At 69.1% G+C, this 51,508-nt stretch carries 45 protein-coding genes and 3 pseudogenes; 22 read left to right on the top strand and 26 right to left on the bottom strand.

All coding sequences use genetic code 11. The annotated features are described in order from the left end of the window. Nucleotides 1-325 precede the first annotated feature (325 nt). The 4 genes and pseudogenes from ACFV7Q_RS10000 to ACFV7Q_RS09985 form a co-directional block, all read right to left on the bottom strand. A pseudogene (locus ACFV7Q_RS10000) lies at nucleotides 326-553 on the bottom strand (ATP-binding protein); the annotation flags it as partial. 174 nt (nucleotides 554-727) lie between these two features. After that, the gene (locus ACFV7Q_RS09995; RefSeq protein ID WP_385426090.1) at nucleotides 728-1,099 is read right to left on the bottom strand and encodes a peptidoglycan-binding protein; all 372 of its coding nucleotides are present in this window, start codon (nucleotides 1,097-1,099) and stop codon (nucleotides 728-730) included. Between the two features lie 832 nt (nucleotides 1,100-1,931). Then, nucleotides 1,932-2,540, bottom strand: coding sequence for a hypothetical protein (locus ACFV7Q_RS09990; protein WP_385426087.1), 609 nt, complete (start codon nucleotides 2,538-2,540; stop codon nucleotides 1,932-1,934). Further along, a complete protein-coding gene (locus ACFV7Q_RS09985; RefSeq protein WP_385426085.1) occupies nucleotides 2,537-2,821 on the bottom strand; it encodes a hypothetical protein in 285 nt (94 codons plus the stop codon). Before ACFV7Q_RS09985 ends, ACFV7Q_RS09990 begins: the two co-directional genes overlap by 4 nt. Nucleotides 2,822-3,947: 1,126 nt before the next feature. On the opposite strand from ACFV7Q_RS09985, the gene ACFV7Q_RS09980 reads away from it, so the two are divergent. Then, nucleotides 3,948-4,610 (top strand): deoxynucleoside kinase, encoded by a 663-nt coding sequence (locus ACFV7Q_RS09980; protein WP_385426083.1) that lies wholly within the window; start codon nucleotides 3,948-3,950, stop codon nucleotides 4,608-4,610. 585 nt (nucleotides 4,611-5,195) lie between these two features. Here ACFV7Q_RS09980 and ACFV7Q_RS09975 read toward each other — a convergent pair. From ACFV7Q_RS09975 to ACFV7Q_RS09965, 3 genes are all read right to left on the bottom strand, one after another. Continuing rightward, a complete protein-coding gene (locus tag ACFV7Q_RS09975; RefSeq protein WP_385426080.1) occupies nucleotides 5,196-5,384 on the bottom strand; it encodes a hypothetical protein in 189 nt (62 codons plus the stop codon). A gap of 132 nt (nucleotides 5,385-5,516) precedes the next feature. Continuing rightward, complete coding sequence (locus tag ACFV7Q_RS09970; RefSeq protein ID WP_385426077.1) at nucleotides 5,517-8,732, bottom strand: tetratricopeptide repeat protein; 3,216 nt, start codon at nucleotides 8,730-8,732, stop codon at nucleotides 5,517-5,519. Next, nucleotides 8,725-9,183 carry a hypothetical protein gene (locus ACFV7Q_RS09965; RefSeq protein WP_385426075.1) on the bottom strand — a complete coding sequence of 153 codons (459 nt, stop codon included), beginning with the start codon at nucleotides 9,181-9,183 and terminating at the stop codon, nucleotides 8,725-8,727. The genes ACFV7Q_RS09970 and ACFV7Q_RS09965 overlap by 8 nt, the downstream gene beginning before the upstream one ends. 861 nt (nucleotides 9,184-10,044) lie before the next feature. Here ACFV7Q_RS09965 and ACFV7Q_RS09960 point away from each other — a divergent pair. Continuing rightward, on the top strand, nucleotides 10,045-11,187 hold the full coding sequence (locus ACFV7Q_RS09960) for a hypothetical protein (RefSeq protein WP_385426072.1): 1,143 nt from the start codon (nucleotides 10,045-10,047) through the stop codon (nucleotides 11,185-11,187). A 711-nt stretch (nucleotides 11,188-11,898) separates the two neighbouring features. Further along, nucleotides 11,899-12,528, top strand: a complete 630-nt coding sequence (locus ACFV7Q_RS09955; RefSeq protein ID WP_385426069.1) for a class I SAM-dependent methyltransferase — start codon at nucleotides 11,899-11,901, stop codon at nucleotides 12,526-12,528. Between the two features lie 188 nt (nucleotides 12,529-12,716). Here ACFV7Q_RS09955 and ACFV7Q_RS09950 read toward each other — a convergent pair whose 3' ends face one another. Continuing rightward, on the bottom strand, nucleotides 12,717-13,760 hold the full coding sequence (locus ACFV7Q_RS09950; RefSeq protein ID WP_385426066.1) for an NlpC/P60 family protein: 1,044 nt from the start codon (nucleotides 13,758-13,760) through the stop codon (nucleotides 12,717-12,719). Between the two features lie 398 nt (nucleotides 13,761-14,158). On the opposite strand from ACFV7Q_RS09950, the gene ACFV7Q_RS09945 reads away from it, so the two are divergent. From ACFV7Q_RS09945 to ACFV7Q_RS09910, 8 genes are read left to right on the top strand one after another with little or no spacing between them, the layout of a single operon-like run. Then, nucleotides 14,159-14,632, top strand: a complete 474-nt coding sequence (locus ACFV7Q_RS09945; protein ID WP_385426064.1) for a hypothetical protein — start codon at nucleotides 14,159-14,161, stop codon at nucleotides 14,630-14,632. After that, nucleotides 14,629-14,922 (top strand): hypothetical protein, encoded by a 294-nt coding sequence (locus tag ACFV7Q_RS09940; RefSeq protein ID WP_385426061.1) that lies wholly within the window; start codon nucleotides 14,629-14,631, stop codon nucleotides 14,920-14,922. The genes ACFV7Q_RS09945 and ACFV7Q_RS09940 overlap by 4 nt, the downstream gene beginning before the upstream one ends. A gap of 1 nt (nucleotide 14,923) precedes the next feature. After that, entirely contained in the window at nucleotides 14,924-15,721 is a 798-nt protein-coding gene (locus ACFV7Q_RS09935; protein ID WP_385426058.1) for a hypothetical protein, read from the top strand. Next, complete coding sequence (locus ACFV7Q_RS09930; protein WP_385426056.1) at nucleotides 15,694-17,205, top strand: hypothetical protein; 1,512 nt, start codon at nucleotides 15,694-15,696, stop codon at nucleotides 17,203-17,205. Before ACFV7Q_RS09935 ends, ACFV7Q_RS09930 begins: the two co-directional genes overlap by 28 nt. Continuing rightward, nucleotides 17,202-18,653 (top strand): SCO6880 family protein, encoded by a 1,452-nt coding sequence (locus ACFV7Q_RS09925; protein WP_385426053.1) that lies wholly within the window; start codon nucleotides 17,202-17,204, stop codon nucleotides 18,651-18,653. Before ACFV7Q_RS09930 ends, ACFV7Q_RS09925 begins: the two co-directional genes overlap by 4 nt. A 2-nt stretch (nucleotides 18,654-18,655) precedes the next feature. Continuing rightward, nucleotides 18,656-20,251, top strand: coding sequence for an ATP-binding protein (locus ACFV7Q_RS09920; RefSeq protein ID WP_385426050.1), 1,596 nt, complete (start codon nucleotides 18,656-18,658; stop codon nucleotides 20,249-20,251). Then, entirely contained in the window at nucleotides 20,251-21,987 is a 1,737-nt protein-coding gene (locus ACFV7Q_RS09915; protein ID WP_385426047.1) for a type IV secretory system conjugative DNA transfer family protein, read from the top strand. The genes ACFV7Q_RS09920 and ACFV7Q_RS09915 overlap by 1 nt, the downstream gene beginning before the upstream one ends. Next, nucleotides 21,980-22,564 carry a DUF4913 domain-containing protein gene (locus tag ACFV7Q_RS09910; protein ID WP_385426045.1) on the top strand — a complete coding sequence of 195 codons (585 nt, stop codon included), beginning with the start codon at nucleotides 21,980-21,982 and terminating at the stop codon, nucleotides 22,562-22,564. The genes ACFV7Q_RS09915 and ACFV7Q_RS09910 overlap by 8 nt, the downstream gene beginning before the upstream one ends. Nucleotides 22,565-22,688: 124 nt before the next feature. Here ACFV7Q_RS09910 and ACFV7Q_RS09905 read toward each other — a convergent pair. The 6 genes and pseudogenes from ACFV7Q_RS09905 to ACFV7Q_RS09880 all read right to left on the bottom strand — a co-directional run. Next, nucleotides 22,689-22,877: pseudogene (locus ACFV7Q_RS09905) on the bottom strand (hypothetical protein); the annotation flags it as partial. A gap of 44 nt (nucleotides 22,878-22,921) precedes the next feature. Next, a protein-coding gene (locus tag ACFV7Q_RS09900; protein WP_385426098.1) for an IS5 family transposase occupies nucleotides 22,922-23,721 on the bottom strand; the annotation gives its coding sequence in 2 pieces (ribosomal slippage) (nucleotides 22,922-23,382 and nucleotides 23,382-23,721; 801 coding nt in all). A 390-nt stretch (nucleotides 23,722-24,111) separates the two neighbouring features. Then, nucleotides 24,112-26,431, bottom strand: a pseudogene (locus ACFV7Q_RS09895) (Tn3 family transposase); the annotation flags it as partial. Between the two features lie 375 nt (nucleotides 26,432-26,806). Then, nucleotides 26,807-27,916, bottom strand: a complete 1,110-nt coding sequence (locus tag ACFV7Q_RS09890; protein WP_385426042.1) for a zeta toxin family protein — start codon at nucleotides 27,914-27,916, stop codon at nucleotides 26,807-26,809. A gap of 31 nt (nucleotides 27,917-27,947) precedes the next feature. Further along, nucleotides 27,948-28,196, bottom strand: a complete 249-nt coding sequence (locus ACFV7Q_RS09885) for a hypothetical protein (RefSeq protein ID WP_385426039.1) — start codon at nucleotides 28,194-28,196, stop codon at nucleotides 27,948-27,950. Next, nucleotides 28,193-28,636, bottom strand: coding sequence for a hypothetical protein (locus ACFV7Q_RS09880; RefSeq protein WP_385426037.1), 444 nt, complete (start codon nucleotides 28,634-28,636; stop codon nucleotides 28,193-28,195). The genes ACFV7Q_RS09885 and ACFV7Q_RS09880 overlap by 4 nt, the downstream gene beginning before the upstream one ends. 842 nt (nucleotides 28,637-29,478) lie before the next feature. Between ACFV7Q_RS09880 and ACFV7Q_RS09875 the strand changes: the two genes are divergently transcribed. The 3 genes from ACFV7Q_RS09875 to ACFV7Q_RS09865 all read left to right on the top strand — a co-directional run bounded on the left by ACFV7Q_RS09875 (nucleotide 29,479) and on the right by ACFV7Q_RS09865 (nucleotide 32,504). Next, complete coding sequence (locus ACFV7Q_RS09875; protein WP_385426034.1) at nucleotides 29,479-30,627, top strand: S8 family serine peptidase; 1,149 nt, start codon at nucleotides 29,479-29,481, stop codon at nucleotides 30,625-30,627. Nucleotides 30,628-30,924: 297 nt separating this feature from the next. Further along, nucleotides 30,925-31,140 carry a hypothetical protein gene (locus ACFV7Q_RS09870; protein WP_385426032.1) on the top strand — a complete coding sequence of 72 codons (216 nt, stop codon included), beginning with the start codon at nucleotides 30,925-30,927 and terminating at the stop codon, nucleotides 31,138-31,140. Nucleotides 31,141-31,766: 626 nt separating this feature from the next. Next, nucleotides 31,767-32,504, top strand: coding sequence for a hypothetical protein (locus ACFV7Q_RS09865; protein ID WP_385426030.1), 738 nt, complete (start codon nucleotides 31,767-31,769; stop codon nucleotides 32,502-32,504). On the opposite strand, the gene ACFV7Q_RS09860 is transcribed toward ACFV7Q_RS09865, so the two are convergent. From ACFV7Q_RS09860 to ACFV7Q_RS09845, 4 genes are all read right to left on the bottom strand, one after another. Continuing rightward, complete coding sequence (locus tag ACFV7Q_RS09860; RefSeq protein WP_385426027.1) at nucleotides 32,440-32,919, bottom strand: ATP-binding protein; 480 nt, start codon at nucleotides 32,917-32,919, stop codon at nucleotides 32,440-32,442. The genes ACFV7Q_RS09865 and ACFV7Q_RS09860 overlap by 65 nt on opposite strands. Before the next feature lie 130 nt (nucleotides 32,920-33,049). After that, nucleotides 33,050-33,271, bottom strand: coding sequence for a hypothetical protein (locus ACFV7Q_RS09855; RefSeq protein WP_385426025.1), 222 nt, complete (start codon nucleotides 33,269-33,271; stop codon nucleotides 33,050-33,052). Nucleotides 33,272-33,274: 3 nt separating this feature from the next. After that, on the bottom strand, nucleotides 33,275-33,448 hold the full coding sequence (locus ACFV7Q_RS09850) for a hypothetical protein (RefSeq protein WP_385426022.1): 174 nt from the start codon (nucleotides 33,446-33,448) through the stop codon (nucleotides 33,275-33,277). After that, nucleotides 33,445-33,669: a hypothetical protein gene (locus ACFV7Q_RS09845; protein WP_385426019.1), complete on the bottom strand. Its 225-nt coding sequence runs from the start codon at nucleotides 33,667-33,669 to the stop codon at nucleotides 33,445-33,447. Before ACFV7Q_RS09845 ends, ACFV7Q_RS09850 begins: the two co-directional genes overlap by 4 nt. A gap of 242 nt (nucleotides 33,670-33,911) precedes the next feature. On the opposite strand from ACFV7Q_RS09845, the gene ACFV7Q_RS09840 reads away from it, so the two are divergent. Next, entirely contained in the window at nucleotides 33,912-34,052 is a 141-nt protein-coding gene (locus tag ACFV7Q_RS09840) for a hypothetical protein (protein WP_385426016.1), read from the top strand. A 248-nt stretch (nucleotides 34,053-34,300) separates the two neighbouring features. On the opposite strand, the gene ACFV7Q_RS09835 is transcribed toward ACFV7Q_RS09840, so the two are convergent. From ACFV7Q_RS09835 to ACFV7Q_RS09815, 5 genes are all read right to left on the bottom strand, one after another. Continuing rightward, nucleotides 34,301-35,554 carry a zeta toxin family protein gene (locus ACFV7Q_RS09835; RefSeq protein WP_385426014.1) on the bottom strand — a complete coding sequence of 418 codons (1,254 nt, stop codon included), beginning with the start codon at nucleotides 35,552-35,554 and terminating at the stop codon, nucleotides 34,301-34,303. After that, complete coding sequence (locus ACFV7Q_RS09830) at nucleotides 35,551-35,814, bottom strand: hypothetical protein (protein ID WP_385426012.1); 264 nt, start codon at nucleotides 35,812-35,814, stop codon at nucleotides 35,551-35,553. The genes ACFV7Q_RS09835 and ACFV7Q_RS09830 overlap by 4 nt, the downstream gene beginning before the upstream one ends. A gap of 138 nt (nucleotides 35,815-35,952) precedes the next feature. Continuing rightward, nucleotides 35,953-36,564: a hypothetical protein gene (locus ACFV7Q_RS09825; protein WP_385426009.1), complete on the bottom strand. Its 612-nt coding sequence runs from the start codon at nucleotides 36,562-36,564 to the stop codon at nucleotides 35,953-35,955. Beyond that, nucleotides 36,530-36,763, bottom strand: coding sequence for a hypothetical protein (locus ACFV7Q_RS09820; protein ID WP_385426006.1), 234 nt, complete (start codon nucleotides 36,761-36,763; stop codon nucleotides 36,530-36,532). The genes ACFV7Q_RS09825 and ACFV7Q_RS09820 overlap by 35 nt, the downstream gene beginning before the upstream one ends. A gap of 343 nt (nucleotides 36,764-37,106) precedes the next feature. Then, nucleotides 37,107-37,277 (bottom strand): hypothetical protein, encoded by a 171-nt coding sequence (locus ACFV7Q_RS09815; protein WP_385426003.1) that lies wholly within the window; start codon nucleotides 37,275-37,277, stop codon nucleotides 37,107-37,109. A gap of 893 nt (nucleotides 37,278-38,170) precedes the next feature. Here ACFV7Q_RS09815 and ACFV7Q_RS09810 point away from each other — a divergent pair. From ACFV7Q_RS09810 to ACFV7Q_RS09790, 5 genes are all read left to right on the top strand, one after another. Further along, nucleotides 38,171-38,437 carry an XRE family transcriptional regulator gene (locus ACFV7Q_RS09810; protein ID WP_385426000.1) on the top strand — a complete coding sequence of 89 codons (267 nt, stop codon included), beginning with the start codon at nucleotides 38,171-38,173 and terminating at the stop codon, nucleotides 38,435-38,437. Nucleotides 38,438-38,895: 458 nt separating this feature from the next. After that, a complete protein-coding gene (locus ACFV7Q_RS09805; protein WP_385425998.1) occupies nucleotides 38,896-39,915 on the top strand; it encodes a helix-turn-helix domain-containing protein in 1,020 nt (339 codons plus the stop codon). A 96-nt stretch (nucleotides 39,916-40,011) separates the two neighbouring features. Then, on the top strand, nucleotides 40,012-40,725 hold the full coding sequence (locus tag ACFV7Q_RS09800; RefSeq protein ID WP_385425995.1) for a Phenylacetic acid catabolic protein: 714 nt from the start codon (nucleotides 40,012-40,014) through the stop codon (nucleotides 40,723-40,725). A 63-nt stretch (nucleotides 40,726-40,788) separates the two neighbouring features. Then, nucleotides 40,789-41,916, top strand: coding sequence for a radical SAM protein (locus tag ACFV7Q_RS09795; RefSeq protein WP_385425993.1), 1,128 nt, complete (start codon nucleotides 40,789-40,791; stop codon nucleotides 41,914-41,916). Between the two features lie 26 nt (nucleotides 41,917-41,942). Then, the gene (locus ACFV7Q_RS09790) at nucleotides 41,943-42,398 is read left to right on the top strand and encodes an acyl-CoA thioesterase (RefSeq protein WP_385426095.1); all 456 of its coding nucleotides are present in this window, start codon (nucleotides 41,943-41,945) and stop codon (nucleotides 42,396-42,398) included. A gap of 599 nt (nucleotides 42,399-42,997) precedes the next feature. Here ACFV7Q_RS09790 and ACFV7Q_RS09785 read toward each other — a convergent pair. Then, nucleotides 42,998-44,050: a YncE family protein gene (locus tag ACFV7Q_RS09785; RefSeq protein ID WP_385425991.1), complete on the bottom strand. Its 1,053-nt coding sequence runs from the start codon at nucleotides 44,048-44,050 to the stop codon at nucleotides 42,998-43,000. Nucleotides 44,051-44,195: 145 nt separating this feature from the next. Between ACFV7Q_RS09785 and ACFV7Q_RS09780 the strand changes: the two genes are divergently transcribed. After that, nucleotides 44,196-45,131, top strand: coding sequence for a LysR family transcriptional regulator (locus ACFV7Q_RS09780; protein WP_385425988.1), 936 nt, complete (start codon nucleotides 44,196-44,198; stop codon nucleotides 45,129-45,131). A gap of 512 nt (nucleotides 45,132-45,643) precedes the next feature. Here the strand turns inward: ACFV7Q_RS09780 and ACFV7Q_RS09775 are convergent. Then, nucleotides 45,644-46,393, bottom strand: a complete 750-nt coding sequence (locus ACFV7Q_RS09775) for a transposase family protein (protein ID WP_385425985.1) — start codon at nucleotides 46,391-46,393, stop codon at nucleotides 45,644-45,646. Nucleotides 46,394-46,662: 269 nt separating this feature from the next. On the opposite strand from ACFV7Q_RS09775, the gene ACFV7Q_RS09770 reads away from it, so the two are divergent. Next, complete coding sequence (locus tag ACFV7Q_RS09770; protein ID WP_385425983.1) at nucleotides 46,663-47,403, top strand: hypothetical protein; 741 nt, start codon at nucleotides 46,663-46,665, stop codon at nucleotides 47,401-47,403. Nucleotides 47,404-47,967: 564 nt separating this feature from the next. On the opposite strand, the gene ACFV7Q_RS09765 is transcribed toward ACFV7Q_RS09770, so the two are convergent. Further along, a complete protein-coding gene (locus tag ACFV7Q_RS09765) occupies nucleotides 47,968-50,859 on the bottom strand; it encodes a galactose oxidase-like domain-containing protein (protein WP_385425980.1) in 2,892 nt (963 codons plus the stop codon). Nucleotides 50,860-51,508: the final 649 nt, after the last annotated feature.

Genomic DNA, 51,508 nt, shown 5'->3' with positions numbered 1-51,508 from the left:
TGGGGCTGGTCGCGCCGCTTCCCCGGGGCTGGGGCGTCTGGGGCCCAGGCGGGGGCCTTTGTGGTGGGCGTGGCGCGTCCGGCCCCGGCGCCTTGGGCTTGGCCCAGGGTGGCCTCGGCCCCCGGTGCACAACGCCGAGGAATACGGACTTCCGCCGCCGACGCGCACGAAATGGTCGCCCCCCTGCCCGGGAAGGTCGCGCTGGTTCAGCAGGGCTGGGCCGGACCCATGGCTCTGTCTCCGCTCGCCGCGAAGAAGGTCGTCGGCTTTCCAGGATCGGAGGAGGGTTTGATTCCTGTAGTGAGCGCGAGAGCACCAGGCTCGCCTATGCATGGTCCTGATGTTGTGTGGCCGCCGTCTGCGCGAGGCGGTAGTACCCGGTTCCGGTGCCGATGGTGGCGCCGTTGCACGCGAGCCGGTCGACGATGGCCGCGCAGAGCCGCGAGTCGGTGAAGGCCTTGGTCCAGGCTGCGAGCGATTCGTTCGAGGCGATGGCCACGCTGTTCTTTTCCTTCCTCTCGGTCAGAAACTGGAACAGCCTCCCGGCGCCCCGCATCAAGCTCGGTGCGTGCGTGGCGTTGGCGCAGTGACCGGCCCGTTTGCTGGTTGACTGGTTCGGGTGGTGATGTGCCGTCACCACCCGAACCAGGTCCAGCGAATGAGTACTTCTCGAAGGGAGGTCAGGAAGCCCCTCGGCGTATTTCCGGGGTCGGTGACCCGAGGGGCGTTAGATGCCGTAGCCCATGAGGTACCGGCTCTTCGTCGGTATGTGACTCCAGCAGTCGAACGCGTTTGCCGGCTGTTCGTGTGCGATTGCCCTAAAGATGATGTCGCCCGTTTCGCGGCCTACGACGCCATCCACCTGCAAGCCCGCGCGGCGTTGCAGCTCCCTGACGGCGCTGTCGGTCCGGGCCCCCCAAATTCCGTCCGTAGCGACGACGTCGCCTGCGGTGCCGAGGCCGATCTGGCGTATGCCGTACTGAACGCAGTACACCGCCTTGCCCTGCATGCCGTAGCGGACGTAGGGGGCGCCGTACGAGGCGTGGGCGTTGCTGCCGGCTATGAGCACCGTTGCCCCCGCCAGGCCCAAGGCTCCCATTGCCCGTGCAATACGTGCTGTAACTGTGGAACGAATCCTCATGAAGATGCCTCTCGTGTTGCGGACTCCAGCCCCCAGAAGAAGTCCGGAGCAATATGGTGATCACGCTAGAGCTTGTTCGTTTAACGGGCTTGGTGACCGGACCCCATGCAGCGCAGGTCACCCGGAAGTCGCGGAGCGCGCCCGTTCAAGGCGGAGCGGCGAAACCTCGAAGCTCGCGCAGTCGCTGTTCGGTGGCGCGGTCTGCGGTGTTGCTGGGGTGTGGTGTGGTCCCCGCCCGGGATGTTCTGGGCGTCGGACCGTGCCAAGTCGTGGCCCGCCCTGCCTCTGGCTGGATCCACGCCGCGATGGAGCCGTGGGTCCGGGGCGGCGCCTGGTGTCGGACACGACAGTGCCGTGAACCCCTGTCCGAAGGGTCTGGGTAAGGCGTGTAAGGCGGGTTACTTGCTTTAGTTGTGGGTCGGGAGGATCCGGTGGAATTTATCTGACGGTAAATCAGGAAATACCGGAGAGCGTGCTGTTGCAGGCTTGAAGGCGTATTTGCCGCCACACGGCAGACCTGCAACACCGGGCGGTACTGGGCGGAGCTCGGCAGGGGCCGAAACGGGGCGCCGGCCTCGACGTGCCGTAGGCAGAGTGAGCGAAACGAGGTCTGTTTCGATGGAGCGAAGGCGAGCCGGAGCGGGCGGAAGCGGTTCGGGCGGGGGCCCTCCGGGTCGGCATCGTAGGTGCCGGCCGCGTGCCGTCCCCGCTCCGTGTCCCCGCCGGGGAACTGGTTCTCGCCCTCGTGTACGGGTACGCGGCCTGGGTGGGGTGCCCAACGCGCCCTGAATCAGTCTGTTGACAGTCCTTGCGGTGAGTTGGCGGGCCGCTTGTAGTACCGCCACGGGAACCATCCCGCGCCAACCGGAATCCAGCCTTCTGATTGCATCCGCCGGTGTCGCGCGGCGGACGGGAGGGGGACCCGGCAGTGTTCCCAGGGGTGGCCTGATGCTTCCACCTCGTGGAAGAAGGGGCCGTAGCCGATCATGTGCCAGCCGTCGCGGCCGGCTTCCTCCAGGGCGGCCATCTCGTTGAACGCGGACAAGCCGCTGAGGGTGCGGCGCTTGGCGGTGTTCGGTCCCTCGGCGGGCGGTGCCGATGGGCCCGTGCCGGCGGCCTTGTGCGCGAAGCGCTGCTGGGCGGCCTGGCGGCTCACTCCCAGGACGCGGCCCACCGTGTCCCAGCTGTGGCCGGCGGCCCTGGCGCCCTGAACGGCCTCGCGCAGCAGCCGGCTCGCCTCCTCTGCGCCGACGCGCGAGGCGTCCACCAGGCGCAGATAGCCGTGGGCGTCGTGTTCGAGCGAGTCGGCCAGCCCCTCGGGGGCGCCGAGGACGGCTGCCGCGATCCCTTCCCGGATCCGGTCCATCTCCACCGGGTGGAGCAGTGGCTCGCCACTCATCGGCGCAGTGCGACGAGAGGTTCGAGGGCGTCGAGGATCGCCTCGTCGCGGCGCGCCTGCTCGGCGGAGTTGCGGGCCGCCGCTCGGGCGGCGAGCCCGGCCGTGCAGGCGATGAGTGCGAGGCCCGCGATGATCAGGGCGACGGTGGCCGAGGTGCCGAGCCGGTTGCCGAACATCACCGTCATGGCCGGCAGGCCCACGGCGAGCGGCAGCGCGGCGGCCATGGATGTGGTGGTGGGAAAGAGGTCCCGGTGTCGAGCCTTCACATTCAAGATCAACATGCGTCAAGGAAACCTTGACGCGGCCGACTTGTCAAGAACTTCTTGACGTCCGACGCGTACCGCCCGCATCCCCTGGACAGCACCCGGACCTCGCCCGTCCCAGGCCCTGGGAGTGTGCCGCGGCGCCTTCGGGTGCGCGGGACCGTGGTGGACCGGCGGGTCGTTCCCGACGCCGATGGGTGTACTCCACCCCCTGCGAAGGGGAGGACGACCCGATCGAAAAGGCAGAGCGGACTGACCAGCCAGCAAGGTCCGCCTCGCCACGGACCGCGCATGCCACTTGCTCGCGTTCCTCCTGACCGCACGGCAGGCCGCGGACAGCCCGCGGCTCGTCCCCCGTGCTGGGCAAGGTGCGGGTACTCGCCTGCCGTCGGCCGTCCCCGCACCCGGTTCGGTGCGGTCGCCGTGGCTCCGCCATGGAACGAGGGCCAGCGTCGGGCCACGGGAGCCGGTCGTGCCCCGAAGGGTGGGGATTGCCCTTCGGCCTGCACGCGACCAGAGGGGGGACACGGCGGGCACGCGCCGGTGGACGAGTGGCCCCGAACGGGCCCGTCCGTCGTACGACCGTACGACGGAAAGGGCGCACTGGATGTCACACAGCGAATTGCCCTTGCCCGTGCCTTGCCCTTGCCTTGCCCTTGCCTTACCGGACCGGCCCTGGCGGTCGGCCTCACCACCCCCGCCGCTGCGCCTACGAGAGGCCAGTCCGAAACGCAGCGGCCGCAGCCGCCAAGTCGTCGGTCACGCCCAGAACGCAGAATGCCGGGCGGCACGGGCTGCCAGCGCGACCGTGAGCGCGGTTCCGGGCGGGTGGCTCGAGAGTCGGGCGCGGTGACGACACGGGGAGCGAGGTGCTAGGTGCCGGCGCTCCGGCCAGCGTGGTGCGAATCGTCATTTAAGCTTCAAGCCGACCGCGGAGCGGTGGCTCGCTGCACGCGGCAACCGCGCAGCGGTCACTCCGGCCGGTCGAGCGGGGAGGCCTGCGTCGGACACCTGGTCCGGACTGACGCCCCATGGCGCTGTTCATGAAGGTCCTGAAGCATCGGGTTACCACCTGGATTGCGTCGCTGGGATATGGGATGCAAGCCCCTCCCGCGAACAGAGGATTTCCAGGGAGAAGTGAGGTATGCCGGTGATCTGCGTCGGAGGCATGATCGGACTCGGTAAGACGAGCGTGGCCGAATTGCTCGCCAAGGAGCTGGGCAGCGAGGTCTTCTACGAGAGTGTGGAAGACAATCCGATCCTTCCGCTCTTCTACACGGCGAGCCCCGAGGAGATCCAGGCCAAGCGCTATCCCTTCCTGCTCCAGCTCTACTTCCTGCAGACGCGGTTCGCCTCGATCAAGGCGGCGTACAAGCAGGGTGACAACGTGCTCGACCGTTCGATATACGAGGACTGGTACTTCGCCAAGGTCAACCATGATCTGGGTCGGATCAGCTCCCTCGAGATGCGGGTGTACGAGGGACTGCTCGACGAGATGATGCGCGAGATCGACGGCCTGCCGTACCGCAAGGCGCCCGATCTCATGGTCTACCTGAAGGCGGACTTCGATACGGTGCTGCACCGCATCGGGCTGCGGGGCCGCGATTTCGAGCAGGACGAGAGCCTCGTGGAGTACTACCGAACGCTGTGGTCCGGCTACGACGACTGGGTGCACGAGCACTACTCGGCCAGCGACGTCCTCGTCATCGACATGAACCACACGGATGTGGTGAAAAACCCCGAGGACGCGGCCTACGTGGCGCAGGCGGTCAAGGACGCCCTGGCCGCAGCCAGGCGCCGGGGCTGAAGCCGTTCCATGCGGGCGCCTCCCGGCATGGGTCCTGGCCGCGCGAACCGTCGCGGACGACGACCACGAGCAGCGCAGGCCGCGGTCCACTGAGATGCGGACGTGGAGGCCGTGGACAGGGGAGGGCGTCGGTCTGCAGCGGGAACGGCATCACCTTCGGGTCTCGTTGCCCTTCCTCGTCGGTCGCGCCCAGAGCGGCCAGCCTGTGGCTGGGCGGCACGGGCTGCCAGCGCACTGCTTCGGCGCCGAGCACGTGCAGGATCGCCGTGTCGTTGTGGCCGCGCCCGGCAGTACGGTCCCGCGGGATAAGGCTCGAAGCTGAGCTGGGCCAGGAGGCTCTCGGTCAGTGTCGTGGCGGGGCTCGGCTTCCTCGAACGGTGCCACCGTGCACGCCGCAGGCAGTGCTCGGCCCGTCCGCCCCCCCCCCAGCGCATGATTTCATCTCCCCAGCCCGGTAGGCAGGGCGGCCAGGACCTGGCTGGTCACCGGCCCCTGGTACCGACCGGGCGCGGCAAGCATCCGCAGGGATGGGCCTGCAACCCATCCGCCGTCCTCCGTCGTCCGGACCAGCTGCTTCCGGCCGAGTCAGACCAGCAGCCGCTGCACCACCAGCCGGGACAGGCTCTTGGCCTGCGCCAGCTGCCGCTCACCCGCCGGCCTGCCCGCCCCGGCGATCACCTGCAGCAGCTCGAGCTCCCGCTGCGCCGCCTGCCCCCCCCGCTGAGACGGCCGGCCCCGGGAAGGCACCTGCTGCGCCAGACGGGTCAGCGACACGTGCGGCAAAGGCCCCACTGCCCACCGCACGCTGCGCCCGGGCGCGGCCGCGGCAGACTGCGCAATCTGGTCGGCGTCGGGTGGAGTCGCATCTGCCGGGGGAAGGGCTTCCCTTCGGCGACGCCATCTTCGTCACCATGGCCACCGGCCGTAGCGCGTTCGTTGCCTTGTGGTGATCTCCTGCAGCCGGGACAACAACAGGCGTGAGTCGTCCCGCGCGGCCCGGTGTGCCTCGAGGTCGTGCAGGGCGAGTCGTTCGCGCAGGGACACCGCTTCCTCGGCTGCGGCCAGGGCGTCCTCCGTACGACCGACGGCCACGTACGCCCGGGACAGTCCGTCGAGGCTACGCGCCAGGTGGGGTGCCCGTTCGGCGGTACCGGTGTCACCGGGCGGACGGCGCAGCACGGTGACCGAGCGCTCCAGCGGGTCCAGGGCGTCGGCCGGACGCCCCGCCAGCATCCGGCAGATACCGAGGGTGAACAGCGATCTGGCCGCTGTAAGCCCGTGGACGGCCGGTTCGGCTCCGGCCAGTCGCTGCCAGAGGGCTGCTGTCTCTTCCGCGGCGGGCAGCGCCTCGTGCGGCCTGCCCGAAACCAGCAAGGCGATGCAGAGGTTGTTGAGGCACCGCCCGAGTTCGGTCTCGTGGGCCGACGGGTTGGCTTGCGCCAGCCGGCGCAGCATCGCCACCGCCCGGACCGACAGCTCCAGTCCCTCGGCCGGACGCCCCGTTCGGACCCGGTTCAAGCCCAGGTTCCCCAGGGCGGTCGCGAGCGCGCGCTCGTGCGCCGCGGGGCACCCTTGCCAGAGCCGGGTGCGGAGGGCGACGGCCTCCTCGGCCTGCGCCAGTGCCTCCGCCGGGCGGCCGACCTCCGCCAGCCACTGGCCCCGGTTGTCCAAGGCCTGCGCGAGCGGCGGCTCGTGTGCGGCGGGATTGGCCTCGGCCAGGCGTCGCAGGACGGCGATCTCCTGCTCGTTCGCGGCCACCGCCTCTTCCCACCGGCCGGCCTCCGCCAGGTCCGCGCCGAGGCCGCACAGGGCGGCGGCGTAGCCGCGTTCGTGAGCGGCTGGGTTCTTGCGGGCAAGGCGGGAGAAGACCTCGACCGCCTCTCCCGAGGCCGCCAGTGCCTCGGTCCGGCGGCCGAGCGCGGCGAGGTCCCGGGAGAGGTTGGTGAGGATGTCGGCGAGGTCGGGTTCGTAGGTCTCCGGGTGCGCGGCAGCGAGGCGGCGCCGGATGTCCAAGCACTCGGCGGTGGCCTCCAGGGCCTCGGCCCGGCGGCCTTCGACTGCCAGCCAGGTGCCGAGGTTGTGCAGGGCGGAGGCGAGATGGCGATCGTTTTCCTCCGGGTCCGCCTCGGCCGCCGGGCGCAGGAGCATCAGGGCCTCGGAAAGCACCTGTCCGGCCTCGGCGCGGCGGCCGGCTTCGGCGAGCCAGAGGCCGAGATTGCTGAGTGCTTGCGGCAGGCCTGTGTCGTCGGACGAGAAGTCGGCCCAATCGCGCCAGTGCGCCACCGCCCGCTCGCTCGCCGCGAGGGCTTCGTCGGTCCGTCCTTGCCGCCAGAGGTAGTTGCCGAGGCCGTTCAAGGCGTGGGCGAGGTGGGGCGTGAAGCCCGCGCGTATCGTCGAGACGGCCATCTCCCAGTCCAGGACCGACTGTTCCATCGCGGCGACGGCCAGGTCGTACCGGCCGGCGTGCGAGTGACGGACGGCGATGTCCGAGCGGATGAGCGCCCTCAGCACTGGCCGCTGGGACTCGTCCTCCAGGGGCGTTTCGACGAGCACCTGCTCGCCGACACGGGCCGTCAGGGCGGCCATTCCCACGTCCAGGTCGACGTGGCGGCGGGCGGGGAAATGCCCGGCGATGGCCTGGCCCAGTGGCGTGTCCAGGTCTTTGAGCCGGGCGATGCCGGACAGCGCGGCACTCCCGGCGTCGACCGCGAGCTGGGGGTCCGTCCGCAGCAGCGGCTGGAGGTGGCGGGTCGTGACGTGCGGCCAGCGCTCGGCAGCCGCCGTCAGGAAGGTGACCGCTCGCGCGGTCCATGCGGGAGCGCGGTCGTCGCCGTCACGGTGGAGGAGGACCCGGACGGCATCCGCTGCCCACGGCGCGGGCGGGTAGTCGGCGTGGTGCCCCGGGAGGGTGAGGGCGATGAAGTCCTCGGCGAGGCGGTCAGGGTACAGGGGCTCCAGCACCACCGCCCCGTCCTGGCCGTGCGCGGGGCCCAGCGGCGGGTAGCAGACGGCGTGGTCGCCGCAGACCCGATCTACGGGACCGATGCCGAGCGACGCGAGTACGGCGGTGCCGGCGGCGCGGGGGAGCGGGCCGGTGGGTGCCGCCGCGAAGACGGCGTGCCGCATCACGTCGGGTGCGGTCCCGTACGTGCGCCTCGTCGGAGATAGGTCGTGGGTGCCGTCGCCGAAGAGCCGGGCCCAGCGGGCGTGCTCGCGGTCCAGGAGGTACATGGTCAGGTGCGCAGCGGCCCCTTCGGGCGGCGGGAGGCCGGCGGCATGGGCGTCGACGGCGACCAGCGCGGCCATGTGCACGGTCAGTGTGAGGCCGAAGTCCGGGTGGTCGAGACCGCCGGGGACCGGGACGGCCGCCGGGTCACGGATTCCGTAGCGGTTCGCGAAGGCGCGGCGGGCCGCCGCGAACATCTGCTGCCGCCCTGCGCCCTCGTCGGGATCCACCGGCTCCAGATAGCGGCTGGAGGTGCCTGCCTGCTGGTTGGTGAGGGAGGCCCGCAGGGCGGGCCACGCGTCCGCGGTGCGCGCGAGCAGTAGGACCCTGGCCCGCACCCCGGACCGGTGCAGGAGCGCGTTGCTGAGGAGCCACGTCAGATGGGTCTGGGGCCAGCGGTCGGCGTAGTCGACGATCAGCAGCACGCCGGCCGACCCGTCCGGGCGGAGGTCCTGGCTGCCGGGTGGCGGCAGCACGCTGCCCGGGCCGTGGGTGGCCGTCACCACCTTCCAGCCGGCGTCGACCGCCTCGGCCGCCAAGCGGGCGGCGAGCCGGGACTTGCCCTGTCCGCCGGGGCCGTGCAGCCAGCGTGCGGCGAGTCGGGGCCCGTCACGGCACCAGCGGTGCAGATCGGCCAGCTCTTCATGTCGGCCGGTGAACTCGACGACGGCGAAGCGGGCGTTGAGCATCCGGCTCGGCAGCTCGCGGAGGAACTCCGGGGCGACGTCCGGAGCGGGACGCCACTCCTCCAGTACGTAGAGCGGCACGCCGTCGCCGAAGACGTGGACGGAGGCGCCGATCACCCCGTAGGCGAATCCGCCGACAGCCGTGACGTCCTGCCGGACGGACGGGGGCGTGTCGGGCTGCCCGGTCCCCGGCATGTTCTGCTCAACCACGGTCCGCCTGCGTGGCTTCGCCATCCACCGGGGTGGCGGGGCCCGCATGGTAGTGGATGTCACCGCCCTGCACGCCGAACGCCGTGCCCCGGTCGTGCGCGGTGACGTGCTGCACCCAACCGGCTGCGCCCTGCGGCAGGGCAGGGCGTATCTCATCCAGGAGGGCCCGCAGTTCCCCGGCCACCGCAGGGTCCTCGCGGAGGAGGGCGAACAGTCTGCGGTTCCAGACGGGGACGAGCTCCCGACGCACGCCGGGACCGTCGGACTCGCTCACGACCAGCTCGGCATCGGCGTCCAACTGGTTCTCGACGGCCGCCTGCCGGGGTGGCTCACCCCGGCCCAGGAGCCTGGCGGTTCCGGTCCGGGCCGCTTCCCAGGCGTCGGTAGCCATCGCGGCCACCACGGTCGTGGCACCGGACAGGGCAAGAGCTGCAAGGGTCTGGTCCAGCACAGGATCTCCTCCACATCGAGAGCACGGACGGTGTCGACTACTGGGATCCGTCAGCGCAACGTGCGGGATCCGCGAAAGGATCCCGGGCCTTCGGCCCGCGCAGCCGTACGTCCGCGATCGCGAACACCGGGAAGGACGGAGTGCTGTGTCGCTGGCGTGCGAATGTCCGCCGAAACCATGCACTTCGTCCCGTCTCAATCCGAAAGACAGGGCCGGAGAGCATCTGTCGCCCAGTCCGCTGACCCTGGCCAGAGTGGTGCAGGCCGGGGAGGCGTCCCGCCGCTGGCACCAAGCGCAGGAGCACCGGGCGCAGGTGGAGGCCTCTGGACGGGCCGGTCGTCTGCTGCGGGAGGCGGTCGAGGTCACCGCCGGCGCGAGCGCGGCACGAGAATACCGGCCCCGACCCGAGCGCAGCACCGCGTGGTCGCGGCCGGGCCACGGAAGACGGCTGTGGCGGCGGAGCGGCTGATGGCGTGCGCGGTTCAGGAAGTTCCTCCCGAGCACGCCGGTGCCGTCCTTGCCGACCCGGCATGGCCTGTACTGCGGGCACGCCTGATGGGGGTCGAAAAGGCGGGTGAAGACCCGGCCGATGTGCTGGTGACGGTGGCCCGGCGACGGGAGTTGTCCGCAGGGGAGTCGATCGCCGAGGTGCTTACATGGCATCTGGGCGGATGGCGGGGGCAGCGCGGTGCGGCCGCGGACGCTTCCGCCACGAGCCCGTCGTCGACAGTCGGGGGCGGCACGGGGAAGCAGCGCCGCACCCACCCGTGAGGCGGGGGCAACTGCACCGAAGCGCAGGCCGCCTGGCGACGAGCAGCGCAAGGGCCCGAGGCGGGCCCGCTAACGAGGGGAGTGCAGCAGATGGCAACACCCGTGGAGGGGGATCCGTTCGCCGAGGCGGCGGGCGAGGCGGTGCAGACTGCCGTCATGTCGGTGCGGCTGGTCATGGCCATCGCTGATGCCGTGCGACGGCACCAGCAGCGGCGAAAGAGGGGAGCGGAGGAGGAGCTGCCGCCCGCTGAGGAAGCGAAGGAGGAGGCGAAGGCAGGGCTCCAGGATCTGCTACCCGCGGACATTTCCGTGGCCCTGATGGCCAGCGCGGACTGGCCGCAGCTCGCGCAGCAGCTCATGGCGCTCAAGCGGGCGGGCGTTGACCTGGAGCAGCTGATGCCGCGGATCGGCGAGGTCGCGGTGAGCGTACGCGACGCCGTTGCCGCGAACGAAGCTCGGGTCGCCCGTGAAGGCACGGGGGAGTGGGAGAAGATGCTCCGCGAGACGCTGCCGGCGGGCCCGGTGCGGGAGGCGATCCTGTCCTCGCCGACGTGGCCCGACATCGCGTCGACCATGGCGCGGCTGGACGAGCGCGGCATCGACGTGCGGAAGATCCTCGCCTCCGCGCACGACGAAGGTGTCGGCGTCGATCAGGCGGTCGCGAAGGTCCTGGCGGCCGGAGAAGTGCCGACGACGAGCAGGGACGCGCTCTTGGCGTACGGGCCGATGACGAAGGACCTCGATCTGCCGAAGGATCTCGACCTGTCGGACCGAGAGCGGGCCTTGCGTCAGCTGTCGATCGGGCCGAGGGAGAACGAGCACTTCGTGCAGATGGTGAGGGCGGCGATGCCCGGCCGGGACCGTGAGGTCGACTTGATGGTCGCTGCGACGCACTGGCCTCTCGTCGCTGCACGGATGGCCAAGATGGATGACGCGGGTCTGCCGGTGAAGGAGCATTTGGCCGGGCTGATGAAGGACACCTCCTGGCAGGAGGCGCGAGGGTCCCAGCTTGGCTCGCGCCTGACCCGGACAGCCGTTCATGTCCTGAGCCACCCGCCGGGTGAAGCACCGCCGATGGGGCGGCCGAAGGTCAGCACGTCGGCCGCGCGGTCGCAGTCGTCGACCGTAGGCCCTTCTAAGACTCAGGCGGCCAAGCAGCCGGCGCCCAATGTCTCTGCGGTGGCTACCGACCGCCCGGGGCTGCACCCGCCGTCGCGGGGTAGGGGCCGGTAGTTGGTGGTGAACGGCGTGTGCCGCACCACCATGGTTCGGGGGTGCGGCACGCGCCGTTCGTGTGGGTGGGTGTAGGTTCCGATTTCAGCTGTCGGCCGGTGGCGACGTGACCTGGTGTTTTGGGGTGTTGTCCAGGCTTCTTGTCGGGGGCTTTGTCCGGCCGAGCTGTCGGATTCTTCAGGCCGTGGCGCGGTGTTGGGTTTCGTGTCGGGCGGCGCGGCGGCCCTCAGCTGGGCCGCGATCTGCGCGACATCATCGGCGAAGTCGGCGATCAGGATGCGGGCGAGCTCCAACCGGCTCTCGTAGGCCACCATTCGGCCCGTCGTTGAGGCGTGGTACCAGCCCGAATAGTGTTTCCGGCCCCGGTACCAACGGAACTCGCGTACGGGGAGTCCGCCGGCGACCTCGTCCACCGGAATCCGGTCGAACGGGGCCTCGACCAGCCGTCCGTTGGCCCGCCGATACGTGACCCGGACCGTCCGACAATCTGTCGCGTCCGCGTCGCCTGCACCAGTCCCCATGGTCGCCCCTTCGTGCCCGATGTTGTTGACACCAGGACACTGGCCACCACCAGCGCTAACGTGAGCGGAAAAGCGGACAAACCAAACGAAAGGCTGGACCACGGACTGCCAGTGTGACGCTGGTGCCGGGGCGAGGGACGGCACGGGGCCGGAGAAGCTGCGAAGGTGCGCGGGTGTTAGCTTCCTTCCTATGGTGGAGCACCAGGAACAAACCAAGGCGGCCTACGACGGAGTCGTCGAGCTGTATGCGTCGATGTTTGCCAATCGCCTGGAGACACAGCCGTTCGCGCGGAACATGATCGGCACCTTCGCCGAGCTGGTGCGCGGGACGGGAATCCCGAGGGCAGCCGACGTCGGGTGCGGACCTGGACATCTGACGGCCATGCTGCACGACTTGGGACTGGACGCCTTCGGGCTCGACCTCTCTCCGGCCATGATCGACCACGCTCGGCAGGCCCATCCGGCACTGCGGTTCGACGAGGCGCGGATGGAGGCTCTGCCGGTCGAGGACGGCGCGCTCGGCGGCGTGCTGGCCCACTACTCAATGATCCATACCCCGCCCGGGGAACTACCCGCGCTGCTTGCCGAGCAGGTACGTGTCCTGGCGCCTGGGGGCCTGCTCCTGGTCTCATTCTTCGCGACCGACGGACCAGAGCCGGTCCGCTTCGACCACAAGGTGACGCCTGCCTATAGCTGGCCGGTGGACCAGTTCGCCGAATTGCTGGCCGGGGCTGGGCTCGTCACGGTCGCCCGGTTGATCCACGACCCGGCCTCCGAGCGGGGCTTCCTCGACGCCCACTTGCTGGCCCGCCTCCCCTAGAGCGGGGTGACAAACGCGACCTCATCTGCAAGGGCACCGTTGGTGTCGCCTCGATCCGCATCTGGCTCCAAGACTCCGTCACGTGATCACGGGGCAGGCCGTAGTAGAGACTCAGCTGGACGAGTCGGACGACAAGTTGATGACAAATCACTTGGACAACGACATCTCTATTCGGAACCTACAGTGGGTCAGGGGCGGGTGGCGCCGAGGTAGTCCCGCTCCGGCATGGCGGAGGCGAGGGGGACGATTTCCACGACCTTGCCCGTGCGGGGGGCGTGGAGGACGTTGCCGTCGCCGGCGTACATCCCGACGTGGTAGATGAAGCCGCCCTTGATCCAGAACAGTAGATCCCCGGGTTGGAGGTCGTTGCGGGAAACGGCGTGGTGGGATGTGGCGCCGTACTGTTCGGCGGCGGTCCGCGGCAGCTTGGTCGTGGGCCAGTAGGCGTACTGGACGAGCGAGGAGCAGTCGTAGCCGACGGTGATGGTGGCGTTGCAGCCGCCGTTGAGGTAGCCGTTGACGCCGTCGCACCATCCGGTCGTGGGGCCGCTGGGGGTGCCGCCGCCGTAGGAGTACGGGGTGCCCAGTCGGGTTGCCGCTCTGCGCAGTGCATCGGGGCCTGCACCCGTGCCGGAGACCTGTAGGGCGCCCGGTCCTTCGAACCGGTGCATCTCGGCGAGGATGCTCTGGACGTAGCCGTGGGTCTCGCCGCCTGCGAACGACTGCGGCGGTACCCCGCCGTAGCGTTCGACGGCACCCCAGCCCGCGTTGTACCCGGCCAGGGCGAGGGCGCGCGGGTCGCCTCCGTACCCGGACCGTTTGGCCTGCTTCAGCAGTGAGCACATCATCCTGCCCTGGGCGGTGACGGCATCGCCTATGTCCCAGGGGGAGTTCCGGCCGTTGCCGTCGGCGTCCACGCCCCAGGTGGCCCAGGTACCCGGAATGAACTGGGCCGGGCCCTGTGCGCCGGCGTAAGAGGTGGCCTCGGCCTGGCTGGTCTTGAACTTCGACTCGGCCCACAGCTGCGAGGCCAACAGGGCCGGAGTCATCTCTGGCTCCGGGCAGGCGGAGTCCGCCTTCAGGATCCACTCGCGGAACTCGGCGGGGACCCCCTGGAGGCCGCCGCCCCCGTCGGAGGCGATGGTCTTCGCCTTGCTGTCGACGAGCAGCACCGTCATCAGGCTCGCGGCTGCCAGGAAGGCAAGCGCTAAGACCGCGGCAGCGGCTCCCATCAGCGTCTTCACTTGTCCCCCCGATCGGTTGTTCCCTTGTTTCGTCGTGTCCGGTCGTGCGCGGTACTAGATCACGTCGTCCGGGCCGAGTGCGTCTTGATTTGCGGCGCTGGCGTGGGTGCGGCCGTACCGTGAGGTAGCGGTCCCTGATTTGCAGAGCTTTTCGGCCACTGCTTCCGTGGTGTTCCCTCTGGCGCCGTTGGCGTTTCGCTGGAGCTTGGCTGAGTTCCTTTGGTGTTCCCCCTGTCCTGGATACGGGCGTCGGCGCGCAGCGGCTGGTGGTCGCTGTTCTGGATCAAGGCATAATCGCACGTCAGGCTGACAGTGGGTCACGCTAGCCTCTGTAGTCCCACGGGCCCAGGTGCTGCTAGGCCGTGCATTGATGGGGGAGTTGAGCAGTGATCAGCCATGCGCAGACGGCTGCCAGGGACGGCACAGCGTTGAAGTACGCATGCATTCCGGTGCACTGCTTCGGGATTGCAGTCGCTACTGTCGCCGCGATGCTCGACGACGATTCGGGTGGCGAGCGGGCCCGGCTTCTGGCGCCAGGAGAGTCCGTTCCCTACGGCGCCGAGCCGGTTCTTCTGGCGGAGACCACCGTGTACGGCGCGAAGCACGTGGAGGAGCTACTACAGCGCTGGGGCCCCCTGCCAAAGCCGTGGCTGGTCCTCGTCTCCGACGCCCCGGTCCGCCCGGCGGCTGACGCGCGGTACCTGGTGCGTGCTCTCGAAGGCCGCCTGGCCGGGGTGGTGCGCGTGCCGTACCTGCCGGTGCTGCGAGCCGTTGCAGGCCCGGACGAGGCGCTGGAGCTGAAGGACGTTCGCTCCGCGGCGGAGAAGCTGCGGCGCACGATGGAAGGAACCACACGATGAGCATGACCATGGAGTTCTTCACGCTGGCCGACGGCCTCATCCCGCAGTCGAAGCCGACCCCGATCGACGGGATGAGTGAACCCGTCTCCAAGATTTTCGGCTACGGCCTGTGGCTGCTGATTCTCGCGGGGGTCGGAGGGACCGGGTTCGGTGTCTACAAGCTCGCGGTCTCGGACAAGTCGCGGTCGGGCGGGGGCTCGGAGCCGTTCAAGTGGATGGGCGGCGGGGTCGCAACGATCCTGCTGGCCGGTTCGCTGATCACCATCCTCAACGGCATTGCAGGGGGCTGACATGTCGCGTACCAGGGGGGCCTGGAACACCAAGGGCACGTGGATCGCCGGAGTGGCGCTCGCAGCTGTTCTCGCTCTTACTGGCTACTCGCTGCTGTCCGGGGAGGGCGGCGGTGAGGACGCGCCGACGAAGGGAGGAACCAGCCCAAGCGCGTCCGGCCCCGCCAGCCCGCTGCCGATGTATGCACAGCCGAAGGACTGGACGGAGCCGCTGCGCTGGAGTGCGCTGCCGCGTGGGGAACGCACAGACGAGCGCGGCAGCCAGGTGGGCTTCCCGCACACGCCCGAGGGCGCGGTTGGTATGGCGGCAACTGCCAACCGCAGCACCATCGGAGCGGGTAGGACTACCGTCGATGAGCAGCTGCGGATCTACTACTCGTACCTCAGCAAGGCTGACCAGTCCTCGCGGGCGGCGCAGCAAGTAGAGCTTGCCGCTGGAGAGACCGACAAGAACCTCGCCCAGGAAGCGGGCGTTCAGCCGGGCCAGCCGCTGCCGCCGGGTGCGTACGTGCGTAACCACGTTGTCGGATACAAGATCATCAAGTCGGCGTCTGATGAGGTCTCCGTGTGGCTTCTTGCGCGCGTGGTGCAGAAGACGGGCGAGATGGCGCAGGAGACCAGCTCGTACACCAGGACTCCGGTCGGAGTGCAGTGGCAGGACGGTGACTGGCGACTGACGATGGCTGCCACTGAGCGAGCGCAGCAGGCAACTCAGGGCCAGGAACCGCCGGCGATGGCCGCTCCTGGCGATGCCGTCTTCAACTCGGCTGGATGGACGGCGATCCGGGAGGCGTCATGAGAGGTCGCCTGACGGCCCTGCTGCTCGTCCTGGTCGCGGTGCTCGGCATATCGTTGTCTGCACCGCAGCCAGCGGCCGCCGACGGACCCATCAGTAAAGGGGCCTCCGCCGCGTGCAAGTTCAGCGGCGCAGGCCTGATGGACACGCTCTACAAGGCGGTCAAGAACGAGTCGCTGTGCGACAAGCTCGGCTCCGCGGTAGAGAAGAAGATCAAGCAGGAGTGGGACAACGTCTGGAAGGGTCCCCTCGGCGACATCATCAAGTCCGCCGAAGACGTGGCGAAGTTCATCCTGAAGAAGGTCCTCTCCGTCGCCCTCATGGGCCCGTCGCTGGACCTCAAGGGAACCGGCTTGTGGGGCGGGAAGTCATCGCTGTCCGGCATGCTCGTATGGCTGGGGCTGGTGATTGCCGCGGCCGGGGTGATGTGGCAGCTCGGCAAGATGGCGCTGACAGGTCAGGCCAAGCATGCCGGCAGGGCGATGCTTGGCTGGGTAGAGAACATGGTGCTGTCGATCATCGGCGTATCGCTTTTCGCGACCCTGCTGACGATCGGTGACGCCTTCAGCACCGGCCTGGTCAACGGTGTCTTCGAGGATGACGACCAGGCTTTCGAGCGGATCATTGCCGTGATGATCCCGAAGGGCATCGGCAACCCCGTCCTCATGCTGGGCGTGGTCCAACTGCTGGTGATTGTCGGTTTTGTTCAGCTGATCATGGTGTTCCTGCGACAGAGTGCCATTCCCATCATCTGCCTGCTCCTGCCGGTGGCTGGCGGAGGGCGGGCAGGCGGGGATGTCACCCGCCAGTGGGCGCCCAAGCTGATCACGAGTGGGCTCGTCATCGTGGCCTACAAGCCGATGCTGGCCTTGATCATGTGTGTCGGATTTGCCGAGTTCGGTCATTCCGAGACGCTGGCGGAGTGGCTGCGGGGCTGCGCCACCTTGATCCTTGCGATCCTCGCGCCCGGCCCGCTGAGCAAGGTCTTTGCGCCGTTCGGCGCGGCGGTCGGCGGCGGGATGGCTGCTGGCGGCATGGGCGGCGCTCTCGGTGCTGCCACGTCCTTCTTTGCCGGCAAGTTCGGCGGTGGTGACGGTGGCAGCGGCGGCGGATTCGGCGGTGGTGGTCGCGGTGGTAAAGGCCCCGACCCCCGAGACCCAGACCCCGACCCTGACCCCGACGGGCCGAACACGGCCGTGAAGTACGCCCGGTACGTCGAGCAGGAGAGGGCCAGGCAGGGCGGCGGGGACCGGCCGGTTCGCAACGAGACAAACGCGAGCGTGCCCAACCAGAGCACGGGCCCTGACGGCGTGGCGCGTGCGGGGACCGAGACCGCAACTACAACCGGCACGGCGACCACCACTGGTGCAGGCGCGGCCGGCGGGCCTGCGGGCCTGGCGATCGAGGCCGGCATCCAGGTCTTCGACGGGGTCAACGACACCATCCAGGGCGCGGGCGGACAAGTAGGCGGAGGCAATCAGCAGTGAGTGCTCATGAGGTGCCCCGCACCTTGATGGTCGAGGGCTTCCGGGTGCGCCGGAGCTTTGGGCTCGGCGGGCTGTCCAAGGGGGCGACGATCGTTGCTGCCATGGTGCTGCTGGCAGACGGCCTGATCGCCACCCAGGCACCGGCCACACTCTTGGTCACGCTGCCGGTGACGCTCGTCGTCCTCGGGCTGGCCGCCTCCCGCCGTCACGGGATGTCGGCGCTGGCCTACTACTGGGCGAAGGCGTCCTGGCGGCGGGCCTCGCGGGTCGAGGCCACGTCCTACCGGCGGCTGCTGCTGCCGCACCCGTATGCGCTGGATCTGCCCGGGGTGGGTGCTTCCTCCACTCTGATCAAGGCGCACGACCCGACCACGGGCCGGAGTGTCGGTGTCGTGCACGACCGGGTGACGGGATACATGACGATCAGCACGCTGCTCGCCCCCGGCGGCAGCCTGATGGCCCCCACCGGGGCCGTGCAGAGCAGCCTGCGTACCTGGTCGTCGGTGCTGGAGGCGATGAGTACGGACGAGCAGGTCAAGGGGGCCAGCGTCACCATCCAGATCACCCCCGGTGCCGGCGAGGCCCTCGGCGATGACGTGAACGCCCGCACGGATCCGAACGCGCCGCGTCTTGCGAAGCAGATCGTCGACGAGCTCGTGCGGACCACCCCGCACGCCACCGCCTCGGTGGCGCCGTGGATGTCGGTCACGGTGGACCCCAACGCCTCCGTGAACCCGCCGGTCGACCTGGCCGAGCAGGTCGCGGAAGCGCTCAAGGTCGTCGATTCGCTGGACCTCTCCGGCACTGGGACCGACATCGAGCGCCGCGCCACCGACGTCGACCTGCGCCGCCTGGTGCGATCTGCGTACGACCCGGCCGTATTCAATGCCCGTGACGCGGAGTTCGAGGACCTGTCGTGGTCGGAGTGCGGGCCGCAGGCCGCCGACGACAACTGGGAGGAGTACGCGCACGACGGAGGCGTGTCCGTCTCCTGGGTGCTGCGCGAGATGCCGCGCCGCCCCTTGCCCTACAGCGTGCTGCTGCCGCTGCTGGCCCCCGGCCGCTACCAGCGGCGCATCACCCTTGCCTACCGGGTGCTCGATCCGCACGAGGGTGAAGCCGTACTGGAGCGGGAGATCAGCCACGCCTACCAGCGCGAGCAGGCAACCGCCGAGGTCAAGGGCCGCGCGAAGTGGTCCCAGCGGGCCGACTCCCGCCGGGCGGAGCAGGCAGCCGCCCAGGTCGCCGGAGGCGCCCAGGTCGTGGACTGGACGCTGATGGTCACCGTCACCGCCCGCAACACCGCCGACCTGCCAGCCGCCCGCCAGGAGATGGAGCGGGCCGTGAAGGCCACGCGCGGCATCCGGATGCGCCCCGCGTATGGAGCCCAGTCCGCTGTCTTCGCAGCCGGGCTCCCCCTCGGCTACAACCCGCTGGTGAAGGACTGACGATGGCACGCAAGCCGAAGCCGCCGGCGGTGACCACGCCCAAGCGCGTGACCCGCACGGTCGAGGAGGGCCCCACCCGCGAGGAGCGGCAGGCCCAGAAGAAGCTGAGGGCCCGGTTCGCCCCGAGGCTCGGCTGGGGCGGCCGCTTCGGCGGCCGCGTCCCGGTCGAGGATGCGGGCACCGTCTACACCGGCCCCAGCACCCAAGTCGGCAGCATCTACCCGTTCCTGCTGGGCAGCGGGCTGCCGCCGCGCGGCGTGCCGGTCGGACGGGACGTGCTGACCGGGGAACTGGTGTGCATCGACCCGTCCGGCTGGACCGGCAAGCTCACCACCAACCCGGGCGTCTGGGTTATGTCCCAGCCCGGCGCGGGCAAGAGCGCGCTGGTCAAGCGGGTGTGCCTGGTCTACTCCGCCTACGGGCACATGGTCTGCGTCCCGGGCGACGTCAAGGGCGAGTACTCGGGCCTGATCGGCGAGCTCGGCGGATCCGTCGTTCGGATCGGTGACGGCATCGGCCGTATCAACCCGCTGGACTCCGGGCCGCTCAAGGGCCGTGTGGCGTCGCTGCCGGTCGAGCGGCGCCAGGCACTGCTCGACGTCCTCAACGGCCGGCGGCTGGAGACCCTGGTCGCCTTGCTGTCCACCAAGCACGGCCTGGGCCGCACCCCGGACGAGATTGAACGCAGCGCGCTGGACACGGCCGTCCACGTCGCTTCCGCCGCCCAGGACCCGGGCAGCGACCCGATCGTCGCGGACGTCGTGCAGGTGTTGCGCGCGGCGCCGGAGGAGCTGCGTACCAAGCTCGCTGCCGAGGGCGACCGGTACCGGGACCTGACCCGGTCGGTCATCGCCGGGCTCGACAATCTGATCGGTGGCCCGCTGCGCGGGCTCTTCGACGGGCCCACCACCACACCCCTGGACATCAACGCACCCGCGGTCTCCGTCGACATCAGCGCCCTGCGGGCGCGCGGCAACGACGTCGTCAGCGCGGGCATGATCGCCACGTGGGCATACACCTACAGTTCGATCGACTCGGCACGCTCGATCGGCCTGATGGACCGCAAGCTCGTTCTGCCCATGGACGAGATGTGGCGGGCCCTGCGGTCCGGCCCGGGCCTGGTCGACGCCATGGACGCCATCAGCCGCCTGAACCGCACCACTGACGACGTCACCATCTACGTCACCCACTCCCTGCTCGACGTCGAGGCCCTGCCGACCGAGCAGGATCGGGCCAAGGCCCGCGGCCTGATGGACCGCTGCGACACCTGGGTGATCGGCGCGTCCTCCGAGGAAGAGCTGCGGCGCGTGACCGGCAAGCGGAGCCTGACCGAGCAGGAGCGCATGATGATCAGCTCGTGGTCGTCGGCGACCTCCACGGGCCTGGACATCGACCCCACCGTACTCACTGACGAAGACGACGTCCGGCCGGCCGAGGAGGAAGGCACCCGCCACCCGGGCCGCGGAAAATACCTGATCAAGATCGGCACTCGGCCGGGGATCGCGGCGGCCCTGGAGCTGACCGGCACCGAGAAGCGCCTCTACCGCACGGACACCAACACCCGCCGGGCGACAACGACCACTGGGGGTGGTGCCTGATGATGACCGAGAACGACCGCGCATGGCTCCTCGGAGGCATCCTCTTCGGCGGGGTGGTGACGCTGTCCGCGTCCACCTGGGCGGGGGCGGCGGCCGGCGCCGTACTGACCGGCGGGGAGGTGGCGCCCGTCTCCCCTCTGACCGTCTACCGGATGGCCAACGACTGGACGGCAGTGTGGCCGGACTCGCCGGTCGCCTCCGCCGTCGGCGCGTCCCTCCTGGACGTGGCCGTCGTCGCCCTGGTCGTGTGGGGTCTGAGGGTGACGTTCCGATGGTTCCGCAACCCCTCCAGCCTGGCCACCCTCCACCAAGTCCGCGACCTCACCCCCCAGCACGCGGCGCGCACCGCCACCCGTTTGCGCGCATCCTTGAGGAACCGCAAGCCGAAGGAGGTCGAGCCGCGGGACCGCGGGGTCCTGCTGGGCGACCACATGCCGTCCGGTGTCGAGCTGAGAGGCTCGGACGAGGACACCTACATTGCGGTGATGGCTCCCCGCGCCGGCAAGTCCACCGCGCTGGCTATCCCCGTGGCGGAGGAGGCCCCCGCGGCCCTGCTGATGACCTCCAACAAGGCCGACGTCTTCGCCGCCACCCGGATCTCCCGGCGCCGGCTCGGTGAGACCTGGACCATGGACACCCAAGGCGTGGCCCGGGCCGAGCGCGAGATGTGGTGGGACATGATCGCCCAGGCGGAGACGCTGGAGGGCGCCGAGCGCCTCGCCTCCCACTTCGTCAACCAGATCACGTCCGAGCAGGCAGACCCCTTCTGGTCCCAGGCGGCCGCAGACCTCCTCGTCGGGCTGTTCCGCGCGGCCTACCACGACGGCGGAACCGCCCGCGACGTCATGAAGTGGCTCAGCGACCCCAAGGAGAAGGCACCCCTGCGCGTGCTCTACCAGCACGAGCCCGTGCTCGCGGAGCAGGTCGACTCGTCGGTCAACATCGCTGAGGAAACCCAGTCCGGCATCTACCAGAACGCCCGCACGGCCATGAGCGCCCTGCGTGACGAGAAGGTCCTCGCGTGGGTCACCCCGGACAAGCACCGGCCGCGCTTCGACCCCGAGCACTTCGCCACCAGCAAGGACACGCTGTACCTCTTGAGTAAGAAGGGCGGACCGTCGAGCGCGATCGTGGCCGCGCTCGCCGACGCGGTCTTCACCGCCGGCGCCGAGGCGGGCGAGCGCCACGGCGGCCGCCTGCCCGAGCCGATGCGGGCCGTCCTCGACGAGGCCGCCAACATCTGCAAGATCGCAGACCTGCCCGACCTCTACAGCCACCTCGGCTCCCGCGGGATCACCCCCTTCGTGATCCTCCAGAGCTACCGGCAGGGCGTGAAGGCGTGGGGCGAGGTCGGCATGGACTCTATGTGGTCGGCCGCCACCAAGAAGATCATCGGCGTCGGTATCGACGACGCCAAGTTCGCGCAGGACATCAGCACCCTCATCGGCGCCCACTACGTCGACCGCGGCTCGTACTCCAAGAGCAAGGAAGGCTACAGCCGCAGCGTCTCCGAACAACGCGAGCAAGTCCTCGACCCCGCCGAGATCCGCGCCATGAAGAAGGGCAGCGCCCTGCTGATGGCCACCGGCATGCCCGTCGCCCAGCTCGCCCTGCGCCCCTGGTACGAGGAGGAGTCCATGGCCCACCTCGGCCCGCAGATGGCCGCCGAAGAGCTCTCCATCACCAAGCGTGCCGTCGCCGAGCACGAGGCCCGGAAGGCGGCCCGTCGTGCCTGACCCGGAATTCGAAGTGCCTGTCGGGCTGTTCCAGGACATCGAGGACCTCAAGGCCCAGCTTGCCGCACTGAACGCGCAGGTCAAGGCTCTGACCGAGGGTGCCGACGGCGACGTGGGCGAGGCCTCGGCGGACGACGACGCGGACGCCGGCGACGAACCCGAGGAAGACGCTGAAGCCGAGGACGACGACTGGCAGTTCCCGCCCTTCATCCTGCTGCTCGACCCGCCGCAGTACGACGAGGAGCTACGCGCCCTGATCGAGTGGGTGGAGGGAGTACTCGTCCCCGGCTACCTGGGCGAGCCGAGCTCTGACGCCCGCTGGTGCCACCTGTGGTTCGAGCACCCCGTCGCCATCGCCCGACTCCACGCGCTGTGGCTGGCCTGGCAGGAGCTGACCGACCCAGCCACCTGCGGCTACACCGGCCCCTCAGCGTGGCACCGTGACCACCTCGACCCCTGCCTACGCGAACTGCGGGCCTCCACGGGCCCGTTCGCAGGCTGCACCAAGGGCGAGCACCAGGTCGACCACCGCATGCCCAGCACCGTCCCCAGCGCCTGGAACCGCCCAGAAGACTGAGAACCCCTGCCCCTGTCGGCGAAGCCTTCCGACAGGGGCAGGCGCGATCACCTAGACGCGTGGCCGCGGTCGTCTTCATCGGCCCGTGCGGCGTTGGGACCGAGCTGTCGAGCGCCGTGCCGGATCAGCCTTCGGCAAACCGCCATCGCCGCCTCTTCGGGCCCGAACCGGTGTGGATCGCGTCGATCAGTACGCGGCCGTCAGGGGAGAATGCGGAGGCGCGGACGGTGATCTGCCCGTCGTCGCCGACGGTGGCGAAGCCGGCCAGCGGGGCGTTGCAGAGGCCGCCCAGCTGGCGCAGGACCGTGCGTTCGGCGGTGGCCTGCCGCTCGGCGGCGGGGTCGTTAAGACGTCATCTCATTTGGCGAGTCTGCGGTAGCAGATGAGGGTGCAGGCGATGCTGGTGAAGGCGAGGAAGTGTTCGGCTTTGCGTTCGTAGCGGCGGTGGAGTCGGCGACAGCCGGCGAGCCAGGCCATGGTGCGTTCGATGGTCCAGCGGTGGCGGCCCAGCCGCTGCGATGACTCGATGCCCTTGCGGGCGATGCGGTGTGTGGTGCCGCGTTCGCGTAACCATTTCCGCAGGTGGGCGTAGTCGTAGCCTTTGTCGGCGTGGAGCTTGGCGGGCTTGCGCCGTCGGCGCCCGCGGCGGGAGCGGATGGGCGGTATGCCGCGAACGAGGGGTTCGAGAGCCTGGCTGTCGTGCAGGTTCGCGCCCGAAATTCCGACGGAGAGGGGCAGACCGGTCCGCTCAGTGATCAAGTGGATCTTCGAGCCGTACTTGCCTCTGTCGACGGGATTCGGACCTGTCAGGTCCCCCTTTTCAGGGCCCGCAGGTTCACCGAGTCGATCGCGCAGCGGGACCAGTCCAGCTCGCCGCGGGCGCCGAGCTCGTCGAGGACCAATCGGTGCAGCTTGGCCCAGACGCGTGCCTTCGTCCACTCGGAGAAGCGCCGGTGGGCTGTCGCCCCCGACGGCCCGAACGATGCCGCAGGCAGCTGCTGCCAGGTACAACCCGAGGTGGCAACGAACACGATCGCAGCGAGCACCTCCCGGTCACCGTGCCGGCGCCGACCACCACCCTGAGGCCGCGACGGCGCCTCCGGCACCACCCGCTGGAACAGCACCCACAACTCATCCGGCACCAGCCGCTCAACAATCCCCACCGCGACCGACAGCCTACCCAAGCGTCCAAATGAGATGACTTCTTAGTCGGCCTCGTGCGTCAGGGCGCCGGCGAGGTTGGCACCGAGGCCGTAGCCGGGGCTGTCGTCGAGGAGTTGCCTGCGCTTGGTTGGAGCGCTGGGTGGTGCGCGAATCCTTGTGGTCGGCCCAGCTCTGCACCTTGTCCGGGCGTGCGTCCGGCTTGGCCAGGGCGTGGGTGACCCCGTCACGTCACCCTTGACGCCATGCGGGAGCGCGCCGGGCGAGCGCGGCACACAGACGCCAGACGGCCGCTTCGTGGAGCTGGCCCGGTGGCCGTGCAGAACAGCCACCCCTCGGTGCGTCCGTCGAGGTAGTCCTGGAGCGCGTCCCAGGTGACCGGCAGGAATGTGCAGCGAGTCGCGCGGGGTGCCCGGCACCACCATCTGCCCGATGCCAGCAACCTGGTCATTCACGGCATTCAGCCACGTGATGCCGCGCTTGAAGTGGTAGTACTTGGGCGACGGCCCGGCGCTGATCGTGCGCTTGGGCACCACGAACCGCAGCCCGTCCACCGAGGCCAGCAGGCCCTCGCCCCAGTGCGCGACGATCGGCACCCGGCTCTGGGCCGTGATGAGCCTGGCGTTGGCGGCGGCGATCGTGTCGGCCCGCAGGTAGTACTGGTTCACGTGCGCCAGTCTGGCCCGGTCAGGGCCTCGTCGTTCGCGTCGATGACCGGTGTGTAGCCGATGTTGCACGCCTCGGAGACCAGCAGCGCCACCAGCGAGGTCTTCAGGTTCTCCATCCGGGTGCGGCCGTCCCCGAGGTGGACGAAGGCGTCCAGGAACCCGGTCCACCCATCGACCTCGAACAGCAGGTCCGGCAGGTCGATCCGTGGCAGCATCGCCGCGGTGGTCCGGCGCAGCCACTTCAGCGACTTCGACTCGCCGAGCGCGCCGAGCCGGTCCACGTTCAGCTTCAACCGGCCGTTCGGCTGCACCTCGAAGGACAGCTTCGCCTCCTGGCCGGCCTCCTCCAGCCGCTCGGCCATCAGCTGCCAGGCCGCGTCCAGCGCCCGCACCGCTCGGCCAGGTGCTCGGCCACCGGCTGATCCAGGCTCAGTCCGTGCAGCACGTCCGCCTGCACCGCCTCCCACTGCGGCCCGTCCAGCAGCCGGGCCCTGGGGTCGGACCAGCGGTTCGACGGGGAGGCGAACACGTCGCGCCGCCCGAGCGCCCGGTAGAGCTGTTCCAGCACGCACACCACGTAGGCGTCGCGGTCCACCGCCCCCTGCGGCAGCTCGGGGTTGGAGAACACCGCCTTCTTCCACGCCAGCGGCACGAGCTTCTGGTCGATCTCGCGCGGCAGCAGCGGCTTGGCCTTCACCTTGCGCCGCGACAGCGCGGGCAGGCGCTTCACTGCCTCCAGCACCCGCTTGCCGCCAGAGGCCGCGCCCAGCGCCGAGGATTCGCCGAGCAGGGACAGGAACGGGCGCACGGTGTTGTAGCGGCCGGCCAGCTGGCGGCGCATCTCCGCCTCGGTCTCGTCATCGCCCGGCGGCAGCATCTCGTCCAGCAGCCGGGCCGCGGCCTCGACCTCCTCGCGCGGGCCCACCTCGGCCTCCAACGCCAGGAACATCGCCGCCGCGTCCAGGTCGGCGCCGGCCTCGCAGGCCAGGTCCAGCTGCCCGCTCCACAGCCGCCAGGCCGCCCGCACCGCACGGGACGCCTTCGCCAGGCGGGGCCGGGCGGCCAGCCAGTCCTTGTCTGTGGCCCGTTTCGCCGCGTTCAGCAGCTTCACCTGCATCAGCAGCGCGAACACGTCCAGCGCGTCGTCGATCGCGGATGCCTCCAGGTGCCGCACCACCGAGGTCAGCAGCGCGGTGCGCTTCGGCTCGGGGTGCGCTGAAGGATCGGTGCCTTCGAGCCGAGCCCGACCCGGGCCAGCGTCGCCAGCTGGTTCGGCGGCACCTTGTCCACCTTCACCCGGCCCAGCCGGAAGGCGGAGATCGCGTCCACCCGCTCCAGGGCCTTGGCCATGCTGGTGCCGGTCGTGCGCGTCGGCGGCCGGCGCAGCCGCTCCAGCTCCGACACCCGCCGCCCCTCCGGCACTTCGAGCAGCGCAACCAGGTCCCCGGGCAGCGCGCCGTCCGCCCGCCGGGTCGCGTTCGCCACGGTCGCGTGCAGCCGCATCTCCGCGACCTTCCGCACCTCGGCGACCTGCCGGGCCAACACCGAGACGCCCGGCAGCAGCACCCGGTGACGCCGCAGCCAGCCGACCGCCTGGTTGAACAACGCCACCGGCCCCTCGGCGTGCGTCCACGCCCGCCCGTGCAGGAACGTACGGAACTTCCGGCCCCACTCCGCATCCTCGAACTGGTGGTAGCCGTAGGCGTCCCGGATCTCCCAGGCGTGCTCGTACGCCGTCATCTGCCGCTCGGTGTATCGCTTCACCACCGAGGGGTCCTCGACGCCCAGGTGCTCGGCCACGTACGCAACCACCGGCCACGGCACGTCCAGCGGGTCCTCCAGGAAGAGCCCCAGGTACCGGACGGTGCACATCTGCAGCGCGAAGCCCAGCCGGTTGTGATCACCCCGCCGATTCCCGATCAGTCTCCGGTCCACGTCATCGAGGTAGAAGGCTCCGCTCCATCTCCGGGCGCGTCGGCTCCTCAACGAACCGTCCGTACGCCTCGGCCTGCTCATCAGTCAGAAACTCCACCGGCACGCGGCGGACGGTAGCCCCCGACCGACCCGCTCATACGATCTCCCGCCGAAACCCGGCCCCACAGGCGATCACTGTGGTAGGCGGCAAGATCGTCCCTTAGCGCTAACGGCTGTTCCGCTGATCCCCGAGGCCGAACACTGCACGCGACACCGCCGCCATGAACGCCGCACGAGCGCGTGCGGCGTTCATGGCGGCGGTGACGGGGAACGTCGAGGTTGGGGCCGGTCGTGAGTGCTGGCGCCGCCCCGGCCGGCGGCTGAGGCCCAAGCCCCTGCCGCCCGAGGTCCGGGTCGGCGGCCCGACGTGCAGAAGCAGTCGAACAGGCTTCAAACGGAGGGTAGGGCAAGGTTCCGAGGCCAGCACGGAGCCTGTACTTCAGCGCGTCCGACCAGGTTTCGGACCTATCTGGCGCAGGTGCGGCGGCTGATCGGCGGCTTTGGGGGTGGCAGGGCGGGCCGGGCTGCCCGGGGTCTTGCGGACCGTCGTCGACCTGGACCGGGCCGCCGCGCTGGAGGGCCGTCCCGGCGTCGGGGCGGCGGTGGCACTCACGCGCATGTCGCCCTCGACGCTCTTGTGGCGCATGACGGGGGCGAGCGGACTCGGGGCGGGTTCTTCGGACCAGGCCCCGCGGTCGACCTTGATGAGGCCGGTGATGGCGCCCTCGGCGTAGAGCCGGTCTGCGTTGGCGCGGGCGGCGGAGAACGAGGCGTCCGCCGCCTGCTGCGGGTAGAGGGCGCGGATGAGGTACTCGGGGGCCATGCGGCCGCCGTAGGAGTCGGCTCCCGCGTCGAAGCGGAGTCGTCCCTTCTGCCACCGCAGCGCGTTCTGCTCCAGCGACGTCTGCATGGGCACTTCGACGCTCAGCACGACACGGTCGGCGTACCCCTTGCGTGCCAGATCGCCGAGCATGGTCGCCGTCCAGTCATAGTCCGCCATGACGCCGTCGTAGAGCAGGTTGAGGTTCTCCGACCGGGCCCAGTCCTCGAAGGTGTCGCGCAGGTAGGCGCTTTCCCGATGCACCAGCGGTGCCAACTCGGCCGGCGCCAGCCGGAGTCCGCCCGGCAGGACATACGCCTCGGGCGCGAGCGTGGGGGTACCGCCGTGCCGGAAGAGGGCTTCCTTGAAGCGGTCGGGGTCCAGGACGACGTACTCCTCGGGTCCCACCCCGTGGGCCTCGGACAGGGCCTGCCCGAGTTCGGTGCCGTCGCCCTGGCGGGCACGGAGAAGACCCTGTGCCTCGCCCTTGCCAGCGCCGGGCGGCCCCGAGGTCAGTAGCACTGCTTTGCCGCCGCGCGGCAGACCGGCGCACGCCGCCTTCGCCTCGTCGAGGATCGCCTGGTGCAGGCGCATGCGCTCAATCGTCCAGGCGCCGTCCTTGCGGTGCCGCCCGTAGGTGTCGTCCGGGCCGGTGGCCAGGTCCCCCCTGGTGAAGCGATCCTGCAGGTGCCGATAGACAACCCGATACCGGTCGTTCAGTGCTTCCACGCTCGGTGCTTTCCCCCTGTGATCCGACGTCTCAGCGCTTCCGCCGACGCAGGATCTCCTCGTAGTCCGCCTCGGAAATCTGGTCGTTGAGCACGGCCGCCGCCAGGACGTCGGTGGTGTTGTCCTGGTGAGTGGGCAGGGTGTGCGTGGGGTGGAACACGGTCTCCTCGAACGGCCAGGCCGCGACGGTGTCGAGCATCTCCTCTCGGTTAACCTGTCCGGCCGCGTACTTGGCCAGGTAGGCGCGCAACGAGTTCATCGGGTGGGTCCCTTCTGTCATGCCGGTAGGGTCCGGCCGTCGACGGCCGCAAAGGCCTCCCGAAAGACGGGCACGTTCTCGCTGACCATCCGGTAGGCGATGGCCTTCTGCCAGCTGGGGTGGTCGGGGTCGTACTGGGGCGTGATGGGGGCCGCGGTGCCCTCGGGCCACCAGCCCCTGCGGACGCCGCGCGATACGGCCCGGGACAGGGCGATGGTCGGGCCGCGGAGCTCGCCGTGGAACTCTTCGCGCAGCTGATCGGCGCCCCTCGTCCCGTCGGCCTCCACGACGAGCCGGGCGAACCGCAGCGCGTTGGCCGGCAGGGAGGTCAGGTACGACACAGCCCGGTCGGGTGTCCACTCGGTGCCGACCGTGAGGGTCAGCTCGTGGCGGTGGTCGGCGACGAGCGCGAGGAACTTGCGCTCGAACTCCGGAGAGGCGCCTTCGATAGTGATCTTCATGAAGCCTCCCGGTGAATTCTCCCCTGGTTCTCCTTGTTTTGCATCTACCGAGCATGCCGAAGCGCAATGTGTCCATCTAGAACCTGTAGAACCTGGTCAAAATTCTACACACGATGGAGTGGCATCGATGGCCGGGCGCGGATCGCCTCGGATAATGTGCGATATCCGAGGCGGTAGACCCGGACCTGACGCCAAGTCACCCCGTACGCCCGAGCTTCGGCCACACGGGTAGGGGTCTTCTTCTCCACGCTCCGGCCGCCCGAGGGCCTCATGTGCCGGCCGTCGGCGACGGGCGGGCAGGCCGGACACGATTACAGCCTCAGGGTGCCCGCCCACCGCCATCCCGTGTCCCACAGCGGCGCGCACTGCCCGTGGGCGGGCCGGGGCGTGCTGGTGCCCTAGCCGGGGCTGCTCAGCACTATTCCTCCCGAGGATGAGCCCCGGGTGTGACCGGGGCCCGGCTCGACCTCCCTGTCTGCGTCGGGGGGCCCGGCCAGCCCGCGGGCTGGCCATCGGTAGCCCGGGTCTCCCTCGCGATCGAGTGTGCGACATCCCGTGTGTTGCTCTGAGGGTCGCTGAGTCCACGACCCTGTGGCCAGTACGCGGCCACGTCCGGAAGGTCCGGCGTCCCCTCGAACAAGCGCCCTGTGCCAGCCGGGGCCACCGCGCCCGCCCCGGCTCAGAGCGGAGGGTGAAGGTGACTTGCATGGCCTCGGGGACGGGTAGGGTGCCCGCGGTCGGAGTGCCGTGTGATGAGGTGGGTCTGCGCGAGATCGCAGCGCACGTACATCAAGGGGGCAGAGATGCAAGGCACCATACGTCGAGGTTCGTGGTGGAGGGCGGTGGGCGTCGTAGTCGTGGCGTGGGCGGTCGGCGTCGGCACGGTGATGCCGGCGGCAGCCGACAGCGACCCGCCGGACTACCTCAAGGTCATGAAAGCCGAAGAGCTGTGGAAGGTGGCAGACGGCAGCGGCATCACGGTGGCCGTCGTCGACAGCGGCTTCAAGGAGGTCCCGGGCGTGCGGAGCGAGTCCGTCCTTCCAGGCGTGTCGGTCATAGAGCCGCCGGTCGAGCAGCCGGACAAGAAGTACTCGCCGCACGACGATGTCGCCGGGCACGGGACCACCATGACCGCGGCGATCGTCGGCGACGGCTCAGGAGGCGGCCCCAAGGGTCTGGCTCCCGGCGCCAAGGTCATGCCCGTCCGCACCAGCATCGGCATGCCCCTGGCCTTTGCCGCAGGCGGCGAAGGTGCCCAGGGGATCCGGTACGCGGCCGACCACGGGGCCAAGATCATCAACTTGAGCTGGGGCGACCACTACGCTTTCGAAAAGCTCAAGTCGGCTGTCCAGTACGCTCAGAGCAAGGGCGTACTGGTCTTCGCTGCCATGGGAAATGAGGGGGAGGGCAACAACGCGGGCAACCTGCTCGCCATGCTGCCGGGAGTCATCGGCGTAGGAGCCATTGACGAGAAGGCCATGCCGCTGAAGCTCAGCTCCTACGGGCCGGAGACGGACCTGTCCGCATACGGCAGCAAGGCCCGGGTCCGCTGCAAGGAGAACACCCGTTGGTGCGTGGCTGACGGAGGCACCTCGTACGCGACTGCTCTGGCCTCCGCCTCCGCCGCGCTCGTATGGTCGGCTCACCCCGACTGGACCGCAAATCAAGTCGCCCGCGTCCTCATCGAGACTGCCGGCGGCCCCGTCGACGGCTCCAAGCGCAACGACCGGATCGGCTACGGGGCGGTCCGCCCGCGCATGGTCCTGCTCGAAAAGGCGGGCAACCCGGGGGCCCCTGACGTCGACCCCCTGGCCCCGGCCCCCACGAACACGCCCACCCCGACCGCCAGCACCGGGCAGACCGCTGCGGCCCCGGCGGAAGCTGCGTCTGAGGAAGCGGGCCTGCCTTGGCAGTGGCTGGCACTCGGCGCCGTCGTCGCCGCGGGCCTCGGCCTCGCGGGCACGCTGATCGTCAAGCGCCGCCGCAGCTGACCCTTCACTCAGATCCCCGAAGGCCGCCGCCGAACCCGCGAGCAAGCCCCAGCGGCGGCCTGGGGGCGTGGGCCACGGGTGCTGGTCGGCCCCGCACGGCTGAGCGGCCCGGGCCTGGCGCCCCGGCCGATACCCTGACCGCTGCCTGGTCCCCTCGGGAAAGGGGACCAGGAGAGAGATGGCTGCGAACGACGAGATACGGCCCCGCCATAGTCGGGGACTGCGGGCAAGAACGCTGGGCGCCACCCCTCGGTCGCCTCGCTGTATCGGGCGCTCGCCGAGGCCGAGGACGACGCCATGCCGGATGACGTGCAGGTCATCGGCCCCCGCCGCCCGGTCCGCGCCCGCATTACCGGGCCCGGCAGCGGCACCGACCCGGAGCTGATGGAACGGCTCACCGCGCAGGTCCTCGGCGGCGACACCGTGCTGGACGACCTGGCCCGTCCGGCTCAGGACCGCTCCGACGACGTGGTGGCCCAGCTGCTCGCACAGGCCCACGACACAGACGCCTGACTGGCCCTGGCTGGCCTGCACCATCGGATGGGAGGACCCCGGAGGTATGGCCAGGAGGAACATCCGGCGGTGCGGCCAGTGCGGCATGGAGCTGCCCGAGGGCAGCAGGCGGTCGCGCCGGTACTGCGGGGCGGCCTGTCGTACGAGGGCCTGGCGGGTGACCCGGGCCCGCTGGGCGGCGATCGACGCCGGCGGCGAGGCATACCGGGCCCTGATCGAGGGCCGCAGGCACCCATGGCCCCGGTTCCGCTGCCCGGAGTGCGGAGACACCTGGTACGCCAGCGACACCACACCCGGAAGCGCTCGGACAGCCGTTACTGCTCGCCGCGGTGCCGCACGAGGGCGTGGCGGAGGCGTTCGCGTTCAGTAGGCGTCACCGCGTGACGCCTACCTGTGACGCTATCGACAGGTCAGATCACATGATCGTTCTCACCGAACCGCTCTACCGATGTTCCCCGAGGCCGGGGTCGGGTCGAGTGGGCTCGATGAGTGGCTGCTGAGGAGACTCACGATGCTACGGCGGACGTCCCGCAGAAGATGGGGTCAGAAGAGTCTTCGTGTTCTAGGGGGTGTGATCGTCTTGGGCTTTGCCATTTGGGTCGGCCCCGGAGTTGACCTAGGTGGTCGTGGCCGCGTTCGCCAGTGTGGTGGCCTTCCCGCTACTCGCGGCCCTCGCGATACGGGCGTACAGGAGACACACCGAGGCCAAGGTGTACGAGCGGCCACGCAGCAGGCTCGAACCCGCTGCCCCCGAAACAAACACATGCGTCGAAACCTACTGCGAATGCACACGCACGATCCCATCGTGGGAATGGGCCGAAAGGCAGTGGCCGGGCGCGATCGTCGGCGGGTGTCCCAGCGCCATCGACTGCCCTGACTGCCATAGATCGGCCCACGAAAAGGGATACCCGCACATGGTGCTTGATGCCTCAGACGGAGGATGCGCGACGTACATGTGCGACCCGGACTGCATCACCACTGCCCCCGAAGATCTCTTGACGGCAGCAACACGTCTGATCGTCGGCCAGACCGAATGTCGAGCGCAGTTCGAGGCCGAGCCCACCGCTTTCCGATGGATCTTCTACCGTGAAGGCACCAACGTGTGGATCCGCCTGCTGGAGCTGGCCAACGGCAGAGACCACGACAACACGGTGACCGAGATATGGTCCACCCAGCAGAACATCGACGTCGTTGCCCGAGCAGTGATCCGCTGCTTCGACGAGGTCGTGAGGGAGTACGGCGAGAGCGCATACCGCGGCAAGTGGGGTGAGCACTTCCCCCGAACCGAGCTCGAAGCCCTCAGGACCGCGTGGCGCGAACATCGAGGCGACTGGGCAGCCCCCTCGACACCATCGAACCCGTGAAGTTTCGGCAGCACCTGGCACGGGTTCGCCGGAACATGTGCGCTATTCCGAATGACTCGTTGGAGGCGATGGCGACGCTGTTCTTCTCCTCGCGTTCGGTCACAACCCGGAACAGGAGTTCGGCGCCGTGACGGTCGAGTTCGATATAGCCGAGTTCGTCGATGCAGAGGAGGTCGACGCGGCCGTAGTTCGCCGCCTTGATCCGCCGTTCCGAGCGGCGGCGAGCCCGGTCGTCGCACTCGGCCATCAGCAGTTCGCCGAGGAAGCCGCGGTAGGTCATCTGGTCCTTCATCGCTCGGTCGGCGATGTCGGAGAACTCGTTGCGGATCGACGGCAGCCGCAGCAGGCGGCAGGCGGAGTCGATGGCGGCGTCGGCGGCCTGCTCGGTCACGCCTCGCTGGCGGGGGAGGGTCATCGTGCTCCTTCCTCCCGGTGGTCACCGCCGCTTGCCCGGCGGTGTCGGAGCAACTGGTCGTAGTGGGTCACCGAGGGCAGCGGCCTGGTGTCGGGTGGAAGGTGCGCGAGCCGCCACTCGTGCAGGGACGTCACTGTCGCCGACGGCTGGCCGGGCCCGCGGGGATCCTGTGCGGGCTCGGTCTCGGCCTGAGCGGCTTTGCGGCTTCCAGCGCGACCGCGTCTGCGGTCATGGCCCCGGCTCGAAGGGCCGCGGCCAGGCCGGCGACGACGTGCTCGTGCGGCATGTTCCTCCCGAGCAGCAGGACCTCGATCAGCGCGCGGGTGCCGTCTCGCTCGCCATGGATCTTCATGACCTACGTCCACCAGGCGTCATGGACCGGGGTGAACGTGCCTGCTGAGCGGGCCGGTTCGAGGGCGGTGGAGCCGGGGAAGGCGCCGGGTTTGCGGACGAGGACCTCCAGGTAGTGGTCCAGCTCCAGGCGGACCGCTCCTTTGGCGATCAGGCGTTCGTGCCGGGCGACTTTCACGTTCTGGTCGTAAACCACCAGCTGAGAGGCGTGAAGGATGACTCTGACCCGTTGCCGATCAGCCGGATGGGGACCGAGAAGCGGTTCGTGCGGACCGGGATCTGGCCGTAGCGGTCGACCCGCCGGGTGAAGAGCCGCCCGATCTCGCATGGCTCGTCGGGAAGCGGCATCAGCAGCGGCTGTTCGAGCGCGAACTCCTCGGCGATGGTCCTGGAACTCAAGTGGCTTCACTACTGCTCGATAAAGCCACCAGACACCGGGCGGGCGCGGGTCGCGCTCGATCGCGAGGACCTCGTAGGTGCTCCCGGCGTGGCCGTGGTCGTACCGGCCACCGACGAGGCGGGGGCCGACCTGGGTGGCGATCCACTCCTCGTAGGCCATCTCGAACCCCTCCTCGCGGTCGCCCAGCAGCTCGGCGGGCATCGTGCCGCCGCACCTGTCGCAGTCGCTGGGGGCGGAGGGTTTGACGTTGCCGCAGGCCGCGCAGGACCACGACGGGCGGCCGCAGTCGTGGCAGACGTCGTACGTCGCCGGGTTGTCGGCCCCGCACGTACAGCCCCACGCCATGCGCGAGCGCTTCGCGGCCGCGAGGTCGGTCTCGTAGGTACCCCTGGATCTCCTTGTCGTCCGGGCCGGGGCGGCCCGGCCCGGGTCGGTGGTCTATTCGGCCAGATAGAACGCGGCTATACGGCCCGGTCGATGTCTCCGGCCGCGTAGCTGGCCAGGTAGGTCCGCAGTGACTGCATGGTGTGCTTCCTTGTGGTTGGTCAGTGCTGGTTGCGTTCCAGCAATCAGAAGATGATGTAGGAGTGAAGTGTTACGGCTGCCCATGGGGAGGGGGCGAAGCAGGGCCTACAGGTTTCGGCCCCTGCGTCGTTCAGGAGCGGGCGGCTGCGGGGCCTCCCGGCCGGGAGTGCTTCCGGTGCCAGCGGAGGGCGCGGGACGACCGCGGGTGGTGGTGGAGCGCGCCCGGGCCGCGCTCGCGTTCGGCCGGCGGGAGGCTTCCGGTGCGGGGCCGGTGCCGTGGTGCTGGCGGGCCGCCGCGAACCTACTGCGGAGCTTGTCCTCGGCGGCTCTGGTGGCTGGGGTGAGCTGGTCGCGTCTCCGACTCTCGTCCCTGCCCTGCGGGGTGGCAGGAAGGTCGAGGAAGAGTGCGAGCGGGGTGGGGCCCGTCGCCACAGAGTTCTCGATGAGAAGGCTCAGCAGAGGCTTGGTCGCCTCGTACTGCTGACGGACGGAGCCACTCGGGTCGGGTGAGGCCATAGCAGCGACGGTTTCGGCATCCTGGGAGAGTCGTCGCAGTACGGGGCGGCTCTTGTCGGTGGTCTCGCCCCGGGCGGCCATCTCGACCAGGACCGTGCGGTACTTCTCGAGCCACGAGACAGCCTCGTCCACTGGCATCGGCTTCGCGCGTTCGCTCTCCAGCACCGGGACGGCCCCGGGGCCTTCCGGCCACAGGCCATCGGGGCCGCGTTTGCTGCTGTAGAGGTTGGCGGCAGAACGGTTGGTGATGACGACCGAGGTTACGGCCGGACTCTGCTCGGCGGCCGCGACGGTCTCCGGCACCTTTCCGTAGGCCAAGTCCTGGAGCTCAGGTGGAGTCCAGCGGCCACCCTCGAGGAAGCGGTCGAGGGCGTCGAGCCGACTGCGTTCCTCACGTACGGCGAGCGCGACGACCCCTACGGGGCGGCCCACTGCGGCGAATCGCTCGGCGGTCCCAATCGTCATCCTCGGGTCCCGGAAGACCCCTTCCAGCAGCAGGCCGTAGCCGTCGTCGAGGGCGTGCTCGATACTCATTCGGACCATCGCCCCGGAGAACTGGGCTGTGGCCGTCTCGCGGGTCTGCGCGTCCTCGGCGAGGAGCTCCTGGTAGCGGGGGTGGAGCGGGCGCAGTTCGTCACCGGTGAGGGGGACGAGCGTGCCACCGTGCCGTCGGACAGTGGCGGCCATCGCTTGGCTCTTCCCAGCCGCGGGCTGTCCGCCAAGCAGGACCAGGGCCGGGGTCTCCTGAGGCTCGAAGCCGTCGAAGACGAACTCTCTGACGCGTTCCTCGAAGCGGTCCCTTAACTGTGTCTCGGTGAGGAAGTAGGCGCTGGGGTCGGTCACCGGGCCGCCTTCAGCTGCTCGATCTCCAGCTTCCAGTCGGTGATGTGTTCCAGGAGCGCAGGGCGGTTCTGCGGGTCCGCAGCCCGGCGGGCGTCACGGACGCCAAGGACGCGCTGCCACCACAACTCGCGCTCGGCCGGATCTGTTGCGGCGTCGGACCTGTGTGTCAGCAGGCCGACCAGCTCGTTGGAGACCTCGGTGAAGACGTCGAAGACCATGGCGGTCGGGGTGTGCTCGTAGGGGTCTGACTGTTGGGACATGGGTATTTCCTGTCTTGGGTCGTCGAAAGGTGCGCCGACGCTGGGAACGGGCCAGCTGTGTGCGTTGGTTGCCCGGTCGGGCCAGCGGGGAGATGCGATCTCCCTCGCAGGGACCGAGCGGACGCGGCAACAGCCTTCTCAGAATCGGGGGTGCTGGGGAACCGGCGGACGCGGGACGGCGGGGAGGTTCCAGTTAACCCACTGGCCGTTCTCGGCTGAGCCGACCATCACAGTCGAGGGGCGCTCATTGTTCCGCTGCGTGTCGGCGATCCGGGCTCGCGTCTCAGCGATGAGCAGGGGGTCGGTGAACTCGACCGGCTCGGCGGTCATGTCCTCGTCGCGGTTCCAGATGGCGAGCAGGTGGTCGAAGGACTCGGCGGGGGTAGCCCAGTAGGAGGCGTGGCGCCGGTCCGGGTCGGTGATGACGGCGAGGCGGATCTCGGGCAGGGTGTCGGCGGGCGCGAGGTCCTCGGTCTTGGCGAGGACGTGGGTGAAGCCCTCCGCGGCGAGCGTCCGGTGTGGCGTCCTTCCAGGATCTCCTTGTGCAGCCGCCGCCGCTCCACCGTCCAGGTTCTGTTGCGGTGGTGCTGGCCGTAGGTGTCGGCCGGCCCGGTCGCAAGGTCCCCAGTGGTGGTCGTTCCTGCAAGTGCCGGTAGAGGGCGCGGTACTCCGCGCGTAGCACGTCCACGTTGTGGTCTCTCCCTTGTCCGTTCGGTCAGAGGGACTGCCGGCGGCGGAAGATCTCCTCATAGTCCTCCTCGGTGATCTTGTCGAGGAGCATCGCGTGTCCCACAACGTCAGTCGTGTTGTCTTGGTGGTCGGGCAGGGTGTGGGCGGGGTCGAAGTCGCGCTCCTCGAACGGCCAGGCCGCGACCGTGCTGATCATCTCTTCCCGGCTGACCTCCCCGGCCGCGTAGCTGTTCAGGTATGCGCGCAGCGATGCTGTCATCGAGTGCTCCTTCCAAGACGCGGTGCGGCCATCTTGTGGTCGAATGTTGATCTTCGCAGACCGGGCTCAACAGGACCATGTCTCGGTCTTCGTGGATGGACACACCTGGTTTGCTTTGCCGTCGCGCGGAAGGCCGGAGCGGGCGGCCTTCACCTCGTCCAGGATTTCAAGGTGCAAGCCGCGCCCGCTCCACCGTCCAGGCTCCGTTGCGGTGGTGCTGGCCGTAGGTGTCGGCCGGGCCAGTCGCCAGGTCCCCAGTGGTGAAGCGTTCCTGCAAGTGCCATAGAGGGCGCGGTACTCCGCGCGCAGCACGACCATTTCGGGTCTCCCCCCTTGTCCGTGGTCAGAGGGACTGCCGGCGCCGAAAGATTTCCTCGTAGTCCTCCTCAGTGATCTGGCCATCGAGCAGCGCTCCTGCCACGACGTCAGTGGTGTTGTCCTGGTGGTCGGGCAGGGTGTGGGCGGCGTCGAAGTCGTGTTCCTCGAACGGCCAGGCCGCGACCGTGCTGATCATCTCTTCCCGGCTGACCTATCCAGCCTCGTAGCTGTCCAGGTACGCCATCAGTGATGCCTTCATCGAGTGCTCCTTCCAGGACCGCACATGCGGCCGTCCAGGGGTGTGATGTTGATCTTCGCCGACCAGCGTGCCGGGGCTGTCGGGCCGCATCGTGCTCCCGGGTGCCGGTGTTGCGCTTGACGGCCCGGCCGCCGTTCGACGCTTTCCCCAATGCCCGTCGGGAGACGGTCAGTACGGACAAGCCCTGCCAACCGGCCAAGGTGAAGGTGAAGCCTGTCACGCTCTCGTAGAACGCGACGCCCCCGATCGGGCAGCCGAAACTTCGACCGACGACCCAGTGGCGGGGCGGGACCACGCATCCGCTGGTCGTGGGTCACCTCGGACGGTCCTCGACGTCGATGCCGAGGGAGGCGGCCTGCTCGACGACGGCGGTCTCGTCGTCCAAGGCGGCCCAGGTCTTGCGTCGGTGGGGTGGTCTGCGGCGACTGTGGTCAGCAGGTGCTGGTTTGCGGTGCTGTCCTGGACGCTGGCTGCGGTGACCAGGACCGTGAGTAGGAGTCCGATCGTGTTGGTGACGATGTTCCGCTTCCGGCCGGCGATCTTCTTTCCGACGTGCACGCCCTGGGTGGCGGAGACCGGGGGTGGAGGTCTTGATGCTCTGGGAGCCGATGGTGTCGGCCATCAGCTCCGGATCGCATCCCTCGCTGGCGCGGAGCAGGCGGCGCAGGAGCCCGTGAGCCTTCTACACCTGCCTCTCCTCCGACTTCCTACCCGCTCACTGCGACGCGTCCTGGGCGCCACCAGCGAGGCCGCTCTGACTGGAAGGACTTCCTGATGCCACGCCAGGTCAGCTTCCGGTGCCGCCTGGGCGGGCTGCGGCCGTCCGCGGCATGTTCACCGTTGCCGAGCTCATGCCGCGCCTGACCGAACGCGTCAGGCTGTCCTCCTACCAAGCCCACCGTCTGGTCTCCGGCATCCCGGACCGGCTCTCCTGCCGGTGCTGTGCAATCCTCTGCGACGTCCTCGACAGCACACCCAGCGACCTGATCACCACCGCGGCCAAGAACCTCCCGGCCCGCCGAGCCGCCGGCGAAGAGCCCCGATCAACTTGGCCGCTCGGCGAACCCACGCGCGTCCGCCTGACGCCTGAGGGGTGAGCCGTAACCCCGGAGGAGTACGAGCGGTGGGTGATCCGCGACTGCGCACGCTGCGGCCGTCGAGCCTCGAAGTCCGCCGAGTGGTCGGATGGCCCGATCTGCCGGACCTGCTCTACGAACGGGCGATGCGCATCCGCGGCCGCTGCCCCTGTTGCAGCACCGATCGGCTGCTCCCGGGGGTGACGGCGGCAGCACACCGATCTGCCGGGACTGCGCCGGCATCGCCCGAGAATTCTTCTGTATCGCTGTGGCTTCGCGGGCCTCCTGCTCGGCGGACGCCTCTGTGAACGCTGCACCCTCGCCGACACGCGCGTTGCGTAACCCCCGTACAGCCGCCCGGCACCACCGCTTCATCGACGGCGGCTCGCCGGTGGTTTACCCCGTCCCGCCCCGGACTGGCCGGTTCCGTGCTGGTCGCGTCCGGTTGGTCACGCTTGGATTGCGCCGGGGGTGCCGACGTGGCGGACTGGGGCGGCATGCGGGTGTGGGCGTGTCCGTCGGGCGGCTGGGAGATCGCCCGGGGACGGCCGCACGAGCGATTGCGCCCGGGGGTGCGGGGCTACCGGGGCTACCGCATCGACCTGGGCCGGACCCACCGCAGGCTGGAGCTGCCCGGTGGGCTGGTGACCCTGCTCGTGGGGCTCGGCCCCCCGGTGCGCGTCAGCGACCCCGCGGGCGCTGACGGCCGGGCGCCACGCTCTCTCACCTCCCTGTTCGCGGGCCCGCACACCCGCGCCGTACTCGGCGAGCACGACGGGCGCGCGTACGGGGTGCAGGTCCTCCTCACTCCCTGGGCCGCCCACCGGCTGCTGGCCGTCGACATGGGCGACTTCACCGACTCGGTGGCCGACCTGGACGCCGTACTCGGCGGCCGGCGTGCCCGGAACCTGGCCGACGCCCTCGCCACCGCCCCCGGATGGGCCGAGCGGTTCGCCCTCCTGGACCGCCTGCTGACCTCCCTGCTGGTCGGCCCCTCCCGCCTGATCGGCGGCCGCGTGACCGGTCCGGAGTTGAACCCGCAGGTGCTGCGGGCCTGGGAGCTGCTCGCGGCCGGGCCACGCACCGTGCCCTTGCCCGTGGCCAGAGTCGCCGCCGAGGTCGGCTGGAGCGAACGCCAGTTACGGCGCCGGTTCCAGGAGCAGATCGGCCTGTCGCCGAAGGCCGTCGCCCGGGTGGCCCGCCTGCGCCGCGGCCTGGCGCTGCTGACCCGGGGGCACCCGGCCAGCGCGACCGCGCTTGCCTGCGGATTCCACGACCAGCCGCATTTCCAGCGGGAATTCAAGGCCATGACCGGGCTGACCCCGGCCGAGTTCCTCGGCCACCGTGCGGCCGCCGCGGCGCTCGCCGGAGGCGGCCGGGTGGACCGGGTCCCCGGCGAGGTGACCAGCGTTCTCCTGCCTGCCCGAGCGGCAGGAGAGGTACCGCTCGGTTGTGGCCGTTTTCTGCAAGACGGGCCGTGCACGGCGATGACAGGGTGAAGCCGCCCGGCGGTCGTACCTGCCGGTAATCCCGTGCGCGTTGCCGCGCGCACACCTGTGCCCCGTACACACCCCACGAAAAGAGAGGTGGCCAAGGTGCCGGCAGAGGACGAAGTGATCGTGGTCCGCACTCCCGAGGAATTCCACGACATGCCCGAGGAATACCAGTCCATGGCCACGCGCCAGATGCTCATCCACGCCGAGGGCGAGCTGTCCGGAGCCGACGACTACATCCGGGTCTTCTACCCTCTCGCGCCCGACGCCGAGGAGCGGCAGGTCTGCTGCGAGCGTGCGGCCGAGGAGATCAACCACTTCAAGGTGGCCAGCGCCGTCCTGAACGACCTCGGTGTGGACACCTCGCAGATGTCCCGGCAGTCCCTGGAAGAGCGCCGCAAGCTGTTCCTTACGGCCGACTTCCACAACAGCACGACGTGGGCCGAGCGCGGCGTGGTGTCCTGGCTCATCGAGGACGCGGTGATGGAACTGCTGAAGGAGATGTCGGTCAGCAGCTACCGGCCGTGGGCCGACTCCTTCCGAACCGTCATCCAGGACGAGCGGGTGCACATCGCGCACGGCGCGCGGATCGTGCGCGGCCTGGTCAAGGACCGCGACGGAAAGAAGCAGGTCCAGGCGGCGGTGGACCGTCTGTGGCCGCACTCCCTGGACGTCTTCGGCAGCCCGGGCTCGAAGAAGGCCGAGATCGCGGTCGGCTGGGGCCTGCGGACCCGTACGAACGAACAGGCGCGGCACGACTGGGAGGTTCGCGGCGGCGCGAAGGTCAGGAAGATGGGCCTGGCCCTGCCCTCCTGACACCGCCCGGGCGACCGATCGACACCTGAGCACCTCCCCACCCACGTCAGGAGCCGAAGCAGCATGTCAGCCCAGCCGATCGACCTCACCCTGAGCCCACGCCGCCCACGCACCCGGGAGGAGATCCGAGCGCGCGTCACCGAGCTGATTTCGGCGGAACCGGAACTGGGCGCCCGGTTGGACGCGTTACGCCGCTTCGGGCGCACCGTCCGCAACACCGAGGTGCACCTCACCGGTGCCTGCAACATCCGCTGCGACGGATGCTGGTTCTTCGCCCACGACTTCGACTCGGCCGTCACCGACCAACGGGATCTCGCCAAAGTACGGAACTTCGTCGAACGCCTCAAGACCGACGGGGTCACCTCGGCCCTCCTCATCGGCGGTGAGCCCACCCTCGTCCCCGACAAGATCCGCCCGTTCGTGGAGCTGCTCGATTACGTCACCATCTCCACCAACGGGCTCCTCGCCCTGCCCAAGGACGGCTTCGAGGACGTGGCGGTGGCCATTTCCGTCTTCGGCGGCGGCCCCCTCGACGACCAGCTCCGCGCCATCCACCCCAACGGCCGTCGCTTCTCGGGCCTGATCGACACCGCCCTGGACAACTACCGGGGCGACCCGCGGGCCACCTTCGTGTTCGCGCTGACCGAGCCCGGCATCCGCTACATCGAGGACACCGTCCGCAAGATGGCCGACAACGGCAACCTGGTCAGCTTCAACTTCTACAGCGAGTACGGCTCCGACCACCCGCTCGGCGCCCTGGAAGGCCGTCGGCTCCTGGACGAGGCCCTGCGCGTCAAGGACCTGTTCCCGCAGGTCGTCGTCAATGACCCGCACTACATCGAGACGCTGATCACGGGCCGCTCGCACGGCAAGAGCTTCGGTTACGACGTCTGCCCGAGCATCAGCGTCGACCACAAGGCCCACGCGGAGCGCATGGGGAACGGCAACCCGGTGCTGCCCGGCTTCAACGCGTGGGGCGCCGACCTGGAGACCGTGCAGTTCTGCTGCACTTCCGGCCACTGCGGGGACTGCCGGGACAGCCAGGCAGTGCACAGTTGGCTCTTGATGAGCATGCACGACTTCCTGGACAGCGCCGAGGACCTGCGCACCTGGCTGGGGGTCTCGGAGGGGTACTGGCGCCAATGGTGCTGGTCCCCGTACAGCCCGCACCACAGCACTACGACCAGCTGACAGCCGACGACGAAAGGGACCCGGCCGTGCCGCTCCACGACCCCGCCGCACCTTCCCCCTCCTCTTCGCCCTTCACCGTCCGTGTCACGGTCCGCGAGTACGAACTCGACACCCGCGGCCACCTCAACCAGGCGGTCTACCTCCAGTACTGCGAGCACGCCCTGTGGGAGGTCCTGCGGGCGGCCGGTATCCCGGGCGACAAGCTGCTGGCGGGGGGCGTGGGCCCGGCCCAGCTGGAGTGCACGCTCAGGTTCCGGCGCGAACTCCAGGGCGGGGACGAGGTCGACGTCTCCTGCGTCTTCGAGTGGGGCGAGGGCAAGACCTTCCGGCTGCGCCAGGACATCCGCCGCGCGGACGGCACCCTGGCCTGTGAGGTGACGGGCGTCATCGGCCTGCTCGACCTCGCCCGCCGCGGCCTGGTGCCCGACCCGGGCGCCCACCTCCGACAGCTGGCCGAGCACCCGGACGTACTCGGCCTCTGAGAGGGCTGATTCCGTTCGGGGCTTTCGCCCGCATCGCCGACGGCGTCGAGCGCCCGGTGCACGACACCGGCTGTGCCTCCGCGGTGGCGGGGCGAAGGGTCAAGGCTCCTACCGGAGCCGGGGGTTCGGAAGAATGCAGGAGGGCTGCTTCACCCGAACGTGTCACCGCCCGGACGGCGAACCGCGAAAACGCGCGGGCCGCCCGGAGATCTTCCGAGCGACCGGCGAGGGTGGGGCAATCGGTGTCCAGCGGGACGGAGCGCAGTCCCGGGATCTCCGGTAGGGGCCCGTCGGCGGGCAGCAGCGAGAAGGTCATGCGCGCGGCCCGGCAACACGGTCACGAGTGGCCACAGACGCCCTGACCTGCCCCGGCGTGCGCCACCGCCCTTGCCAGGCCAAGCCGAGTAGCCGATCCCGACGTCCGACCCCGAAGACGAGAGCCCGTTGCGTCGGGAGACGCAGGGCGGGCTCGGCGAGAGGCCCGGAGGAACGGACCGGAAGCAATCCCCGCACCGCACTCCGGCCCGACTCGTCAGCCGGAGCGACCCGCGAAGTACGGGACCGGACTGGACGTACTCGTCCGGCCCGGTGGGCTGCGATCAGGCCGGGCGTGGGAGATACGCCAGGCCGTGCGCGCCGGGCTCGCCGAGCTTGGCGATGTCCAGCCGGGCCAGGCGTTCCAGTGTCTCCAGGTCGACGATGTCGACGGTGGAAGAGACGACGCAGGCCACGTAGGCGAGTCGGCCGTCGGGAGACGAGGTGATGGTCAGCGGGAAGAGCCCGACCTCGATCTCACCCGACTGCTTGCGGGTGTCGGCGTCGAACACCCTGAGGCGGCCCGGCGCGTTGCGGCCGAGTCGGAACACCGGATCGGGTGCCATGCGCACTTCGCCCGCGAGCAGCTTCCCCGTCGGCGTCAGGTGCACCGGCAGGACGACGTCCTCCGTGGGCAGGGTGTCGACGACGGACGCCGTCCGGGCGTCGATGACCCGGATTCCCGTGGCCGGCCGCTGCTCGGCGGTGCCGGAGAAGTTGCCGTAGGGCGCGGCGACGAAGACGTGCGTGCCGTCGGCGGAGACGGCGAGTCCCTCGCTGCCGGGTACCTCGACCTTCGAGGTGAGGACGCCCCGTTCAAGGTCGACGACCGACACGAACGGCGCTTCCTTGTTGGTGGCGTACCCCGTCCTCCCCGCCGGGTCGATGGCGAACCAGTGCGGGCCGGGCGCGTTCGTGTCGATCCTGCCCACGGGCCGGCGGGTCGCCGTGTCGATCACCACGACACCGCCGGGCCGGTCCCCCGCGCCCTCCACGCTGACGTAGAGCCGACCGCGCACCGGGTCCAGCGCCAGGCCGTGCGGCCCGTGTTCCGGGGCGAGGTCGACGACCTCGACGATGCGGCGAGTGTCGGGGTCGACGACTGCCAGGTCGGTACGCCGGCCGCCGTTGGCGTGGTAGTAGCCCGAGTGGTACGTCAGCGTGCACCACAGCAGTCGTTGCGTCGCGTCGAAGCACAACTCGTGGGGCTCGGCGGACACGTGCACATCGCCGAGGTGGCGGTCGGAGGCGGCGTCGAAGAACGAGACGGTCGGTCCGCTCTGGCTGACGACGGCCAGGACATCGCCTTCTCGACCGGTACGGGGGGACTGCTGCACAGCGGCTCCTTGAAGGGGGCGGAGGGAGATGTGCCACGCGTTGTCGCGGGCGCCTCCACTCTCCGCGCCGGAGGGCGCCACAACAATGCAAAGATTGGCATTCAAGCATTGCCGCAGACGTAAAACTGCAGTTCAGGAGCTACCTGTGGATCTCAACCTGCTGCGAGTCCTGGATGCCTTGCTCCAGGAGAACAGCGTGACCCGTGCCGCGGAGCGCCTCGGCACCTCGCCTGCGGCGGTCAGCCGTACCCTGGCCCGGCTCCGCCGCGCCGTCGGCGACCCGCTGCTGGTCCGGGCCGGCCAGAGGATGGTCCCGACCCCACGCGCCCTGGAACTCCGGGAGGAGGTGGGCGCGTTGCTGCGCAGCTGCGACAGCGTCCTGCGGCCCGGTCCCGGGTTCGATGCCGTACGTCTCCAGCGCACCTTCACGGTGCAGGCCACCGACCTGCTCCTGGCGGGATTGGCCGGGAGCCTGACCGAGCGGATCCACGCGGAGGCCCCGGAGGTGGACGTCGTCTTCCTGCCGGAGGCGGTGGAGGGCGGCCCCGGGTTGCGGCAGGGCTGGGTGGACGTCGAACTGGGCGTCCTCGGACACCTGGACCCGGAGGTCCGAACCCGGCAGCTCACCCGGATGACGCTGGTCGGCATCGCCCGCATCGGTCATCCCCTCTTCGACGGACGGATCGACGCCCGTCGTTTCGCCGCGGCCGACCACATCGGCATCTCCCGGCTCGGCAAGCGCCTCGGGCCCATCGACAGTGCGCTCGCGGATCTCGGGCTGCAGCGCCGGACCGCGGTCGTGGTGCCCAGCCACACGAGCGCGATGATGCTCGCCCGGGACACCGACCTCGTCGCGCTCAGCCTGGCCGACTGGCTCCCCGACACCATCTCCGCCATGGGACTGCGGACCTTCCCCATCCCCCTCGACCTGGCCCCCTTGGACCTCGGGATGGCCTGGCACCCCCGCAACTCGACCGATCCGGGGCACCGCTGGTTCCGTGAGCACTTGGCGACCGCTGTCCTGACCCCGGCGAGGACGGGGGTGGCAGCCGCTGCTGACCTTGGAGGCGCGGTGTCGTAGGGACCGGCGATCGGTGATCGTCGCGGTATGCCGGGGGTACGAGGTATCCGGAGGATGGGGTCTGACCGCGGAGGGGCAAGGGCTCCGCGAGCGGATCCGGCGCCCCGGACGTCCGCGGGGCCGTGACCTCACGCCGACCCGGCGATCCGTCAACCGTGCGCTGTCCGCGGCACGCGCACCGGTCGAGCGCGGCGTCGTACGACTGAGGTCATGGCAGATCCAGGACCCGATGCAGCTCGAATCGAATGCCGTCCTCATCCGCCGCCATCCTCACCCCCTGGAGCGGCAGCGCGGAAAAGCTGCTTCACTCGCGCCTCCCCCCATCGGGTTCACAGGTGCTGAGACGGAAGTGACCGCCTACGTCTGCCCCTCGTGGAGCGGGACAGGATCCGGGGGCGTGACCGACAATAGGATCTTCGCAAGTCTCACAGAATGCTTTGATGCGGCGACGTCCCCCGGGTTGCTTTCCCACGGGGCCCAAGTCGGGATCACGCAGGCTTCATTGAGCTTCTTCAGCGTTGCCGCTCCAGCGTGAGGATGGCCTTGGCGATTGACGTCATGCGGTTGGGGCTGCACCGGGACCTGCGGAAGATCCGCCAGGACTTCAGGCTCGCGACACCGCGTTCCACGGGCGCTCGTGCTGCGGCCAGTGCCCGGTTGAAGGTCTTTTCGGTGGGAGTGAGTTCCTGAAGTGGCTTGCGTTTGATGCCGGTCGTCAGCCACGGTCCTGCGCCTTGGTAGGCGAGATCGGCCAGGATGGGAACACCCTGGCGCTCGCAGATCCGGATGATCCGGTGGGTACGGGCGGCGGTCAGGTCGTGTGTGCGGCCCGGCAGGGCGGGCGAGATCCACAGAAGCCGGCCGCCGGGGTCGGTGACGACCTGAACGTTCACGCCGTGGCGCCGGTGTTTGTGGGAGTAGTCGGCCCGGCCGTCGCCGACCCGGTCGCACTCGGCGAGGGTGCCGTCGAGCAGGATGAAGTCTGGATCGTGCTCGCGCAGCGTCTTGAGCAGACCCGGTGCTCGTTCGGCGAGCAGGTCGACGACCGCGCGGGTGTAGGCGTGGGCGGTGGACTCGCTGATCCCGAACCCGGCGGCGATCTTCGCCAGAGTGGTGTGCTCTCGTAGGTACACCAGTGCCACCATCGCCCGCTGAGACGGACGGAGCTTGCAGCGCCGGTCGCCCTCACGGGTGACAACCAGCATGGTGACCCACTCCACGAGCGCATGCGGCAGGTCGAGTGCGGCAGGATGGATGACCAACGAGGCCCCCGAGCGACGTGATTGAGACGTCAGACATCTCGATCAACAGCTCAGGGGCCTCGTCCGTTGCGCTTCACGGCCCATCACCCGATCGGTGGCCAACTCGAAGAAGCTCATTGATCAAAACGATCTGTGAGCCGTACGGTTGAAGAATCCGCGGACGCCATCCCCGGGGCGGGGCGGCTGGATTGCCGGAGCGCCACGGTGCAAAGCTCGATGCGGCCAAGGACCGGCAGAACAACGGTCCGCGTCAGCGATGGAGGTCGAGGATGAGCAGCCAGGACAATCAGTTTGTTGCCTTGGGGCCCGCGGACATCGGGTTCAAGACGCACGCCACACGAATCACGTCCGGAGCGGAGATCCACGGCACGCTCGTCGGCGTCGTGGGGAGGTGCCAGGGACGCGACGGCGACGGAGTGGCCGGATTCGGGTCAGGCACCACGGGTGCCGGCGTACACGGAATGTCCAACGTGCAGGACGGCAACGGTATTACCGCGGACGCTCATAACGGCTCCCAGGCGTTCGCCCTCTGGGCCAGGTCTCGCTCGGGACTGGCTGGGCGGTTCGACGGCGCGGTCCGGATCAACGGAGCACTCACCGTCACCGGGGCCAAGTCGTCCGCGGTTCCGCTCGCAGACGGGACCCTGCGGCTCCTCTACGCGGTGGAGAGCCCGGAGTCCTGGTTCGAGGACTTCGGGTCCGGCCGGCTCGACAACGGCGTCGCGGAGATCGCACTGGACGAGACCTTCCAGGCGGTCACGGGCAACGACGAATACCACGTGTTCCTCACGGAATATGAGGACAACAACGCGCTGTACGTAAGCAACCGGACCGGATCGGGCTTCACGGTACCCTCGAAGACACCGTCAGCCGGCGGTGAGTTCAGCTACCGGATCGTCGCCAAGCGGGGCGACATCGACAGCGCGCGGTTCGCTGAGGAGTCGGCCATGGACAAGCCGGTGGGAGACGATTACAAGAGTGCCCCGCCCGAGGCTCCCGAGGCGCCGTAGCAGCCGAACCCGGACCGGGGCGCTGCAAAAACCGCTCCCGGAGGATCGCTCCCAGGGCTACGCCTGCCGGCCACAGCGGGGCGGGGAGACCGCCCCTCTCCTCGCCCCGGGTCACTCATTGCGGTCCTTCCACAGAACCAGATCCGAAATCGAGCACGGCCACGCTGACGAGCGATCTGCTCCGCAATCTGCCCCCGGCCAGTGTGGGCACTCGCAAAGGGCCGATCACATGCCCCTTGACCTGCGACTTCAAGTTGACGAAGACCACCTTCGGGCGCTCCCGCACCAACGACGCAAGTGAGGGGCTCCGCTTCAGTCGGGACACCCCCGGCCGGGCATGCCGCGCCACGCCGTCGAAGGCCTCGCCGACCCGATCGTCGTCACACATCCAAGCCCCGCCGTCCAGGCACATCACCGGCATCCCCACCGACCGCTCCGGTGCCCATTTGCGCGATCTCGATCGCCCCCCACGGCAAGTCCGCGACCGTCATCATCACCGCCGGCAAGCCGATGACGTCCAGCCGCCCCTTCAGCGTCTCTATCGCAGCAGACGCCAACTCGCCCTCAAGCGATGGGGAAGGGGCCGTGCCAGGTGAAGGGTGGTTCGGATTCGCGAAGGAAGTGCACGAGTCCCGCGCCTATGCGGGCCACGACTTCCAGGTTTCCGTTTTCTCCGAGGGTGCTCTGGATCATGGTGACCGCGTCGACTGTGTCTGTTGTGGTGCCCACGGGGAATGGTCCGGCCCATGGCGTGTTGGGGTTCTCGCGGACGTAGTGCCCGAGGCCGCCGTTGGCCATGGGTGTCACGATCTCGAAGTTCCCCTCGTCGCCGAAGTTGCTTTGGATGAGAACCGGGTTCCCGCTGACGCCTGAGGGCACGATGGGGAAGGGGCCGTGCCAGGTGAAGGGTGGTTCGGAGTCGCGAAGGAAGTGGACGAGTCCCGCGCCTATGCGGGCCACGACTTCCAGGTTTCCGTTTTCTCCGAGGGTGCTCTGGATCATGGTGACCGCGTCGACTGTGTCTGTTGTGGTGCCCACGGGGAATGGTCCGGCCCATGGCGTGTTGGGGTTCTCGCGGACGTAGTGCCCGAGGCCGCCGTTGGCCATGGGTGTCACGATCTCGAAGTTCCCCTCGTCGCCGAAGTTGCTTTGGATGAGAACCGGGTTCCCGCTGACGCCTGAGGGCACGATGGGGAAGGGGCCGTGCCAGGTGAAGGGTGGTTCGGAGTCGCGAAGGAAGTGGACGAGTCCCGCGCCTATGCGGGCCACGACTTCCAGGTTTCCGTTCTCTCCGAAGGTGCTCTGGATCATGGTGACCGCATGGACCCTCCCCACCTCCGTCCCGAACCGGAAGGGTCCCGCCCAGGGCATGGCGGGCTCATCGTTGTTCCGGACGAAGTGAGCCAGCCCTCCCTCGGCACGTGGTGTCACGACCTCGAAGTTTCCTTCGTCGCCGAAGTTGCTCTGAATGAGGACCGGATTCCCGCTCGAACCGATATTCAGATGAACGAAGAGACCCTCAGACGGGATGACTTGACCATCTGCCTCCGCCGCGATGAACAGCAGATACCAGCCCGGTGGGGCGATATTTCCATTGGGGGGAGAAACGGCGTCTATCCGATTGTCCGAACGCGTGTAGGGTAGCCCGATGTAGCGCTGGTCTGAGTTGAAGGAGTGTGTCACCGATCCTGCGCGAATCAGCGCCACTCGGCGGATCCTCTCGGCGTCCGGCGTGGTGATCCGGAAGCGTGTGTCATATCCGATGGCCTCGGGCGCATTGGTGATTCTTGGGCGATCTCCGCGTTCGATGTACGGCGGCTCGTAGATCTCGATCCGAGTCTCTCGATTATCCACTGCGACACCGTTCTCGATCTTGCCCTCATCTGTTGGTGCTTGCGGCAGCGGCTGCCCCGCAATTACCGGGTAATCCGCTCTGCGGTGGTAGCTCCAGTCTCCCGCGTCATTACCTCCCGCAGTGAATACGCGGCCGTCCGGCATGAGAAGCGCAACTGAATGATAGCCCCGCGCGACTTTGGCCGTTCCAGTGGCCGGTAGCGTCGTCCATCTATCCTCAGCTGCGTCGTAGAGCTCGGTTTCCAGCATGGCGCGGTTGGCGTCAAATCCCCCGCAGACCATGATCTCTCCGGTGGGCAGAATAACCGAGTTGCTGTCCTGGCGCGGACGGGAGCGGCTGCCCGCGATGGGCTGACGCTCCCCTGTCGGCTTCCATACAGCCAGGCCTCCGGGCTGCCTTTCGAATGGATTGATGACGACCGGCTGCGCGCCACCGCACATCAAAATCTTCGCCTCGGAATACGGTGGAAGCAGCGGGAGCAGGACGGAAGTGGTGTTGAACCCGTGATAAACCGCATCCGGTTGATCCGCGGCCACCTCCCAGCGGGAAGATGCGCGACTCCAGGTCTTGCATTTCCCCTCGATCGGTGTCGCGGAAAAGACCTCGCCATTCGGGAGGACATGTAGTCGCGGATAATATGTTGGAACCAGCCCGGAAATAGCGGGCGGCCCGAGCACCTTCCAGTTCCCTGAAAAGACTTCAACGTCACGATTGACATGATCTTGCAGATTTGCCGCGCTCGGGTGACCGACGAGTGCCAAACAATCGCCATCGCCCAAGGTGACTAGGGTCGGATACCATCGACCATCCTTCATATCCGCAGCCCTTGTCCAAGGGTTTGTGCCGAATGGGGCTTCCGGCTCGAAGAGCCACGTGTAACGGAGACCGGTGAAATGCTGGTTCCTGTGATGCCCCCCTGGATCAGGGTCAGGGTCCTCCTGGCGAAACTCCCAAGATTCGGTTCCGCCGGCGACCAGCAGGCGCCCGTTCGGCAAGAAAGCGTGGCCGCAGCAGAACAGGTCCGGCGGAGTGGTACCAGGAGGCACCTGGGGGGACGCCGCGGCCAGGACTGCGCCACTGGAACAGTCGTAGATCCGAGTGCTGTCGATGTGCTTGGGGGCTGTCCGGCCGAGAAAATGACGGCCCGGGTCGTGCTCGTCACCGCTGAAGAAGAGAATGTGTCCCGTGTGCAGCAGTGCGGCGTGCACCGCAAGCTTTCCAGACTCTTCAGTACGCGGATCCCAGCGCATGAGTTGCGAGAGGCGGAACGGGCCACGAGCCTCAATGGAATCGACGGTGAGGCTGCCGTTGGAGGTGAATTCGACGACGATTTGGCTCGTATTGGTGAAGTCCTGGCCGCCAGGGCCCGAGAAGTCGAGGAATCGGAAATCGGTCAGCCGCGTACGGGCTCGCGCAGTAGCGACCGATACGCCGACCGCTGTGGTTATGGTGACTTTCACGTCGGCGCCATCGCCGGCTAGGTGGGAGACGGCGATCCTGAGCCGGTCGGCACCACCGTCGTGCAGGTTGAGTCTTGGAGCGCCGTTTGCCGGGAGCTGGTAGCTCACCTGCATGCGGGCCTGTTGGTCGGCGCCGAGCATGAGCCGGAGTCGGTCCGCGTTCCCCACCTCCAAGCGGGCCGGTGCCCCTTGGGGGGATGGGAGGTTGTTCACGCTGACGGATCGCTCGCCTCCCAGCATGGCCCCTCTCTGACTGCGGACAGTGGTGGCCGACGAAGGTACGGAGAAGCTGTCCGGGCCTGTCGTGAAGTCGTCGAGCAACCGGTGGTGGAGTGCGCTGCTTTGGACGGTGAGACCCGCAGGGGCGACCGAAGCAGTGCCGTCGACGTCCAGAGTGAGGGTGAAGGCAGTGCCTGCTCCGCCAGTAGGCAGGAACTGGTGGGCCTGAGCCGGGATGAGTGTGAGTTGGTGTGTGGAGGTGCGTGATAGGACGTCTGCGTTGCCGAGGAGGAAGGGGGTGAGGTCGTGGGACAGGGCGCGGCCGTCGATGGTGACGGGATATCCGTGGAGGGTGAGTTTGGATCCGGTGGCTTCGGCGAAGCCGGCGTGGCGAGGGTCTAGGGATATTCGGCCTTCTGTGTCGAGGGTGAACCGGAAGTCGGCGAATGCGCCTGCCAGTGCGATCGCGTAGGTCCCCGGGATGAGTGTGAGTTGGTGTGTGGAGGTGCGTGATAGGACGTCTGCGTTGCCGAGGAGGAAGGGGGTGAGGTCGTGGGACAGGGCGCGGCCG

The organism is Streptomyces sp. NPDC059851, from assembly GCF_042732005.1.
GTDB lineage: Bacteria > Actinomycetota > Actinomycetes > Streptomycetales > Streptomycetaceae > Streptomyces.
This window is presented reverse-complemented; position numbering and strand designations above follow the sequence as displayed.

Coding starts and splice junctions, on each gene's coding strand:
- ACFV7Q_RS09995 (WP_385426090.1), bottom strand. CDS start 1,099: ATGGGAGCCTTGGGCCTGGCGGGGGCAACGGTGCTCATAGCCGGCAGC.
- ACFV7Q_RS09990 (WP_385426087.1), bottom strand. CDS start 2,540: ATGAGTGGCGAGCCACTGCTCCACCCGGTGGAGATGGACCGGATCCGG.
- ACFV7Q_RS09985 (WP_385426085.1), bottom strand. CDS start 2,821: ATGTTGATCTTGAATGTGAAGGCTCGACACCGGGACCTCTTTCCCACC.
- ACFV7Q_RS09980 (WP_385426083.1), top strand. CDS start 3,948: ATGCCGGTGATCTGCGTCGGAGGCATGATCGGACTCGGTAAGACGAGC.
- ACFV7Q_RS09960 (WP_385426072.1), top strand. CDS start 10,045: ATGGCAACACCCGTGGAGGGGGATCCGTTCGCCGAGGCGGCGGGCGAG.
- ACFV7Q_RS09955 (WP_385426069.1), top strand. CDS start 11,899: ATGGTGGAGCACCAGGAACAAACCAAGGCGGCCTACGACGGAGTCGTC.
- ACFV7Q_RS09950 (WP_385426066.1), bottom strand. CDS start 13,760: ATGGGAGCCGCTGCCGCGGTCTTAGCGCTTGCCTTCCTGGCAGCCGCG.
- ACFV7Q_RS09940 (WP_385426061.1), top strand. CDS start 14,629: ATGAGCATGACCATGGAGTTCTTCACGCTGGCCGACGGCCTCATCCCG.
- ACFV7Q_RS09935 (WP_385426058.1), top strand. CDS start 14,924: ATGTCGCGTACCAGGGGGGCCTGGAACACCAAGGGCACGTGGATCGCC.
- ACFV7Q_RS09930 (WP_385426056.1), top strand. CDS start 15,694: ATGGACGGCGATCCGGGAGGCGTCATGAGAGGTCGCCTGACGGCCCTG.
- ACFV7Q_RS09920 (WP_385426050.1), top strand. CDS start 18,656: ATGGCACGCAAGCCGAAGCCGCCGGCGGTGACCACGCCCAAGCGCGTG.
- ACFV7Q_RS09915 (WP_385426047.1), top strand. CDS start 20,251: ATGATGACCGAGAACGACCGCGCATGGCTCCTCGGAGGCATCCTCTTC.
- ACFV7Q_RS09885 (WP_385426039.1), bottom strand. CDS start 28,196: ATGACAGAAGGGACCCACCCGATGAACTCGTTGCGCGCCTACCTGGCC.
- ACFV7Q_RS09880 (WP_385426037.1), bottom strand. CDS start 28,636: ATGAAGATCACTATCGAAGGCGCCTCTCCGGAGTTCGAGCGCAAGTTC.
- ACFV7Q_RS09870 (WP_385426032.1), top strand. CDS start 30,925: ATGCCGGATGACGTGCAGGTCATCGGCCCCCGCCGCCCGGTCCGCGCC.
- ACFV7Q_RS09860 (WP_385426027.1), bottom strand. CDS start 32,919: ATGACCCTCCCCCGCCAGCGAGGCGTGACCGAGCAGGCCGCCGACGCC.
- ACFV7Q_RS09855 (WP_385426025.1), bottom strand. CDS start 33,271: ATGAAGATCCATGGCGAGCGAGACGGCACCCGCGCGCTGATCGAGGTC.
- ACFV7Q_RS09830 (WP_385426012.1), bottom strand. CDS start 35,814: ATGTCCCAACAGTCAGACCCCTACGAGCACACCCCGACCGCCATGGTC.
- ACFV7Q_RS09825 (WP_385426009.1), bottom strand. CDS start 36,564: ATGAGGAGATCTTCCGCCGCCGGCAGTCCCTCTGACCGAACGGACAAG.
- ACFV7Q_RS09820 (WP_385426006.1), bottom strand. CDS start 36,763: ATGACAGCATCGCTGCGCGCATACCTGAACAGCTACGCGGCCGGGGAG.
- ACFV7Q_RS09815 (WP_385426003.1), bottom strand. CDS start 37,277: ATGATCAGCACGGTCGCGGCCTGGCCGTTCGAGGAACACGACTTCGAC.
- ACFV7Q_RS09810 (WP_385426000.1), top strand. CDS start 38,171: ATGTTCACCGTTGCCGAGCTCATGCCGCGCCTGACCGAACGCGTCAGG.
- ACFV7Q_RS09795 (WP_385425993.1), top strand. CDS start 40,789: ATGTCAGCCCAGCCGATCGACCTCACCCTGAGCCCACGCCGCCCACGC.
- ACFV7Q_RS09770 (WP_385425983.1), top strand. CDS start 46,663: ATGAGCAGCCAGGACAATCAGTTTGTTGCCTTGGGGCCCGCGGACATC.
- ACFV7Q_RS09765 (WP_385425980.1), bottom strand. CDS start 50,859: ATGCTCGGCGCCGACCAACAGGCCCGCATGCAGGTGAGCTACCAGCTC.